The organism is Endozoicomonas acroporae (genome assembly GCF_002864045.1).
In the GTDB taxonomy this organism is placed as follows: domain Bacteria; phylum Pseudomonadota; class Gammaproteobacteria; order Pseudomonadales; family Endozoicomonadaceae; genus Endozoicomonas; species Endozoicomonas acroporae.
The window spans coordinates 1-56035 of the sequence record NZ_PJPV01000135.1 but is presented as its reverse complement, the minus strand read 5'-3'; the positions used below and the strand labels follow the sequence as shown (position 1 = coordinate 56035).

The window sequence follows — 56035 nt, the reverse complement described above, 5'->3', positions numbered from 1 at the left end:
TTACAGTAATATGCCTTTACTGGGTGCTGAATAGTTACGTCTGGGGATTGCACAGACACAGGCTTTGGAAAATCTGCCTCTCAGTGTTGCCAGTGTGGCCCGGGTAATACCGGATATTCAGTCACTCTGTTCCGGCAGTACCACCAGCTTGCATGAGCTGAAAACGCGGGTTAATGCCACCACTGATCAACAACTCCGCAAGCAACAACTGGCGGCATTATCGGCGTTTATTGCCGGGGAAACCTTTTATCAGCTGGTTAAGGATCACCCGACGGCCAGGGCCATGCAGCAACTGTTTGAAGAGCTGTGCCAGGAGCAGCCGGACCGGAAAATCATCGTACGCAGCTCCGGTGCCAGAGAAGATGGCTACGGTGACGCCCAGGCCGGCAAGTACGAATCACTGGTGCACGGAGAGGATGATATTGTTCGCACCTGCCTGAAGGTGCTGGCTTCCGGTTATCGCCCGGAAGTTTGCGCCTCGACCATGCCCGCCCCGATGGCCCTGGTCATGCAACACTGTGTGGACTGTCGGTTTGGCGGTGTGGCAATGAGCTATACCGGCTTTAAAGATAACAGAGTACAAATTGAGTTTGTGCCCGGACAACCCAAAGGGGCGGTTGCCGGTCAATTTGGTATTACCCCGCACCGATACACCATATCCCGTGGCCATAACATCACCCCAGTTTACACGGCAGGCAATGTTACCAGTACGTTTGTACTTGACCCGCAGGGCAACAACACTGCTGCAGAAAGACTGGCACCCATTGCTGACGGGCAGTCGCAAACACTGCCAGAGTCGTCAGTTAGGCAGCTTTATCGCTATATCGAACAGCTGGAAAACCTGCTCGGTTGCCCGGTGGATGTTGAGTTTGCCATTAACCACCAGGGCGAAGTGGTCATCCTTCAGGTTCGCCCAATGACACGCCTTTGCGGGGGCAGGCAATTTTCCGCCGCCAGGCCTGCGGAGTTTATCTGTTCTGGCAGGCTGGTGAGTGAAGGGTTGTGCCAGGGGCCGTTGATCCGGTTACAGCCCGGTGAGTCCAGCCGTCACATCCCCCAGGGGGCCATTATTATGGCACCACACTGTGAACTGTGGATGCTGGCACCGGAGGTTCTGGCTAAGGCAGGCGGCTTTGTTTTCCAGCAGGGAGGCAGTGGCGACCATGTGGCCATTACCCTGCTCCAGGCCGGTAAACCCTGTGTTGTTACCGGTACTGACGAGGCAGCGGGTGAAGGTCTTGAGGGACAGCAAGTGACCCTGGTTTGTGGCCAGTTTGACCAACAGTCCGGTGCTTTTTTACTGGCCGGCAGCCAGGTTGATCAGTTTGCAGAGAGTATGTTGCCGACAGTCAGCGGTGATTTCAGTACCGCTATCGCCTATACCGACCAATGGCAGCCAGCAGAGCACAGTCCAATGAGGGTTGATGAGCAATTCCGGGAGTTGAACCGGTTAAATGGCCTGTTACTCCACTATTTCAGCCGTGATCGTCTATTGAACCAGTGTCTGTCATCGGATAATAATCTGCTGTTAAGCATGTCGCCCCAGCGGGCAGAGGTATTGCTGAAGCTGGAAGAAGAGATTGCCCATCTACTGGCAGATACTGACGCGTTGTTGCTCGGTTATGAACAGTACTTACTCACCGGCGCAAAAGGGGAAGAAACCACTGAAAAAATTACTACTGCCCTGGCCAGCCTGGAGGTATTGAAAGGTCGGGTTAACCAAATACAGAAACGTGTGGCAACACAGCTGGTAGCAGTAACTGCGGGGCTGACTACCGCGCAGGAACTGCTGCCTGACCCGGTCTGTTTCCGTCAGTGGCGAATGGACTGCGTGGCATTACGGGATTCGTTGCTGCAGCTGAGTTTGCCACGGCAAGCGGATGAAGTGGATTCCATTCACGATATCGTCTTTCTGATTCACCAATGGTTTGTGGATATGCTCGGTGATATTGCCGTAGCTTCCGGGCAGGGAGAAACAATTAAAAAATCCAAAAAGGTGACCATGGTTAATTTCCCGTCACCGCACAGCGCAGACATGCTTGGAGATAAATGTGCTACTGCTCTTGAGGAATACGGTGTGCACAATACTGTATTGAATATGGACGGTGTGTGCATTATCAATACGAAAATCAAATATCATAAAGGAGTCATTGAGGTTATTGAAAATGGACCCGGTGGCAAAGGCAGAACCCTAAAGATCAGGATGGTTGATGACTTCAGGTCGGCAAGTGACTTGGAATCCGGCGCTTGGCTGGAGGGGAAACTCAAGCGTTTCTTTGAGCTGGCGTTATTGATGAATGCAGTGGCAAAATCCCACCCCGGGCAAAGCTGCGATATCGCAATTAACGAATCAATTGGAGAGATCGTCTGTGAAATTAGCAGGGTGCCATCAATAAACCAGCTGCAGGATCAATTACTCACAGCAATAAAACTGTTAAATAAAAGTACAAATGAAGATATGTGCTTTTCCCGACCAGTGTCTGGCATGCCATTAATTAACAACTTTACCGAGCTAAAGTCGCATATAGGCAATCTGGATAGAGAGGATGATCAGTGGATTTTAAGGTCCAGACTTTTTGATATCGGGTCCGACCGTTTATTCAAGGAAATATCAGATCTACTATGCTCTCTTTTTGGTGCAGGAAAAAAAAGTAACATCATCAGGTTTGCCAGCCGGATGTCTGAGAAGAAACATGAATCGCCTGAACTTTCAGATGACGATTTCACCTATAACCAGGAATGCATACAGACTTTTCTTATTGTACGTCCGCAAGTGATAATTTCCCAGATCAAAGCAAAGACAGACTGGCTGAGTAATAAACAGCTGATGCTACCACTGGTCAAATTAAATGGACGGTTGCTTGAATATCTGTCCTGTGAATTAAAGCAGGACAGAGAGATTGTCTTGAATGCAGCTGCCCACGCCCCGGAGGCATTACTGCACGCCGATGAGAAGTTCTGGGATGATCCGGAAGTGCTAAGAGCGGCAGCTAACGCCTGCAAAGATGACTTTATCATAGCGGTTCAGCAAATGAGCCGAAAAAAACTCGTCAAAAACGCTATGTTACAACTACTAGCTTATCCAATCACTCCTCCTCTTGGGTATTTTGAGTGGGAGCCCTACGGTGATGACAAGTCAATAATGCATGGATTGGTAAAAAATGGTGAACCTGAACTGATGTCTAAAGCCCTCTCTGAAGCCCTGAGAGATGACACAGATTTTTTTAACAAGGCGAAAGATATTAATAAGACGGTTATTCGTTACGCTTCTGAGCGGATACGTAATGATTATGGGATGGTGTAGCTTCAGTAGTAATCCGAATAACATCCTTGCCCGATCACACTGGAAAATTCTCCGGAACATCCTGTTCCGGGGAGTCCAGCAGTTCAACATCAGCCGGTAACTTTGATAGCTGCTAACACAATAGAGTGCGGTCCCGGGAGCCTGTCCGAAAATGGCCACCATAGTAAGGATTACGAGAAACTGAGGTTGAAATTTCTGACTCTCAGAAGAGTAGCAGGGCTATTTGAAGCAGGAGAATTTTGACCAACTTATCGAAACTGGACGCATGAAGGAGCCTCTTGAAATTGATGTAATCAGCACTTCCCATGACCTTGATCATTGCTGTTCAGAAATGCTCTGGTATGGTGACGGCACCATTGCCACCCTCTAACCATGGGCAGCACAATCTGGCCCATCGCCTGTGTTGAAGCTTCTCACCATAGCTCAGGTTTTGACTCGTCACTTCGCCTTGTCTCACAGGCCACAATGACTTGCCCGCGCTCATTGTTAGCAGGCGGCAATGGTAAGTAGTTAACCAAATGAAATCATATTTTCCATTTGGTTAACTACTTATGAGTGTTCAATAGAGGAGTCGTTATGAATACCCTGGATATGACCAAGCCCCCGGAAAAATCGTCGGTACAGGGTACTGGTCCGGTGGTGACCCGCAAGCCGGTTTATCAGAATTCTTTGCCCCCGTGTAATCACACCTGCCCGGCGGGGAATGATATCCAGGGTGCTTTGGCACTGGCTCAGGAAGGGCGCTTTGAACAAGCCTGGCGCACATTCATGAACAACAACCCGCTGCCGGCAACCCATGGTCGAATCTGTTATCACCCCTGTGAAGATGGCTGCAGTCGTGTGCAAGTGGACGACGGTGTAAGTATTCATGCCATCGAGCGCTTCCTGGGGGATATGGCCATTGAGCAGAACTGGCCTATGCCGACGCCCAAAAGCGAGACCGGGAAAAAGGTTCTGGTCGTTGGTGCCGGTCCTTCCGGTCTGAGTGCCGCTTATCATTTGCGCCTGCTGGGGCATACCGTTGAAATACGTGAAGCTGCACCGATTGCCGGTGGCATGATGCAGTTTGGTATTCCCGCGTACCGTTTGCCACGGGACGTGCTTGCCGCCGAGATTGCCCGTATTGAATCCATGGGGATCTCGATCACCCTGAATCATCGGGTAGAAGACCTGTTGGCAGAAAAACAGGAAGGTGAGTTTGATGCGGTTTACCTGGCCATTGGTGCACACATTGGCAAGCAGGTTGATATTCCTGCCCGTGATGCTGGCAAAGTGCTGGATGCGGTCAGCTTCCTGCGGGAAACCGGCGTGGGCGAACAGCCGGTGCTGGGTCGTCGGGTAGCAGTATACGGCGGTGGTAATACGGCGATGGATGCCGCACGCACGGTAAAAAGAATGGGTGTGGATGAGGCCATGATCATCTATCGCCGGGACCGTGATCACATGCCCGCCCACCGTTTTGAAGCGGATGAAGCCGAGGCAGAAGGCGTCAATATCCACTGGTTGCGAACCATCCAGAATATTGAAGGCAGTGAATTTAACGTTGAGATTATGGAGATCGGTGATGATGGTCGTCCACATCCAACCGGCCGCTTTGAAACGCTGGCGGTGGATTCCCTGATTCTGGCCCTGGGTCAGGATGTGGAAAGAGACATGCTGGACAGAGTACCCGGTCTGGAATTTGATCGCTGGGGCTCACTGACCGTTGATGACCAAATGATGACCGGCTGTGCAGGTATTTTTGCCGGTGGCGATATGGTGCCGTCTGATCGTACTGCCACCATTGCGGTGGGGCACGGCAAGAAAGCGGCCCGCTTTATGGATAGCTGGCTGACCGGTAAAAAAGTGGATGAGATCACCGTAAAACACCTGGTGGACTTTGACGGATTGCATCTCTGGTACCGTACCCGGGCCGATCGTCAGCATGAGCATGCGCTCAGTGTGGCCCAGCGTAATGACTTCAGTGAAGTGGTTCATGGTCTCAGTGAGGCCCAGGTTCGTTTCGAGGCCAGTCGCTGTTTCTCCTGCGGTAACTGTTTTGAGTGTGATGGCTGCTTCGGAGCCTGCCCGGAAGGTGCCATTACCAAGCTGGGTAAAGGTGAGGGCTACCAGGTTAACCATGAACTCTGTACCGGCTGCCTGGCCTGCTACCGTCAGTGTCCATGCCATGCTATCGAGATGCAGGCTGTGCAACAAAACGTCTCACTGCCCGTCATGGCGGCTCAAATGGAGGTACGGTAATGTCTCAGCCGAAAGAACAGCCGGTTCAAGTCACCATTGATGGTAATGAGGCAGCTGCTTACGTTGCGTATCGGACCAACGAAGTCTGTGCCATCTATCCTATTACTCCGTCGTCCAATATGGCGGAGCTGGCAGAACAGTGGTCGGCCGAAGGCATCAAAAATATCTGGGGCGGCAGACCCCATGTAGCCCAGATGCAGAGTGAGGCCGGTGCTGCCGGTGCGGTTCATGGATCACTGCAGACCGGGGCGCTGACCACCACCTTCACCGCCTCCCAGGGGCTGATGCTGATGCTGCCCAATATGTATAAGATCGCTGGGGAACTGACGCCGACGGTGTTCTACATTGCAGCACGCTCACTGGCGACCCAGGGGTTGTCTATCTTTGGCGACCATCAGGATGTGATGGCGGCAAGAAGTACCGGCTTTGCCATGCTGGCCGCCAGTTCGGTTCAGGAGGCCCATGACCTGGCTCTGATTGCCCAGGCGACGACACTGGAATCCCGGGTGCCTTTTATGCACTTCTTTGATGGTTTCCGTACCTCCCACGAGATTAACAAGATCGCCCTGCTGCCTGATGCGGTGATCCGGGCGATGATTGACGATCAATTGGTACACGATCACCGTCGTCGGGCTCTGAATCCGGAACATCCGGTCATTCGCGGCACGGCACAGAACCCGGATGTTTACTTCCAGGCCCGGGAAAGTGCCAATCCTTTCTATGAAAAAACACCGGATATTGTTGCCGCCTGCATGGCGCGTTTTGCCGACCTGACCGGCCGCCATTACCAGCCTTTCAGCTGGTTTGGACCAGAGCATGCCAAACGTCTGATCATTGTTATGGGCTCTGGTGCCGAAACGGTCAAGATGACCCTGGCCGCTATGAATCGGGAACTGCCGGAAGACGACCAGGTGGCGATGATTCAGGTTCGGCTCTATCGACCATTCTCAGCGGAGCGATTCCTCCATCTTCTGCCGGAATCGGTCACCGACATTGCCGTACTGGACCGCACCAAAGAGCCCGGGGCCAGCGGTGAACCGCTCTATCAGGACGTGATTACGGTACTGTCCGAAGGCTATATAAGTGACCGGCTGAAGAAAATGCCGCGAGTCATCGGTGGTCGTTATGGTCTTTCCAGCAAGGAGTTCACCCCTGCCATGGTGAAGGCGGTGTATGACGAGCTGGTGAAGGAAAAGCCGAAGAATCACTTTACCGTTGGTATTTACGACGATGTGATGGGCACCAGCCTGGACTACGACGCGTCGTTTATTATCGAAGATCGTGACAGTGTCCGGGCGATGTTCTTCGGTCTTGGGGCCGATGGTACCGTCGGTGCCAATAAGAACTCCGTGAAGATTATCGGCAGTGATCCGCAGCTGAATGCCCAGGCTTACTTCGTTTACGATTCTAAAAAATCGGGTTCACAAACCATTTCTCACCTGCGATTTGGCCGACAGCCCATTGAAGCCCCTTATCTGATTCAGTCTGCCAGTTTTGTTGCCTGTCATCAGTTCAACTTTCTGGAGAAAACCGATGTGCTTGCCAATATCGAAGAGGGCGGTGTTTTCCTGCTGAACAGTCCCTATCGGCCGGATGATGTCTGGGACCATCTGCCACGGCGTGTGCAGGAACAGTTGATTCAGAAGAAGCTGAAGTTCCATGTGATCGACGGCGCTGCCGTGGCCAAATCTGCCGGTATGGGTAACCGAACCAATACCATTATGCAGACCTGCTTCTTTGCCCTGTCCGGTGTTCTGCCCAGGGATGAGGCCATTGCCCGTATCAAGCAGGCGATTGACAAGACCTACCGACGCAAAGGTACGGATGTTGTTGAGCGAAACTTCCGGGCGGTGGATCAGACTCTGGAACATCTCTACGCCGTAAACATCCCTTCAGATATCGCGCATGCCGATTTACCCGGTGAAACGTCTGTAGAGAAGCCGGTAGTTTCTCAGCAGGCACCTGACTTTGTTAAAGAAGTCACCAGCCGTATGATTAGTGGACAGGGTGACCTGATCCCGGTCAGTCAGATACCCGTGGATGGTACCTGGCCAAGCGGCACAACCCGCTGGGAAAAACGCAATATTGCCCTGCAGATTCCGGTCTGGGATGAAGAGGCCTGTATCCAGTGCGGCAACTGCAGTATGGTCTGCCCCCATGCGGCTATCCGTGCGAAGTTCTACCATCAGGCCAGCCTGGTGAATGCACCGGAGGAGTTTAAGTCAGCAGCCATCAGCGCTCGTGGGTTCCCGGAAACCCGCTACACACTGCAGTGCTACCCGGAGGATTGCACCGGTTGTGGTCTCTGTGTGGCAGCGTGCCCGGTTCGTAATCCCAAAAAGAGTGGTGATCGCGCCATCAATATGATGGACAAGGAGCCGGTACTGGCGCAGGAAAAACAGAATCTGTCGTTTTTTGAGCAGCTGCCTGTAAATGATCGCCGTCAGGTGGATTTCTCCACTGTGCGAGGAGTCCAGTTCCTTGAACCTTTATTTGAGTTCTCCGGTGCCTGTGGTGGTTGCGGTGAAACGCCCTACCTGAAACTGCTGACCCAGCTGTTTGGTGATCGTCTGCTGGTGGCCAATGCCACCGGTTGCTCTTCCATTTATGGTGGTAACCTGCCAACCACACCATGGTCAAAAAATGCTGAAGGGCGTGGACCTGCCTGGGCCAACTCGCTTTTTGAAGACAATGCCGAGTTTGGCTTTGGTTTCCGTCTGTCCAGTGACCATCAGGCGGAGCAGGCGATGCTGGAGCTGGCATCTTTCCGGGAACTGCTGGGGGCTGAGCTTGTGGATGCGATCATCCATGCACCTCAGTTGAATGATACTGATGTACAAAATCAGCGAGAGCGACTGCAGCAGGTGCAGGAAAAACTTGCACAGGTAGAAACACCAGCAGCACAAAGCCTCAAGGTTGTGCTGGACCGTTTGTTGAAACGTGTCGTCTGGATTGTTGGCGGTGACGGCTGGGCTTACGACATTGGCTCTGGTGGCCTTGATCATGTGCTGGCCAGTGGCCGTAACGTCAATGTGCTGGTAATGGACACCGAAGTCTATTCCAATACCGGTGGTCAGGCGTCAAAATCCACGCCGATGGGTGCGGTGGCAAAATTTGCGGTGGCAGGTAAGCGGTCCGCCAAAAAAGATGTTGCGCTGCAGGCCATTGATTATGGCAATGTTTATGTGGCCCGGATTGCCATGGGAGCCAGCCCGCAGCAGACACTGCAGGCCATTCGTGAGGCTGAAGCCTGGCCCGGGCCTTCACTGGTGATCGCCTATTCGCACTGTATTGCCCATGGCATTAACATGACCCACGGTATGGAGCAGCAGCGATTGGCCGTGCGTTCCGGCCATTGGCCTCTGTTCCGGTACAACCCTGGTCGTACAGAGCAGCATGAGAACCCGTTTGAACTGGACTCGCTCAGACCCAGTGTTCCTCTGACGGAGTATATCCGCGGTGAGGTTCGCTATCGGGCCCTGAATATTGCCTGCCCGGATGAAGCGGAGGCGATTCTTGACGAGGCCCAGAAAGTGATCAACCGGAAGTGGGGCGTCTATGAGGAAATGGCAACACACAATGCCATGGACTTTGTCCCTGAGAAGGCGTCGGCTGTTCATTAATAAAGTGACCACAGAGACACAGAGTTAATCCATCGTTCCCCCGGGAACGAGGCTCAGGGTGCAGAAATAGCACTTGGCATTCTGAGTCTCTGTGGTGATTGAGGAGTAAAGATGATGGATTTGACCACCAACTATATGGGGTTAAGCCTTAAAAATCCGTTAATAGCGGCCGCCAGTCCATTGACGTCTACATTGAAAAGTATCCAGCGTCTGGAAAAGGCCGGTATCGCAGCTGTGGTTCTGCCTTCCCTGTTTGAAGAACAGATTCGCCGGGAGCAGGAAGAGGAAGAGCGGATTGCCCTGTCCAGAGATGACCTGTTTCCGGAGGCCACCTCTTTTCTGCCTGCAGGCCTGACCCTGGAACGTGGTTCGCAGGCATATCTGGACACCATCCATAAAGTTAAGGCAGCGGTGGGTATCCCGGTGATTGCCAGCCTGAATGGTTGTTCGGAGGGTGGCTGGATGGATTATGCCCGACAGATTGAGCAGGCTGGAGCGGATGGCATCGAGCTGCATATTTATTACAATCCACCTTCGTTGGAAATCACCGGACGTCAGGTTGAGGACGTCTATCTGGACGTCGTAAGCAGTGTAAAAAACAGTATCACCATTCCGGTTGCCCTGAAAATTGACCCATTCTTCAGTGCCTTCGGCAATATGGCCAGGCAGTTTGATGAGATTGGCGTTGATGCACTGGTGATGTTCAACCGGATGCTGCAGCCGGACTTTAATCTCAATAATATGCAGGTTGAAACCAACTGGCCAATCAGCAAAGCCGGTGAGATCGGTATTCCACTGCGCTGGATCAGTGTGCTGCACGGCAAGGTCAATGCCTCTCTGGCGGCCACATCAGGAGCCTACGACCATGAAGACATTATCAAGTATTTGCTCGGTGGGGCGGATACGGTGATGCTGGCTTCTGCACTGATCCGCAATGGGGCGGACTATGTGTCTGTGCTGTTAAAAGGCCTGGAAGTGTGGCTGAAACAGCGGGATTTTGTCGGGTTGAATGACATGCGCGGGCTGATGAGCCAGCGCTCTGTAGCCAACCCGGAAGCTTTTGAACGGGCCAACTACATCCGTACCGTGGACGGAGCGAGGAAGCACTGACCTGTTGCCTCCTAGACCACGAAGACAAAAGGGTGGCTCTATTGATTTGCCTGGCATTGCTCAGGCAAGCTCAGAAAAAACCTTGAGCCTTTGTGGTTCCTTTCTTTAGTAAGCCTTTTGTTTATCTGTTGTTTAAAAAATTAAAATAGCCAGATAATCCACAGGCTAAATGCTGGATATAACATATACTGATCAGACCTCAATGCTCAATAGGTTGTAGTTTATGATCTGGAAGACTCTGTTTCCCATATTCATAATGAGCTGTGTACTGTTGGATGTTAATTGTTTGGCTGCTGCGCCAATCGATGAAAATAAATCAGATGATTGCTTTTTAAAAAACAAGATCTTTAACGTTGTCGTTGGGGAAGAGTACAGTGCACCCATTCGATTCGGTACATTGGAAGCTAACAGCATTAAGAGAGACTCTGTGCATTTCGGAATGAAGGGCAACGATTTGCACTACGCCTTCACTCTTACCCTTAATCTGACAGATCCTGAACACTCAAAAAGGCTGTACTATGAGGTAAAAAACCTGATTCCCGCAGTCAGGAAAACGCTGCCTGAACCCAGGTTCACCAGAAATAGTGTTGATATCATTGGGGCCTGTGATCGAGAGCATTTTGTGATTGTAATGCCCCAGGCAGGCAATGAATTTTCTTTTCTCAGGAAAGCGCAGGAAATGAGTATGCCTCATGGTTCAGGGCTTATGGTGGAAGGGCATCTTGTTTCACCGCATGTTCCCGACGATTCTTCTGGATCTCCGGATAAAAAATTAAGAGTAAGCTTCAGTTCTTTTGCTGACAGGCTTATGGAAAAAAAGCTGAGTCACCTGGAAGAGCAGCCTGAGGTTCCTGCGGTTATTGTTGAGCTTGAGGAGGGTGAGTTGGCTCAGGAATTATTGGATATGAAAAGTGATGAATATTATCACTCCGCAAAAATGTATGAAGAGACCTATGCAAAAGTCACCAGGAAAGATCAACAAGGGTTAAAGGGTATTGACAGGCAAATTGACGATTTGGAAAAGGCGCATATTGCCCTTTACAAGCAGATCGAAGATATACTGAGAGATTTTCAAAACCAGTTAGAGCAGATCAGGTTAAGATGATCAACCAGGCACTTCATGGCATGAGATAGTGACAATCGCTGGTCTTTCCTTCACCAATCAGGCTTTCGATAATGACTTTCAGTTGTTCCATTGCCGCTGCTTCATCGCTCCCTTCAATGGTCAAAGTGATCATGTCGTTTTTGGTGATACCGGCAGACATGAGCTTCATCAGGCTTTTTGCATCGGCCTTGTGTCCCTTGTTATCAACGGTGACCGTACTGGCAAACCCTTGGCACGCTTTGACAAATACAGCGCCAGGGCGAGTGTGCAGGCCGTTTTCATTAGTGACTTTGATTTGCGCAGTTTGCATGGTTTTCGGCAAAAATATCAGCTTGAGTGAGTTTGACCCAATGCAGCTATCGAAAGGGGATTGACTGCTTAATGCTCCCACAAAATAGTTTCCATGTTAATGATCCCTGTCATTTTTGATGAACATGCTGGTGGTAAAACTGAGTGTTGTGTGGCAAGTCAAAAACCATCTGCCAGGAGGCTGACCGAGAACTGTTAGCGGCTATCATCAATGACTTTGATCAGGGTGATGGTGACTGGGATTCCGGAGCCGCTTATGACTCACTGCTTTTTTCGATCGGAGAAAACGGGCTGGAAAGGATAACAGCCTCTATTATGGTCAACGATATCGCCCAGCTGAAAGGCATTATTCTGGACAGAAACCATGGGCTTGAGCTTCGCGTTCTGGCCCTGGAAACCATGAAGAGTTTTTATTTTGAAGGAGACATAAGCCGCAGTGAACTGACCGACTTCTATTCTTCCCAGCTCAGGGCGTTTAAATCAGAACATCTGGAAGGCGATTTTCAGCCCCTCTGGTTGGCCCTGTTCGATGAATGCGTGACGATTCATCCGCAAGCACTGATGGAAGACATCCGGGAAGCCTGCGAAAACGGTTTTCTTGGCGAAGACTATAATGGCCGGTCCCTCGTCAAAGCCAGCGATTACTGTATCGAATCCACTGAGCAATGGTGACAGACCAACCGGGAGCAACTGCTGACCAAGTTTGGTTATATCACCACGCGGATAGAGATCTGGAAAGCTTGGGCATGAACCAGCATATCGAGTTTGAGGATTGGCTGGGTGGACTGGATTTCATGGATTTCAGCACTTCCCAGATAGCCGAAAAAGCGAAGCAACGTGCAGACCTGAATGAACAGATTGGCAATACATACCGGGAGATATTCCACGAAAGCACCCACACGCCCTTTATCCGGGAGGGCTTGTTGCAGTTAACAAAAACCTATCTATAGTTACTCGAACCTATTCAAAATGAGTAAGTTCTGTTGTGAATGATCGATACTCCATCTCCCGGGCCGCTGACCATTTAGGGGTATCCCCTTCTACTCTGCGTCGCTGGGAGGCTTGTGGAAAACTCGTGCCTGAGCGCACTGCCGGTGGTCAACGACGTTACAGCGCCAGTCAGTTAATGGCGCAACAGACTTCACAGGTACAGCGCAAAACGGTAGCGTACAGCCGGGTTTCCAGTCATGACCAGAAAAAAGACCTGGAGCGGCAGCAGGAAGTGCTTTCGTTATATTGCGCCTCTAAAGGCTGGCAGTACGAGATCATCAGTGATCTTGGCAGTGGCATGAACTACCGCAAAAAAGGCTTGCGACAACTGCTCAACCTGATTGTGTCCGGCCAAGTGGAACGCCTGATCATCACCCACAAAGACCGCTTGTTACGATTCGGCGCGGAACTGGTTTTCGCTTTGTGCGAAGCCCGGAACTGCGAAGTGGTTATCATCAACCAGGGTGATCAGCCTTCCTTTGAGGGGGCCGGCCAACCGGAAGAGCTGGCGAAGGATGTTCTGGAGATTATCACTGTGTTTTCTGCTCGCCTCTACGGCAGCCGCAGTCGCAAAAACCAGCAGCTGATGGAGAAATTGACCAAAGTTGTAGAGGATACCGGGCAGCCATGAGCGAAAAAACAGCCATGAGCGAAAAAGACTCGTTTCTGGCTGACAGCCTGTCACTGACCTTCCAGACCCGTCTGAACATCTCCGCTGCCCAGAATGACGCCCTGTTCGCTATCGCTGGACTGATGTCGTCCATCGAACGTGGGTTATATGTCCAATGGTGTAAGGGACAATCACTGGCTTCCCCGAAAAACAAGACCATTGCCCGCTACCGGATTCCTGCCCGGTACTTTAATGCAGCGAAAGCAAGCCTTGAGGGAAAGATTCGCTCAGTCATATCCAACCTGGCAAACAGTGAAGACAGTTACCAGCGTCGCATCAAGTCAAAGCATCGGCACATAGAGAAACAGGCAAAGGCACTGAACAAAGAAGAAAATCCTCAAAAACGCGCTCAATTGCGCTTTGGTCTGCACCAGTCTAAACGACGTCTGTCAACCTTAAAGGCATGCCTGCTTCGTATACGGCAGAGGTTGGAAAACAATGACCCGGCTATCTGCTTTGGCTCCAAAGTCCTGTTTAAAAAACAGTTCCACCTGGAGAAAAACGGCTATTTTGGCCATAGCGAGTGGCAACAGGACTGGCAGGATGCCCGGCAATCACAGTTTTTTATCATTGGTAGTAAAGACGAGTCCCATGGCTGCCAGCTGTGTGCCCTGACTCAAGCCAAAGACGGCTCCCTGACTGCCCGATTGCGGATACCGGATGCCTTGACCCCCAGGGATGGGGGAAATCCCACCAAGCGCCGGGAGCGCGACTGGGGGGGGCCAGTGAACACGGCCAATACCTTGAGCTAACCAATATTCACTTTGCCTAGGAGGCTGTCCGAGAATAGCGCCCGTAGCGAGGACGACAGAAAATTGAGGATAAAAATTCGGTTTTGTGAGGTGAATAGCGGGGCTATTTGCCGAACAAAAGCGGATTTTTAGCCCAATTTGCTGTCGCCGCAGTAGGGCAGACTATTCTCGGACAGCCTCCTATGGCGGTGACACGATCAATGCAGCACTTCAAAACAACCGGCGACGGCAGACGTTGGGCTTAAAGGCAGGTCGGGATCAGTTTGGTGACCTTTATAAACACTATGGCCAGGCACTGTCCTTTCGGTTTGCCCGCGATAAGAAGGGCTGGCGGTTGCTGGTGACAACTGCAGCGATACGGGGTCGCCCGTGTACCTGCCCGGAAGCCGGTGCCATGGGGCTGGATATCAACGCCGACCACCTGGCCCTGGCGTTGATTGACCGCCATGGTAACCCGCTGAACAAGTGGACCATTCCCTGTCACACCTTTGGCAAAACCTCAGAACAACGTCAGGCAGTGATTGGTGATGCCTGCAAACAAGTGATTGAACTGGCAAAACAGGCCGGAGTACCGCTGGTGATGGAACACCTGTCGTTCCGGAAAAAGAAAGACGAGCTGGAAAAGAGTCATTCAGCTCGCTATGCCCGGATGCTGTCCGGACTGGCATACGACCAGATTCATAAGACACTGGTCAGTCGTGCGTACCGTGAAGGCGTGGAATTGGCCAGGGTCAACCCGGCTTACACGTCGGTAATAGGTCGAACAAAATTCAGTGGCCAGTATGGCCTGTCGGTGCACCATGGCGCAGCCGTGGCGATAGACCGACGTTATTTCCAGTTTTCTGAGCGATTGCCCCGTGGTGCCTCAGCCTGGCTATGGGATGACAGGGCGGGCCATGTCGCCTTGCGGTTACCAGAGGATAACGGCAAGCACGTATGGACCCGTTGGGCGATTCTGCGTGGGAAACTGGCAACGGCTCTTGCAGAGCGACCAAAGCGATCGAAGCATCCACCGGCCTTGTCGGCGACGGCAGGGCTGCGTGAGGGAGAGAGCGGTGTTGTTTTCGACACGGCGCTCCCGTTTTAACTTTGGTCTGTCGGTGAGATTCCGACACGTGAATCGTCAGTAGCACTGCTCGGCTGGCGTCTTGCGAAAAATACTCAGGTTTAGATAACTTTGAGTAGGTTTGAGTAAGTTTTTAGGAGCGGCGACTATGATCCGACACGGATTACTGAAAAGCGTTTCTATATCCAGCATAATCCGGTAACTGCCACCAAGAAAAATACCAAAGCTTCCAAACCCGGTAACCGGGTATTGAGCCATGAAGAGGTCCGGCTACTCTGGCGCAACATTGGCGATACCCATCGCGTCGGCTTTGTCCTGGCCTGTGCGATACGCTTTATGCTGGCCACCGCAGGGCAAAGACCCAAACAGTTACTTCGGGCAACCTGGGAGGACTACGACTTTCAGCGAAACTGCGTTACCCTGATAGACCGAAAGGGACGGCAGGGAACGGAAAAGATACATGTGGTACCGCTAACCGGCAGGGCAATGGCGATCCTGCGAGCCGTAAGAGCAATCTCCGGTTCGTACCCATGGCCGTTTTGCTCGGGTGTGAAAGGCCGTAGCGGAGCCAGTAAGGGCGAACTGATGCCGCTTACCCTGGAGTCGCTGAAGAACGGTTTTATCCGCTATAACAAGGCACTGGCTGAACAGGCCACCAGCAAGGACAAACCAGCACCAGAGCCTTTCACGGCCAGGGACATTCGCCGTACGGTTAAAAACCTGATGATTGATGTCGGGGTTAACCGGGAACAGAGAAACCTGCTTCAGTCCCACGCACAGAGCGGTGTAGACGTAAAACATTACGACCGGCATGAGCATCTGCCGGAGAAGCGGGAAAGCCTCCGCCGATACGATGCCTTGCTGGATAAAATCCTGAAAGGGGAAGAGACCACCCTGGTGGATATGGATACCTACCGCCAGCAAAAAGAACTCAGCTTTTCATAATCAACTGAAGGGAACACTGCCATGAAACCAGACAGCAGCCCCCAATACATCACCGACGATCAGGGCAACCGGGTTTCTGTCGTCTTACCGGTGGACGACTACCAGGAACTACTGGACGATCTTGAAGACCTTGCCGCCGTCGCCGAGCGCCGGGATGAAGAATCCATTTCCCACGATGATGTGCTTAAGCACCTGAAGGCCAGCGGCAAGCTATGAGCCGTTATACGTTGCGCTGGAAGCGTTCCGCCCTGAAGGAGCTGGAGAAGCTGCGCGGGGCCACGGTGGGCAAGCTGGTGGCACTGGCGGAGTCGCTGGTGAATGAGCCGTTTCCCGATGGCTGCCGCAAGCTGTCCGGCACGGAACATACCTGGCAAGTCAGAACAGGCAACTATCGTCTGGTGTACCAGATAGACAACGCACAGTTAATGATCGAAGTGATCAAAGTCGGTCACCATAAGGCAGTTTACCGCTGATTTTTTCTTTGGCCAGTATAGGGTTGTACCCGAAAGGACAGGTTTCCCGGCTGTTTGGACTGGTTGATTAAAACGGGAGCTAAGGTGATGTTTGCGAATGAAATCGTTTGATTACCAATAATTGTTTAAAATTTCACATTATACTGTGTTTTTAGACAGTAAAAAATCAGATATCAACCCTAATGTTACTGATTTTTATAAGAGCGTTTACCAGCAGTATAAGTGTTCTGGTTGCATGATGTGCAGTTATATAATCCGGTGTATAATGCAATCCACTTATGAACTGGTGGTTCGAATTGACATTGATTTGTCGTATAGTCTGCTCTCAGGTGTCGAAAAAAGCTGTCTGTAACCACTAATAACCATTAATGGTTGTACTAAAGTCCATTTTTTAACTTATTGATACACATATAACTCATTGAAAGCAAAGAGGGTATCCTTACCCCTCTGTTAATATGAAATATCCGGGCTAGGGTTTATTACACTCATTTTTACCCAGTATCGGCCCCAGGCGGCGGGATAAGCCATGACGGTTCTTCGCAAACAGTTCGTAGCCAAAATCAGCAATACAGGCAACACCCGGCCAGCGTAAAGGGGCAACCAGACACCCCATGCCTACAGCTTCCCAGGCCGCCAGGGTTGCATCCACCCCCTTGACTACACGGCCATCAGCCAGCTTCGCGTGAATAACCCGATCCAGTTCTGCCAGGTCAAATTCCGGGTATTTTTCCTGAAAACCATCCTGTCTGATATCAACCAGCTTCAGTAAACCTTTGCGGTTCTTTTTGGCCAGATGATCAACTTCACGCATGCACAGCGGGCATTCTCCATCGTAGAAAAGCGTAACAGGCAGGGATATTTCTTTTCTTTTTAGCACCATAACCGTGATCACCGAAGGTAAATAAGTTTTCGAGAATGTAAGCAACCTTAAATAAACGTTTTTTGCCAATTTTACGGCCCGGGCAGTGCTCCAGATCAAACCATTGGCGGATATTACTTATTAGCACAAACAATGCGAATTATTATCATTCATGTTATTGAACACCTTTTATGCTTCGAGTAACCTACGCTGCTGTTAGGTCATTCAACACTATTATCGCTCCTGGTCATGCCTAAAAAAGCTTTCTTCACATTGCTGATATCCGTTGCGGCCCATGTGGCGGTGGTGGTTGCGCTGGACCACCAGGAATCTGAGCCCAGAACCATTTATATGGGTTCTATCCAGGCACCGGTTTCCGTGAGCTTTGCCACACTCAGCCAGCCGGAACCACCGGTCAAAGAGCCGGTTGTTCAGGAAGAACCTGAGTCTGAACCAAAGGTAGTCCAGAAACCGATAGAGAACGCCAGGCCCGTTCTTGAAAAGAAAGCACCCAAGCCAGAGCCGGTAAAGAAAAAACCGGAAAAAATCACCGAAAAGCCCAAACCCGTTGAGAAGACCAGGCCTGATGCGACTGAGCCGGTGATGGAAAAAACCGTGACTGAGAAAAGCCAGTCCCCCGGACTGAGCAACGAGCCCGTGATGGTGACCGAGCCGGAAATCCGTGACTGGGTTCAACCCCGCTACCCGAAACTGGCACAACGGAGAAATCAGCAGGGCGTGGTGATGCTCGATGTAATTGTTGATGAACGGGGTCGACCGATCACCATCGATGTTCTTGAGTCATCCGGCTACCCCGTGCTGGACAGGGCAGCCATTGATGCCGTTAAGCGCTGGTCATTCAAACCAGAGCAACGTAATAGCCAATTTGTGAAATCCCGGGTGCATATCCCCGTCGCATTTGAAATCAGTTGATTCAGCAAACCATTTACTACTTAGCAGGTAACGCCATGTTGACAGAACACCTTGCATCACTGGGGATCATGGCCTGGCCATTACTGATCACCTCTTGCCTTGGACTGGCCATGATTCTTGAGCGGCTGGTGACCTATGCCCTGCTGCCCTCCATGAACCGCAAGGGGATGACCGCACTGTTTAATGAAGTGCGTCAATGCTGTGGCAGCGATAAGCACACACAAAGCAAGGACAATCTTTGCCAGCATCTCTGCCAGGGCAAAGGCATTCGTCAGGGGGTTGCGGTACTTCTAAGCCACAGCACCTGGGAAAAGTCAATGCGTGAAGAAGTGGCTGGCCTGTGGCTGCTGAAGCAGAAGCGTAGCCTGAATGCCTGGCTGAAGCCATTGATGCTGATTGGTGTGCTGGCCCCTATGCTGGGTCTGCTGGGCACCGTACTGGGTATGATCGATATGTTCCGTGATATTGCCGCCGTTGCTGGCCCGGTTACTCCGGATATTCTGGCTGCGGGTCTGTGGCAGGCGATGTTCACCACCGCATTCGGTTTGATCATCGCGATTCCAGCCCTGGCTGCGGCTCACGGTTTTGGTGTCTGGGCTAACCATTATCTCTCGAAACTGGAGTTTGCCCTGAATCACACTAACCTGCTGCTGGAGGGTCTGACGATGGACGACGATGGTTTAGCCACTGCACCTTCAGCACCCGCCGCTAAGGGTTTAACGGTAAAGGGTAGTGCCAGTTCAGATACTGGCCAGCCAGAAGTCATCCGTGCCGGAGCGGTAGCGGCATGATTCGCATCAACGATATTGATGAAACCAGCGCATCACTCTCCATGGCGGATCTGACGCCGCTGCTGGATGTGGTGTTTATCGTCATGGTGTTTCTACTGTTCACCGCCAATGTACAGACGCTGAGCCTGCCGGTGGAACTGCCTCAGGCAACCCAGCAGGAGGCGTCGGTCACCACAGCCCCAAAAACGCTGACCGTCAGTATTCTGGAACAGGGCGAGCCCTGGGCTATTGGTGAACAGAAGTTTGAGCAGTGGGAAGTATTCGCTACCACTTTGCTGAAGCAGGTTAAAGAAGCTCCCGGTACCATTGTACTAATTGCCGGTGATAAAGATGCCCCCCTGGGCAATCTGGTCAAGCTGATGATGTTTTTCAGCCAGCACAAGATTGACGCTGCGCAGGTGCTGATGGAACAGGAAGATGGTAAAGGCGAACCATGAAGAAAACGTTTAAACCACTGTTGGCCACCCTGGTGGCGGTTTCTGCTGCCATGATTGGCAACGCTGCACTGGCGCACGGATCACACGACAATCAACGTATTGTCTCTGCTGGCAACGGGGTGACCGAGATTATCTATGCCCTGGGAGCCGGTGATCAGGTGATTGCTGTTGACCAGACCAGTACCTGGCCCCCGGAAGTCAACCAGTTGCCCAGGCTCGGCTATCATAAACAGCTGTCTGCTGAGGGGATTCTGGCGCTTGGGCCTACCCTGCTGATTGGTACTGAAGACATGGGCCCAACGGCAACCCTGACCCAGCTGAAAAGCGCCGGTGTTGCGGTGGAAGCCCTGCCCCTGGAACATACCGCTGACAGCATTGAACATCAGATCAAATCACTGGCCGGTATTCTTGGTAAAGAGGAACAGGGCGAAGCGCTGTGGGACGACATCGAAGACTCCCTGGATGAGGCGCAAGCCATGGCCGCTGCTTATCAGCAACAGCATGAAAAGAACGTACCGGTCCTGTTTGTCCTGACCATGGGCGGGCGCTCCCCAACCATCGCCGGTACCGGCACTGCGGCTAATGCAATCATTGGTCTGGCAGGGGGATACAACCCGGCGGCAGAGCAGTTTAAAGGGTACAAGGCACTGTCCAATGAAGCCATGCTGCTGCTGGCACCGGAGGTCATCATTTTTCCGGGCTCAACCAGTAACCCGGATATGACACCGGCAAAACTGCTGGAACAGATGCCTATCCTGAAGCAGACGCCTGCTGGCCAAAACGGCCGGGTGGTTGCCATTGATGGCAATATGCTGCTGGGCGGCCTCGGCCCAAGAACGGGGGCTGTTGCACTGTCCCTGGCGAAATCTTTTTACTTAGACCAAGGTAATCCATCCTCCAATGAGTCGTAACCATCAGGGGGCACTGCTGTTAACCGCACTGGCAATCCTGCTGCCAGTCGTGGTGATTGTGTCCATTGGCGTGGGCGCTGTGCCCATTCCCGCAGGTGATATTCTGACCATACTGTTTGACCGGCTGGGTTTGTCCGACAGCACCATCAGCAACCAGTCTGCGCTGATTATTGAGTCCATTCGTTTACCCAGAACACTGCTGGGGCTGATTGTCGGTGGCTCGCTGGCGGTGGCCGGTGCCTCCATGCAGGGCCTGTTCCGAAACCCACTGGCGGACCCCAGTATTGTCGGTGTCTCCAGCGGTGCGGCCCTGGGTGCGGGTATTGCTATTGTCCTGGGTGGTCTGCTGTTTGTCGGCGCTCCATCCCTGGTGCAAAGCTACAGCGTTTCCATTCTGGCTTTTGTTGGCGGGGTACTGTCCACCTGGCTGGTGTATAAAGTTGGTACCACCAGCAACGGCACGTCGGTGGCCACTATGCTGCTGGCTGGCGTGGCGATCAATGCCCTGGCTGGTGCCGGGATGGGGATGTTGAACTACGTCGCGGACGATACCATGCTGCGCAACCTGACCTTCTGGCAGATGGGCAGCCTGGGGGGCGCTACCTGGGACCTGGTGATTATCTGTGCCACGCTATTAATCCCGGTGGTCCTGATTCTTGGCCGTTATGGCCTGGTGCTTAACGCGTTGCTGCTGGGTGAGTCGGAAGCCCGCCACCTGGGCATTGATGTCCAGAAGGTCAAGCTGACCCTGATTTTCCTGACGGCCCTGGCCGTCGGGGTTTCCGTTTCCGTCAGTGGTTTTATCGGTTTTGTGGGACTTGTGGTGCCTCATCTGATTCGCCTGGCGGTTGGCCCGGACCATCGTATTCTGTTGCCAGCCTCGGCCATGCTGGGCGGTATTCTGTTACTGGTAGCGGATATGCTGTCCCGCACCATTGTCGCCCCGGCAGAACTTCCCATCGGTATTGTCACTGCCCTGATGGGTGCCCCTTTCTTCCTGTCACTGTTGTGGCAGCAACGTAAAAGGATTGTCTGATATGGCCTCTGGTAAGGAAGGCGCAGCGGTAAACACGCTGGAAGTTCAGGGCGTATCGGTGCAGATCGGAGACAGGCACCTGCTTCAGGACATTAATCTGACCCTGAAGCCCCGGGAAGTGGTATCGGTGCTTGGCCCCAACGGTGCCGGTAAAAGCACCTTGATGAAAGTGATCAGTGGCGAGAGAAAGCCTTCCAGCGGCGAAGTGCTGCTTAATGGTCGCAGTGACTGGCCATTGAACCATCAGGCATTGATGCTCGGTGTGTTGCCGCAGTCATCCTCGTTGAGCTTTCCCTTTACGGCGGAAGAAGTCGTCCTGCTGGGCCGCATTCCCTGTGCCAGTCACCATGATGAAAACCTGATGATTACCCGGGAAGCGCTTAACAAAGTTGATGGCTTACATTTGCAGGATCGTCATTACACCACCCTCTCCGGTGGTGAACGCCAGCGTGTGCACATGGCGCGGGTATTGGCTCAGATCTGGGATGAAAGCCCTTATGGTCAGCGCTACCTGTTGCTTGATGAGCCTACATCGGCACTGGACCCGGCCCATCAACAGCTGACCCTGAAAATGGCCAGACAGGAAGCAGACCAGGGCATCGGCGTGATGGTTATCATGCACGACCTGAATCTGGCAGCGCGATACTCTGACCGGATTGTGATTCTCAGGAATGGCAGGATAGCTGCAGAAGGCACACCCCATCAGGTTCTGACCCCGGAAACGATTGGACAAGTGTTCGATATTGAGGTCAGTGTGTCTGAGCACCCGGCCTATCACTGCCCGCTGGTTGTGAACCATTAATTTGTCGTTTAAGCGATGGCCTGACGATGCAGCGTCAGGCTTCAAACAACAAGCGTTACCCTCCTGCCAGCACCGGCTCTCCGTTCCATTGTTCGACCTTATTCCCGGAAGAAATACGGCTCTTTGTCGCAAGGCCATGGGCAAACGTCTCAAATACCTGGGATATATATTTTTCCAGGGAGCGCAGTCCCGGGTCTTGATCCGTTTCAATAAAGTCATGAATCATGTCATGACCGCTCTGTGGTAAGGTGAAATCGGCAAAAAGCTTACCCGCCGACTGATAACGCCTTTCCTTATTGGGAATCATGGTTTCAAAGGCAATTCTCTGTTTCGCCCTGGTATCGAAACCGTCAAATACGACTTTATCCAGTCTGGAGGCAATGGCCTCAAGCTCAGGGTCGTGGGTGCTTAATTCATGAATATCACGGTTACCGGCAAGAATGATAGTCTCAGGCAAGCGTACTTCTGTTTTCAAATAGGGACTGTAGTAAGAACGATTGGACGGATCGAGCAGCTTCAACATAAACGACAGTACATCTTTGCTTTTCTCGTTTCCGGAGATGAAGAGCCGATCAAACTCATCAATCAGCAGAACCTGATTATGGTGATTAATATCCTGGCTTGAATCGGTACGGGCAACAATCGCATCCAGAATTCTGCCGGCCCTGGCATTGGCACTTTCAAACGGGGTTCCGACAATATCATCAATGGAGGCACCATCGAGATTGACAATGGCAAGGTTAGTCCCCATCCCTTCCGCCAGCTGTTTGGCGGCATAGGTCTTGCCGGTACCGGGTGCGCCCAGGAAATAAATCGGGTAATGGCTGTCATGGATTGAGGAATCGGTCTGCTGGTAAATCAACTCAGAATGGACAAACCGTTTTAACCGTTCGCCTACGTGGGTTGGGTAGTCCTGCAGGGCTTCCTCAATTTTCTCTTCATCGTACACCAGTGCTTTGGAGTAAAACGGAAGCCTTAATGCTTTATCCAGAATTTTCTGTAACCGGTTGAGTGCTTCGCCGCCAGGGCTTCGCCAGAAACTGTAAAACAGCTCATCCTCGATGTAATGTTGTGTACGTTTGTCCAGTAATGCTTTCTTGGCACCGTAGGCCAGAATCAAATTCTCCTCGGCCAGCTTTGGCGCAAATATTCCGTAATAAACATTCATGGTAAAGGGAATAGATGTCGCCACTATTAATGAGCCGACCATCGTAAAAGACACGATAGCTAACAGGTTAGTAAAATCCGAGCTGGTCCTCACAAATTGGTAAATGGCTCCTTTGTACGAAAGTGCTGTTCCACCAATAGCAAAAGCAGGCACATAAAACGCCAGATAGGGTAGCGACTCATAGAGAGAATACTCCTTCAGTACCCAGTTGTATTGCCGTTTTGTTTCAGCCCAGCCTGCCCTTACCTGAGCTTCAATGGGTTGCCCCCCATATCCGGGGGCATTAAGACGATCAAAGAAACGGTTGTTTGCCATATATTGCCTGACATAGCTGATATGTAATTTATCCGGTGTTACCGCAGTCTCGTCTGCCAGGGCAATGGGACACAAAATAAAGGACACTAAAAAGGAAATACAAAACTGCCTGAACTGCTTCATCAATTTAACCTTATTAACTTTGTTCGATTTACGCTTATAGACAACATTTTCCTGAACAAGGTTCACAGGCATGGATTAATCCAATGATTGCGGTAATTCCGGTGACCATTCACATCACGGAAATGGCCTGTATGGCCGTCACGTAACCACAACAATCCCACAGTGGTAAACCGAAGTTTTTCACCTGAAATCTGTTGATCTGTATCAATTGCACACCACCTTACAAATCAAAATAATAATAATTCTCATTTTGTAAGTTAGAATGATCCGATTATGGTTGCCAGACACACCCTGGGTCCCGAGCTGACCGGGATATCATCCCCTGATCCACTGAAGTTTGCCTTTACCGGCAAGAAGTCAGCCCACACCCACAGCGGCTCCATTCCGGTTCCTGCCGGGCAGACTCAGGCTGTGTACCGGCAACTGATGGATAGCCCTGCTAACCCACAGCTGCTCACGGACAGTAAGCGACTGGCCTATATCCATATTCCTTTTTGCAGAACCCATTGCTCTTACTGTGGTTTCTTTCAAAACACCACCAAAAAAGATGAAATTGCCCGCTATGTCGACTATCTGGAGCGGGAAATCCGCCTGTCGGCACAGGATGCCTGGACTCAGGGAGGCCTGTTCCATGGCGTCTATTTTGGCGGCGGGACACCCACCGACCTGACCCCGGAGCAGATTATTCGCCTTGGCAATGCAGTACGTGAGTCACTGCCACTGGCCAACGATGTTGAGATGACCTTTGAAGGCCGTTTTCATGGCTTTGATAACGACAAAATTGCGGCCTGCCTGGAATCCGGGTTTAACCGCTTCTCCCTGGGGGCACAGAGTTTTAATACCACCATCCGCCGCCGCATGAGCCGGATCGACTCCGGTGAATTCCTGCTGGAAAGGCTGGACTATTTCAGCAGTCTGAACAATGCAGCCGTCGTCGTAGACCTGATGTTCGGTCTGCCGGGCCAAACCCTGGATGACTGGGAGCAGGATCTGCATACCTTCCTGCAATCCAAAGCCCATGGTGTCGATCTTTATCAGCTCATTCTGCTCGGCGCCAGCCGGATGAAGCAGTCGATTGACAAAGGCTCCATGCCAGAACCGGCCAGCTCACCGGAGCGTGCGGAAATGTTTCGCCGGGGAGTTGATATCCTCAGTTCCCACAAAGTCGGTCGCCTGACTGTCAGCCACTGGGGACGGGATACCCGGGAGCGGAATATCTACAACCACGGGGTAAAATCCGGTGCCGAAATCATGCCGTTTGGTGCCGGTGCCGGTGGCAACTTTGCCGGGCACAATGCCATGAGCCTGAGAACACTGCCCGCCTATTACGAGGCCCTGGATGCTGGCCAGAAGCCCCTGATGATGATGAGCAAAGCCACGGGTAATAAACCACTGCTGGGCACTATCGGCTCCGGTTTTGACCGTGGCTGGCTGGCCATCGGCAAGCTTGACCATGTTGCTGGTGCAGGCATGAGCGAGCACTGCATGCCGCTGTTTGAAGCCTGGCAGGACAATGGCCTGGCCACCATTCACCATGGCATTCTCGATTTGACGCTGCCCGGGCAATTCTGGAACGTCACCATGCTCCAGGCCCTGATTAATTTTCTTGAACAACATCCTTTTGCTGGACAAAACACGGAGAAAGCTGCATGACTCTGGCTCAACAGGTACAGGATATTCTGGCCGGAAACCCGGCCATTTTACCGGCAGAAATAGCGAACCAGCTCAATGCCAGCGAACTGGACGTGATTCAGGCCATGCCCGCTGACATGGTGACATTGATTGATGCCAGCCATTACCTGGATGTCCTGCGGGATATCAAAGCCTGGGGCGAACTGACGCTGGTGATTGATGTGGATGGTTCAATTTTTGAAATGGTTGGCCATTTCCCGAAAGGGGGTGAAAAGTTCGGCTATTACAATCTGAGCGACCGCCAGACACCGCTGAAAGGGCACCTGAAGCTGGATAATGTTGCGGTGATCGCCCTGGTCAGCAAGCCCTTCCATGGTGTAGCAACCCGCTCGGTGCAGTTCCTGAGCAAACAGGGCCGAATGTTGTTCAAAGTTTACTTGCGTCGGGATAAAGAGCAGAACTTTTTGCCTGAACAGCTGGAAAAGTTTGAGGCATTGAAGAGGCTCTCTGCCGCCTGATTATCTCCCTGGTAACACGGGTACTGCTGGTTACCAGGTTTTACTGAAAACTTGCGTAAGTGATCTTCCACCTGAGCCCTCCGGTATCAACACCCGGAGGCTGACCGGGAATAGCCTGCGAATTTGCAGCAGAACCAAGGTACCCCAACCCAATGTCTGGTTGACTTACATATTGAAAGGATGGTGTCCGGGAGGAACTTTTAAAAGAAAGAACAGTCTTAAGGCAGAATTCAATAATTCCATAATCTAATGGATATACCTGCCTGCTCTAATTCACATGCTATTTCTTGTTGTCTTCAAGATGCTGTTTCGTCTGGATCTGGCACATCTGGTCAACTCTTCCTCCGTGAAATTGTAGAAGCAGCACATATTCTATGTGCCATGGGTACTGATAAAAACCACCTTCAGCGGCCAACGAAGTCTTTTCACAAGGCATTGAATGATTCCCGGTTTGAAAACAGATCGATAGTCATCGCTTATAGCGATACTGAAGAAGATCAACCACGTCACTTACCGGTAAAAACAGGATCACAGAATAATGATCCTGCTCCCGTATATATTCCTGAAAATGAACGGTTTTCAATCTATTCTCTGTTAGGGTTAGGGGATGAAATTCATTCATCAGACGATTTAGCCCAGGCAAGAGTTGATGAGCCTGATGAACGTTGCTCCTTACCCATTGAGCACGAAAGGAGGCCTCGTAAAGCGCTCACCAATGCACAGCGCCGAAGGGAGCGCTACAAAAACGACCCTTCCTACGCCGAGCACCTGAGGAAGAAATGCAGGGAACGTTACCGTAATGATCTCGCTTACGCAGAGCGCCGAAGGGCGCAAGGCAGAGAACGTTACCAGAATGATCCCGCTTACGCGGAGCGCCTAAGGAAGCGCCAAAGGGATCGCAGAAGAGAGCGCTACCACAATGATCCCGTTTACGCAGAACACAGAAGGGAGCTCAAAAGAAAGCTTCGCAGAAATCCCGTTTATGCAGAACTCGAAAGGAAGAAAAACAGGGAACGCTACCAGAATGATCCCGTTTACGCAGAGCGCCGAAGGAAGCTCCAAAGGGAGGGCAGAAAGAAACGCTACCACAATGATCCCGATTTCGCAGAGCGCAGAAGAGAAGCGTCACGAAGATACCGCTTACGCAAAGCACAAAAAAATGCGTCACCAGAATGATCCCTGTTTTGCCAATAGATAAGTAGTTAACCAAACGAAATCATATTAAAAAGCAATTCTAAATGAACTTTTGCAAAATAATTCAGTCAAAGAGATTCACCCCCTGTTTGCCGCAGCATAACTGCCATAAAAATTGTGGGATATAAATAACTAATATTCTGAGGATATAAGACATATGAATGTCTCTCTTCGTACTCCACCACCGGTGATCAAACAGCCACAACGAGTGGAACATCGGTCGGCCGGTTATGGCTGTGATTTTCAAGCTGTTAAAGAAACTGCTAAAATTTCGAGTGGCTATGGTGCTATCGGTGCCATCGGCGGTTACTTTGCGGGTGCATTAATATCCAAGTGCCAAATCGCTTATGCCTTCCTCGGCATACCTCTTGGTTTTGCCAGTCTTGCCTGTCCTGTAGCCACCTTTATTGGCATCTCTAGTCACTGCGAATGCGTCAAGAAACTTCCGGAACGACAGATCGCCATCTGTACTGAACCAGTCTCCTACACTGGTGACAAGCAACAGAGCTCGGAGCAACCATCGGTATCATCTCCACCATTCTGGGATCCCAACAGCATGGCTCCTCCACCGTACCCGGGAGATGGGTTCATCTGCATAGATCCCTCATCGTATTCGTTCGTTTGTAGCAAATGCACGGCTCCCGTTCGGTCTCAGCCAGGATTGGAGAGTTCTTCTTTTAATGACCCATCACGCCAAGTTTTCGAGCCGCCTTTCGAGCCGCCTCTGGTATCGTGGGAGGTGGATCAGCAGGGGGCAATTTCTTAGGGTCTGCTTTGACTTGACGAAAAGGCTCTCTTGCCATAACTGAGATGCTTCAATAATTAATGCATCACTTTAATCAATGTGCTGGCAACGGTCTTGGTCTGGCTTCTGGTCATACCAGGATATATTGGCAGTGAAAGACAGTGTTCGGATAACTGCTCACATACGGGTAGTTCATGTTCACCGTCTTTCCCTGCCAATGCCCTTTGCTTATTTAGAGGCAACGGGTAATAAATAGCACTGGCAATACCCTCACCGGCAAGGCGCTTCCTGACCATATCCCGGCCAGAGGGCAAAACAACCGTAAACTGATGATAAATATGTTCCTGCTGCCCATGAGGAAAGAGTACCTCACTATCGTTCAGAAATTCTCGATACCATTGTGCCACCTGTTGTCGCTGAGCATTAAAAACCTCTATATGCTCCAGCTTGACTCTTAACAGGGCCGCCTGAATTTCATCCAGACGACTGTTGTAGCCCGGGCACTCGTGGTGGTACTGGTATGCACTGCCGTGATTTCGTAGCATCCGTACCGTTTCGGCGACTTTTAATTCGCTGGTAATGACCAGACCACCATCACCAAATCCGCCCAGGTTTTTACTGGGAAAAAAACTGAAAGTACCGAGTAAACCGAAATTACCAGTTTTTCGGGATTGATAACCAGCGCCAAAGGATTGTGCACAGTCTTCCAGCAGGATTAAACCATGACGATCACAGACGGCCTGAATCTCCCGAAGCGCTGCTGGTAAACCAAAAAGATGGACAACCAGCACTGCCTTGCAACGGGAAGTGATACTTCGCTCCAGCTCAAGGGGGTCAATATTGAATGTCTCTGAGTCTATATCAACCAGAACAGGCGTTGCCCCCACCTGGATAATGGCCTCGGCTGTAGAAAAAAAGGTAAAACCCGTGGTTAATACCTCATCTCCCGGCCCTATACCGGCGGCATGGAGAGCAAGAACAAGTGCATCGGTACCATTTGCACAACTGATGGCGTACCTGGCTCCCAGGTAATGAGCGACCTCCTGTTCAAAAAGCTCCACTTCTTTCCCCATGATAAAACGACCACTGCGCAATACTTCCAGTGCTTTTTTTTCTAACTGCGCCTGAATTGGCCGATGCCATGCCTGCACATCCACCATTGGGATAGTATTCATTTTTTTTTGATTCATGGTGCCCCTTTTACACTCGATAAAATGGTACCGATTATTCGCTAATGGTTATTTTATCCTTTGCCAGCCGCTCAACGTTCGCTGTCATAGGCTGACACCCGTCTTATGAATAATCTCCGAAATTCGGTTCGCGGCATGCAACGCATCTCGACCATCTTCACCACTGACCTTTGGGGGGCTTGCGGCAATAACACTCAGAAGAAAGTCTTCAATCTCCAGCCTGAGCGCATCACTGCCCTCATAACTCTGCTCCTGACATTCAATGGCTGGAACACCCGGATGCAACTCCCCTTCACCTTTAAAGAAATGGCTGACTTTCAACGCTTGAAAATCAACGCAGATACAGGAGCATTTCTGGAAAATCCGCATTTTCCTTTTGCTTTTCTGACTGATTCGACTGGCGGTCACATTGGCAACACAGCCATTGGCAAACGACAAACGGGCCTGGGCAATATCAATGGTATCTGACAAAACCGCACTGCCATTGGCCGCAATATCCAGTATCGGGGAATCCACTATATTCAGAATAATATCCAGGTCATGAATCATCAGATCCATAATCACATTGATGTCCATGGATCGTGGTTTAAAGCTGGCCAGTCGGTGAGACTCAATAAACCGGGGCTGGCTAACCTTGTCGGCAACGCACCCCAGTGCCGCGTTGTAGCGCTCCAGAAAGCCAACCTGGAGGATCAGTTGTTGCTCCCTGGCCAGCTTAATCATCTCTTCAGCCTGAGATACGTTACTGGCGATGGGCTTTTCCACCAGCACATGCACACCCGCTTTCAGAAAGTCACTGGCTATGGCGTGATGCAGGGCGGTAGGAACAACAACACTGACGGCATCAACCTGCCCGATCAGATCCCGGTAATTACTGAAATAATGGGTGTTACAGCTGCTGGCAACCTGCTGGCCACAGGTCTCGTTGATATCGGCAACGCCCACAAGGTGGCTGGATGCCAGCCGGGCATACTTCTGAGCATGAAATTTACCGAGATAACCCGCTCCAATCACTGCCGTTCGTAGCATTTGCTGGCATCACTCTCTGGCTTATGGGAACGCCGCCACTCTGAACAGTATTGACCCGGTTATGGAATTGGTATTAAAACGATAATCCCTGATCAAGTTTGTCGATGAATAGAAGCAGTAAAGAAAAGATAGACAGAAATTGCAGTTCTGCTAGAAGAAATGGGGCAGAAAGTGAAAGGCAGCGAGACACGCTGCCTTAGGAATGCATTGCCAGCAATCAGCTGCGCTTGCCGTAGACGCTCACTTCGGCATATTTATGACCACCGACAGCGGTTCTGTAGTCCAGCTCAATCTTATTGACGACGCGGTCACCCTCGAGCAGACGGTATGGCAGTGAACGCTTGCCCTGATGCAGGCGCTTGTTGATGTAGATATTCTGAGATTCGCCATTACCAAAAACCACCCGGATCTTCTTCATGAAAATGGGCGCTCTGCCCACTCTGAATGCGATGGTATCGTACTTACCCTTAAAACCGCTTACATGAATGACATCCTGTTCGCTCTGGAAAGACACACGACGCTCACCGAGTTTTTTCCAGTCATCCGCCATAACGCCAAAGCTCAGCACGCTCATCAGTGCCAGGGTCAAAAGTTTTTTCATAGCAATCCTAATCAAATCTTACTGGTAAAATAATTAAGACGGATATTAAGGAAACTGGAGCCAAAGCCATAGTCAGTAGACACCCAGAAATACGGCGGTTTATTGCTATGAATAGAGATTGCAACACCTAAACACCCGACCATTTGCAGCCATATTCACTGACTGCCCATGCATGGCCGGGTATGACTCAATCAAATACCGAAAAAAATAAACTTCAGAACAAATAATGTGGCCAGAATCCACATACTGATACTGACTTCATTGGCCCTGCCTGCCAGCAGCTTTACCAGTGGGTAAGCGATAAACCCGAGAGCAATGCCGTTAGCGATAGAAAAGCTCAGCGGCATCATAATGGCGGTAATCAGCACCGGACCCGCTTCCGTCAGATCATTCCAGTCAATGTTCGCAAGGCTCCCGGCCATCAGCACGGCAACATAAATCAGGGCACCGGCTGTCGCATAGGCAGGAACCATGGCCGCCAGTGGCGAAAGGAACATGCATAGCAGGAACAAAACACCCACAGTGACGGCTACCAGGCCTGTTCGTCCACCTGCTGCGACACCTGAAGCACTTTCTACATAGGATGTCACCGTCGGTGTTCCCATCAGGGCACCAGCCCAGGAAGCGGTGCCATCGGTAACCATCGCCCGGTTCATGTTGTGCATCTTACCATTCTCGTCAGCCAGACCAGCTTTATCGCCAACGGCAATCAACGTTCCGGTGGTATCAAACAAATTCACAAACATGAAAGCAACGATAACGCCCAGCATCTCGGGTTTCAGTGCACCCATGATATCCAGTTTGCCAACCACAGGTTCAAGGCTCGGTGGCGCGGAGTATATTCCCTGAAAGGCGATATCCCCGGCCAGAAGGCCTATTCCCGAAACAACGACAATGGCGGTCAGCACCGCTCCCTTGAAGCCACGGTAAGCCAGCCCCAGAATCAACAGCAGGCTCAAACAGGCCATCACCGGGCTGAATTGGGTAATATCACCCAGCGTGATAATAGTGCCCGGGCTGGCCACCACAATACCGGCATTTTTCAGACCAATCAGCGCGAGGAAAAGGCCAATACCGGCGGTAATACCCACTCGCAGACCTTTCGGAATGCTGTTAATAATCCACTCACGGATTTTGAACAGGCTCAGCAGCATAAAACCGATACCCCCCCAGAAAACGGCACCCATCGCCTGTTCCCATGAGTAGCCCATGCCCAGCACAACGGCATAGGCAAAGAACGCATTCAGGCCCATACCAGGTGCCAGGCCTACGGGCCAGTTGGCATACAGGCCAATAGCGATGGAGCTCAAACCGGCGACAATACAGGTAGCCGCAAACAAAGCACCTTTATCCATACCGGCATCGGCAAGCATACCCGGTATCACAAACACTACGTAACACATGGTGACAAAGGTAGTGAAACCGGCCACCAGCTCGGTTTTTACCGTTGTGTTATGCTCCTTAAGCTTGAATAACCGCTCGAGAAACGTGGGTTTCTCATCGGCCAAAGGCAGTGGTGTTGTATCCGCTCTATTCATAGAGGCTCTAATCCTGTTGTTGAAAATTTTAAGATCCCGGTCATACGGAAGCAGAGCCTCCCGGATTCAGGTACCTGTATTCTGTCGTGAAAATCTTTATCCAGTCTGGCAAGACTAACAACCTGGACTGGAACAATGCAAATTTCTGACTATATAGTCAATAAAATTCACAGTTGGTGGCTTGCTATTTTACTGATCAGATAGTCAAATTAAAGCAAATTAACAGGCTGGAAATGCCATACAGCCCGCCCAACGAGAGCTTCAGAGTCTGTTGCACAAGGCCTGTCATGGCATAGAAAGACAAAATAAAAAGAAAAGGACATGCCATCGTGATTCGCTTTCTTCTTAACGATCGACTCGTCGAAGTTGAGGACACCGCTTCAGATACCACGGTTCTTGATTATCTCCGAGCCAATGCTGACACCACCTCTGCAGAGCCTGCCGCTAATGAAAAACGTACCGGCACCAAAGAGGGCTGCTGCTCAGGTGACTGTGGCGCATGCACCGTTGTGGTTGGTGAGCCAGAGGGCGATCGGCTGAAATATAATACCATGAACGCCTGTATTGCGCTGCTGCCTTCGCTGCATGGTAAGCAACTACTGACCGTAGAAGACCTGGCAGGCTCGGCCCACCCGCAAGATAACCAAAACAAGAGCGAGTTACACCCGGTACAACAGGCACTGGTTGACCACCATGGGTCGCAATGTGGCTTCTGTACCCCGGGCATTGTGATGTCCTTATTTGCGCTTCACCATGAACCTCCGGAAAATAAACCGGATATTCTTGAGGCCCTGGGCGGCAACCTGTGCCGGTGCACTGGCTACCGCCCCCTGGTTGATGCCGCTGAGAGCCTGGCCAATGGGCAACCGGATGACCAATTCTTCAGACACCGGGCAGAAACTTTATCCAGACTGCAAACCATAGAACAACAGGGCAGTGTCAGCGGTAACGGTGCATTTATTCCTGCCAGTGAAGATGAGTTCGCCCGGTACCTGGTGGAAAACCCTGACGCCAGAATTCTGGCCGGTGGGACCGATCTTGGGCTCGACGTGACTCAACAGCTGAAGAAAATAAACAAACTGGTATTGGTAAAGAGTATTCCTTCTCTGCAGACCATTCACGAGGAAGACAATGAGCTGGTGATTGGTTCGGCTGCTACTTATCGGAGTCTGAAACCCATATTGTCGAAGTACTTTCCTGAGTTTGCACAGATGCTGGACCGGCTGGGCTCCCAGCAGATACGCAATCAGGGAACCCTGGGCGGTAACATCGGCAATGCCTCGCCCATAGGCGACACTCCCCCTGTGTTACTGGCGCTGGATGCCTCTCTGGATCTTCGTCACGGAGACACCCTCCGAAATATCCCTCTGAACCGGTTTTTCCTGGATTACAAAAAGACTGAGCTTAAATCCGGTGAATACATTGCCCGAATCCGTATTCCCACAACCCCGCATCAGTTGAAAGTCTATAAGCTCAGCAAACGCTACGGTGATGACATCTCCACCGTCCTTGCCGCGATCAATCTGGAAACCAGCGACGATGGACACATAACCAGGGCAAGAGTGGCATTGGGTGGCATGGCGGCCATCCCCAGGCGTGCAGACTTGTGTGAGCAGATTTTAACGGGATCACCACTGAACCAGAAAACGCTCAGTCAGGCCAAGGCCGCTATCCGTCAGGAGTTCAGCCCCATGTCCGATGTCCGGGCCAGTAGCGAGTATCGTCTTGTAGCCGCCTGCAATTTGCTCGAGCGTTATTTTATGGAACTGTCTGGCCAGAATGTAAGGATTATCTGTCATGCGTAAACTACCGGATCTGGCCAGTGAACAGCAGCAAAGTCCTATAAGCGGAAACCGCTCCGCTAAACACGACAGTGCTCATCTGCATGTGACGGGTAAAGCCCTCTATATTGATGATCGTCCGGAAATGGCCAACCAACTGCATGCCGGGTTTGGTCTTTCCACAGAAGCCCATGCAGATATCGTCAGCATCAATTTTGCGGAAGTCTGGAATACGCCCGGTGTGGTCGCGGTCATCACCGCAGACGATATTCCGGGCCACAAAGATATTGGCCCTGTCTTTCCGGGCGATATGCTACTGGCCGATGGCCGGGTGGATTATATCGGCCAACCGGTGTTTGCCGTGGCAGCCACCTCCCATAAAGCGGCGAAAATAGCAGCCCGCAAAGCCGTGATTGAATATCGTCCGCTGGATGCCATTCTGGGTATTGATCAGGCCATGGCGCAAAACTCCTTTGTACGGCCTGACCACACCATGAAAAAAGGCGACGCCGGACAGGCCATCCATAATGCCGATCACCGGCTATCAGGACAGATGTCGAACGGTGGACAGGAGCACTTCTATCTTGAGGGACAGATTGCCAGCGTGATTCCCCAGGAAGACGGTCAGCTCCATGTGTATACCTCAAGCCAGCACCCTTCGGAAGTGCAAAAGCTGGTCGCTGAAGTCATTGGCATACCACTGAATAAAGTGGTGGCCGATGTGCGCCGTATGGGCGGCGGTTTCGGTGGCAAGGAGACCCAGGCCGCCGCCCCGGCCTGTATTGCGGCACTTCTGGCGGTGAAAACCGGCAGACCGGTGAAGTTTCGCATTGATCGACAGCAGGATATGCTCTCTACCGGTAAACGACACCCTTTTCGCCATCGCTATACCGTGGGTTTTGATCAGCAGGGCCTGCTGGCAGGTGTTGATATCGAGCTGGCTGGTGATGCCGGGCACTCTCCGGACCTGACCGACGCCATTGTCGACCGGGCCATGTTCCACTCTGATAACGCCTATTATCTCAATAACGCCACCGTGATCGGCCATCGCTGCCGAACCAATACCGCATCCAATACCGCTTTCCGAGGTTTTGGCGGACCTCAGGGGATGCTGGTGATTGAACGGATTATGGACGACATTGCACGTTCAACCGGTCTGGATCCCCTGGAGGTTCGCAAGAGAAACCTCTATGGCATCACTGACCGGAATACCACGCATTACCACCAGCGCGTGGAACATAACGTACTGCATGAGGTGATCGGCCAGCTGGAAGAAAGCTCAGACTACTGGCAACGACGGGAAGCCATCCGCGCATTTAACCGGCAAAGCCCGGTACTGAAAAAAGGGTTGGCGTTGACACCGGTAAAATTTGGCATCTCTTTTACCGCGAAACATCTGAACCAGGCCGGTGCTCTTGTCCATATCTATACCGATGGCAGTATTCAGATCAACCATGGCGGTACCGAAATGGGTCAAGGTCTTTACATCAAAGTCGCCCAGATCGTGGCCAACGAGTTCGGTGTTGCTCTGGAACGGGTGCAGGTGACGTCCACCCGCACCGACAAAGTACCCAACACATCACCCACTGCGGCATCCAGTGGTACCGACCTGAATGGCAAGGCCGCTCAGGATGCCTGCCAGAAAATCCGCGATCGTCTGGTGGACTTTGCGGTGGAGCACTATGGCGTCTCAGAGCAGGAAGTGGCATTCCATGATAACAAAGTACATCTTGGTGAACGTCAAATGCCGTTTGCCGACTTTATCCAGGCGGCCTATCTGCACCGGGTTTCCCTATCCAGCAGTGGTTTCTACAGCACGCCGGAAATTCACTACGACCGGGAAACCGCCAGTGGCAGACCGTTCTACTACTTTGCCTGTGGTGCTTCCGTATCAGAAGTCACCGTGGATACGCTGACCGGTGAGTACAAGGTGGATCGGGTGGATATTCTTCACGATGTAGGCCACTCACTGAACCCGGCGATTGATCGGGGTCAGATTGAAGGCGGTTTTATTCAGGGCATGGGCTGGATGACCACCGAAGAGCTGGTATGGGACGACAGTGGACGTTTGCTCAGTAATAACCCGGCTACCTATAAAATCCCCACCATTGAAGATATGCCACCGGTATTCAATGTTGAGCTGTTCCAGCAGCCAAACCCGAAACACACCATCTATCACTCCAAGGCGGTAGGGGAGCCCCCCTTTATGCTGGGTATGTCGGTATGGTGTGCCATTCGGGATGCCGTATCCAGCCTTTCGGATTATCAGGTTAATCCACAAATTGATGTGCCTGCCACCCCGGAAAGGGTATTGACGGCCGTCACATCCATAAAAAAGAACGCGCTATAAACCGTGTGATGGGAGAGGATATGTGGATTGATGCCCTGGCCAGGCTTCAGCAAACCGGCGAGTCAGGTGTACTGGTGACCATTCTGGGATCAGCAGGTTCTGCCCCCAGAAAATCTGGCAGTAAAATGGTGGTCACGGCTGACCAGTGCTTTGATACCATCGGTGGCGGGCAACTGGAATTTCTACTGATCCAGAAAGCCCGGGAACTGCTGCTTAACCACCACTCAGAGCCGGTTCTGGAGCACTTTCCCCTTGGCCCGAAGCTGGGGCAGTGCTGTGGTGGCAGTGTCAGTGCGCTACTGGAACCGATCACCACCTGTGGTTTTCGTATCGCCCTGTTTGGTGCCGGTCACGTGGGTCATGCGCTGGTGAATGTTCTGGCTCCTCTGGATTGCCAGATTACCTGGATCGATAGCCGGGAAGCACTGTTTCCTGAACAGCTACCGGGAAATGTCCGGGTCTGCATCAGCGATCAGCCGGAGCTGGAGGTAGAAAACCTGCCTGAGAATACGTTTGTTCTGGTGGTCACCCACAACCACCAGCTGGATTTCGCCATTGCCGAAGCAACACTGAAAAACGACCAAAGTCGTTGGTTGGGTGTTATTGGCTCAGAAACCAAGGCACAGCGTTTCCGTCAGCGACTGGAACACAAAGGCAGTTTCTCGCCAGCCCAAATTGAGCATCTACGCTGTCCGGTTGGACTGGAAAGTGTTGGGGGCCGAAAGCCTGCTGAAATAGCCATTGCGATTGCTGCTGAAATTGTGTCCATACAAAATGGCAATCGGGGTGAGAACCATAAAAAGCGCGAAGGTATCCCTTGGCAAGGCTTGAAAAAACTCTTACATTCTCATCAGCATGAAGTTGCCCAATGATAATAACGAACGTGTGTAGATACTATGCTGTCATCTATTCCGGCTTTTCTCAGGGGTTGCCTATCCGCGAGTGTACTCGCGATAAACACCCTGGTTATGAGCATACCTTTACTGGCATTCAGTATTAGTCGTTTTCTGATCCCGATCAAACCCTGGCAAAAACTGTGTACCCGCCTGTGCATCGCTATTGCTGAGTGCTGGATCAGCATCAACAGTGGCTGGATAAAACTGACCCGGAGGATGCAGTGGCAAATTGCAGGACTGGACACTCTGCAGAAAGATGAATGGTATCTGGGTCAGGATTGAAAAACAGACAATTTCTGACGCTTATCTTGGTCGGGATTACAGCAATGATGAGGTATTTCGGGAACAGTGTCAGAACTGGGTGAATGAACTGTGGACTGAAAAGGACCAGCTGATCCTGTCAGTCAGGGAAAGCCACGCCAGAGCAGTGGCGGTTGAGCATGAGTAAGGAATGGTCCTGAATTAACTTCCCGGTTTATAACTTGCACAAGTTATAAAAGCCTTGAACCACAAAGACACGAAAGCACAAAGGAAGCCTTTTTTGTTTGCTGAGCGTAGCTCAGGCAAGCCCGGAAAAAACCTTCGTGTCTTTGTGCCTTTGTGGTGCCCTTCTGTTAAGGCCTTTCACACTCCCCCGGGCTGCGCGAGTCCATGAAAAATTAGTAATAGTTCATCATTCTGGTGATATAATCCCGCGCCAAATGCCCATTGATCGGTCTTCTGCATTCGAGTGCCATCAGTTCATTACCGCACGGTAACCCCGTAAGCCCCTCTTACGGGACAATACTTTTCTGAATACTCATCGGAAGCAAGCATCATTACCGTTGGTCGAGTTCTGCGAACCTGATGTGCCAGTTGATCAACAGGGCAAACTGATCATGCTCCATTTAATGAGGAACAACTATGCTTCCGGTTGAACGTCGCGAACATATTCTTGCTTTTGTTGAAGAAAAAGGCTGTGCCAACATCGAAGAAATGGCCGAACGTTTCGATGTCTCCCAAATGACCATCCGTCGTGATATTCGCACCCTGGAGCAAGAAGACAAGCTGCGCGTGACCTATGGCGGTGCTGTGTCCAAAAGCTTCCTGATGGAAGATATCCCTTACGAAAAGAAAAACGCGGTGAATATCGAAGAGAAAAAATCCATCGCCCATGAAGCCCTGAAGCAGATTCGTGAAGGGCAGATCGTTCTGCTGGACTCTGGTACCAGTACAATGGCGCTGGCCAAACTGATGATGCGCATGAAGGTTACCGTGATCACCACTGACCTGAAAATTGCCCTGCAGCTGTCAGACTCGTCAACGGTTAAGGTGTTCACCACCGGGGGTAATGTCAGCGCCATCACCAAGGCGCACACGGATGTTGCTGCCCTGTCATTCCTGGACAGCATTAATGCGGATATCGCCTTCCTGGCCACCAACAGCTGGAGCCTGAACAATGGCGTGACCACGGCATCCAACGATCACTACTATATCCGTCGCAAAATGATGGAACGGGCCAATAAAACCGTTCTGCTGGCGGATTCCAGTAAATTTGGTGCCTCCAGCATGAAAACCATTGCTCGTCTGGAAGAGCTGGATTGCATTATCACCGACAGCAAGTTTGATGAAGAGAATCTGGCCGCGATCCGCGAAGCCGGTGGCAATATCATTCTGCCGTCCTGAGCAAATATCACCTTCCGGGAGCCCTGTGGCTCCCTTTTGTGTTGACTCCAGGAGCCTGTCGGACTTAAGCATCCATAGCAAGGATTGCGAGAAATTTTCAGAGCAGTTTATCGCAACCGTACGACTGCATGGATGCGGGAGCTGGAGCAATGCATGGGCAATTGCCGCTCAGGACAGCCTTAAGTTCGACAGGCTCTGAGTGCATAAGTAGTTGGCCAAATGGAATCGTATATTTCTGGCTAAGTGGGCAGTTACTATGCAAGGCGCACCGTAGGGAGCATAGCCGTAGCTATGTGACCGGAGTTGCAACGCCGCAGAGTGACTGCCCACTTAGTCAGAAATATATGATTTCATTTGGTTAACTACTTAACAGCGCCAACACCCATTCTGCCATGAATTCCTTAATGTCTACCCTGAGAGCACTGCCTTATTCGGCCTGCTTTAGCGGGGTCTTTGCAAGACTCTCTAAGGCGGCGCCTTCTTTGGTATTCCCTTTGGTAATCCCTTTGTTGTTCAACGTAAGCGGGATCTTTGCAAAGCTCCTTTCTGCGCTCCCTTACGCGCTCCCTTTCGCGCTCCCTTTCGCGCTCCCTTTCGCGCTGGGCGTAAGCAGGGTCTTTGCGAAGCGCCCTTACGCACTCCCTTACGCGCTCCCTTTCGCGCTGTGCGAAAGCGGGATCATTCTGGTAGCGCTCCCTTTGACGAGCCTTCTTGCGTTCTGCGTAAACCGGATCATTATGGTAACGCTCCCTTTCGCGCTCCCTTTCACGTTGTATTAAAGCAGGGTTATTGCGAAGTACCCTTTTGTTCTTCCTTGAGCGCTCCCTTTCACGCTGTGCGAACGCGGGATCATTCTGGTAGCGCTCCCTTCGACGAATCTTTTTGCGTTCTGCGTAAGCGGGATTATTCCTGTAGTATTCCCTATGGTACATCCTCCGGTGATCACCGTTTACGGGATCTTTGCGAAGTTCCTTTTTGCGCTCCCTTTCGCGCTGTGCGTGTACGGGACTACTCTGGTAGCACTTCCCTTGACGCAGCCTGAGGCGTTTTACGTAATCGGGATCAACCGGGTTGTGCTTCCCTTGACGCGGCCTGAGGCGTTTTACGTAATCGGGATCAACCGGGTAGCGCTTCCCTTGACGCGGCCTGAGGCGTTTTACGTAATCGGGATCAACCGGGTTGTGCTTCCCTTGACGCGGCCTGAGGCGTTTTATGTAAGCGGGGTCATTCTGGTCGCGATTACTTTGACGTTCAATTAGTAATGAGTAACTTTCGTCAGGATTCTTACCACTTGACCCGGCTATATTGTCTGATGACTCCATTTCATACTCTGCGGAGGTCTGAGTTTGGTTTTCGTTATGATGAAAAGAGTGCGCCGATGAGCCTGGCTGGGATGATTGACCTAAACCTAAAATTGACTGGATCGAAAAACGTTCATTATCCGGAATATATCTAGGGGCAGGTGTACCATTCCAGGCGTCTGTCCTGGCTGGTAAGTGAACTGGATGATCTTTTGTAGCATGGCTGACTACGATTACTACCGACCTTTTTTTAAAATGGGGATTAAGAAATGGATTATGAAAAGGCACCGTTGGCCGCTGAAAGTGATTTTCAGACATCTCATCAGTACACATGGGATATGGAAAAGAGTCTACTTCTGCAACACCACGGAAGAAGACCTGCCCTGATGCAGCAGATTCAGAGAAAGTGATATCCTGAACAGAAGAAAATCGATCAGAATCTGCCTGTAATTGAACATAAGAAATAGGACTATGCATTAAATTATTGAATTCGGATAATTGACCTATAGCTTAAGATCAATTCCTCTTGTAAAAGTTCCCTTCCATTTGGCGGCAGCAACAAAGAACCGATGCCATTGTCCTACCTGACGGAATGGTGGTGTAGAGTGAGGCAGCCTTGAGCAGTACGGTTTCGGACAGTACTTGTGCCTGGTTGTAAAGCAAGCACCCGGAACTGTGTAAGCGGATAGACGTCAACTACGAGCTTTTCCCTGTCATCAGTTTCACCAGGGCCTATTTACTACTCAGAAATGAAGTCTTGTGGCACTCAACATTACTGCTAAGCTGATATGAGTCTCCAGCCTTGCAGACGGTCCCGGTGTGGCCGATAGCCGAAATGCCTCCCCTGATCTGTATCCCCATGGGTGACCCAGCCGGTATCGGCGCAGAAATCATTATCAAGTCACTATGTGCCCCGGAGCTTGCCAGCACCTGTCGGCCAGTGGTGATGGGGGATGTTCGATGGCTGGAACAGGCCGCCAGCCTGTGCAGGAAGAAGGTCAGCTTCCGGTTGCTTCAACAAACGACTCCTGACTTGCATCAGCCCGGACAAATCAACCTGCTTGACTGCCCGATCACAAATATCGACAACATTATGTTCGGGAAAATCTCAGCGGCATCCGGCGCGGCAGCATACCAGTTTATTGAGCAGGCGGTTCACTATGTTCAACAGCATAATAAAAGTGCCATCGTTACCCCACCCATCAATAAGCTGTCGCTCAAAGCGGCCAAGATTCCTCATATTGGCCATACGGAAATACTGGCATCACTGACTCACACCCATGACCCTATTACGCTCTTCCAGGTTGCCGGGCTCAGGGTTTTCTTTCTTACCCGCCATCTGTCGCTCAGGCAGGCCTGTGATGCCATTGTTGAAGACAGGGTTTTCAAGGGCATTGTCAAGTCTTACCAGATTCTCAAGTCCCTGGACATCCCTTCGCCATCGCTGGCTGTGGCCGGCTTGAACCCCCACTGTGGCGAGAACGGGCTGTTTGGAGATGAAGAAGTCTGTGCCATTGAGCCTGCGGTGATGCGGGCCAGGAAGGAAGGGTGGAATATCACTGGCCCCATTCCCGCTGATTCCGTTTTCCATCAGGCACTTAACGGCGATTATGATGGGGTGCTGTCCATGTATCATGACCAGGGCCATATCGCCACCAAGATGGTGGACTTTCAACGTACGGTTTCCATTACCTGTGGCCTGCCCTTTTTGAGAACCTCGGTGGATCACGGAACCGCCTATGATATCGCCGGTACCGGTCAGGCCAGCGAAGTCAGCCTGACGGAAGCGATCAAAGTCGCCATACAATATACCGATGGAAACCACCGGAATCAGTAATCCGCCTTGTGCTTCAGGATCTCACGACGCTGCTTTTTATCCGGACGGTGATCAGGTCTGGGTATGGCACCTCGCAAGGCTTTTCGATTCGCGGCGGCCTCTTCCCGGGCCTGAAGGCTCTCAGGCGTTTCTTCATAAAGCTGCTGGGCCAGCTCGGCCTTCTGCCGCTTATCGTTGAGCTGCTTAACGATAACAATGCGCTCATCCCAGCCAGCACGAAGTTTTATCACATCACCCACCCGGGGCTCTTTGCCTGGCTTGCACCGCTGACCATTCAAGTGCACTTTGCCACCATCTATGGCTTCTTTGGCAATACTGCGGGTCTTATAAAAGCGTGCTGCCCATAACCATTTATCAAGTCTGATCTTTTCACTATTACTCATTCGGTCCCCCCTTGGAGCCTGTCGGACTTAAGACTGTCCTACTGCGGTTGCGATAAATTGGTCTAAAAATTCCTGCTTCTTCGTCAAATAGCCCCGCTATTCTCCTCAGAAGCAGAAATTTTTATCCTCAATTTCTCGCAATCCTCGCTACGGGGTCGCCTAGACGGACGCTTAAGTCCGACAGGCTCCCAGGAAATAAACAGTTCCCGGAAATCCTCAACTGCATTGTAGGTACTGGAAACTCCCGAGTAGCCAGTCCTCTTACTTTCGGGGGCGGAGGAATTGTTCAGCTAGAGAACTTTGCCATTTGCTCTAACGGGATACCTTTCACCCTGAAGGAATTTTTTCACACAACTACTGGATTCCATTCCTGTTGGCAATATACGAAATCAGCCGCCCCCCCCCCGACAAACCCCCCGGAAGCAGCACCGATGATACCCCCGGCAGCAGCCCCGACAACACATGCATCCCTGATACACCCGGCAGCAGCCCCGACAACCCCGGAGGCAGCACCGACCACACATGCATCCCCGATACCCCCGGAAGCAGCCCCGACAACCCCGACAGCAGCGACAGCAAGCCCGCCAATCACGACAGCAGCGCCAACAGCAGCGCCGACAGCAGCGCCGGCAGCAGTCCCGATATTCCTGGCAACCCCGGCAGCAGCTGCGACAGCCCCGGCAACAGCCCCGGCAGTAATCGAGGCGGTCGGGAGAGTAATCAAGACAACCCCGGCAACAGCCCCGTCATCAGCCCCGACTGCAGCCCATAAAGCAGCCACTAAGAAAGCACCCCAGAGAGCAAACGCGGGGGCGAACTCCAAAATAGTTCGGCGAGTAAGTATAATCGTTTTTTCCGAAATAATGACCACACGCTCCTGCAATGGGATATTTTTTATCTCTTTTAACTTGTTATCAGTTAATTGATTTGTACAGATAGGGCATTTTTTTTGGTTGGAACTTTCCACCCATTTCCGCATGCATGATTTACCAAAAGCATGTCCGCATATTAGCTCGATGCTTTTGTATTTTGTTGAGTCACAACATATTGAGTCATAACATATTGCACATTTAACACCGTTAGCACTATTCATATCAAAGCCGAACCATAAAAGGATTTTTTTCAATAGAACATCGGATAATAATATTTGGTTAACTACTTACTTAGACTTCAAGGGAAAAAGTCACAAGGGAAAAAAGTCATTAGATGAGACGTTTTCATTTGATCAGCTAATGACGCTGTGTGCCCGACCGGACTATACGGAAGCAAGAGTGATCGCAGCCCTGTTTATGGTGCGCGAACAATTTCAAGCCGGGTGACTGGGTTGATAAAACCGGCCAACTCAGGCCAACTGGGCCTGATCCACCTTTGCCAGAGTGCGAGATATGAACGATTCTGAGTCTTTAATTCCTGAGTTAGTACACATTGCCAGAGAGGCAGGAAAAGGTATTCTCGCCGTCTATCAGCAGGATGATCTTGGGGTACAAACCAAGGCGGATACTACGCCTGTCACCAAAGCTGATCTGGCGGCCAATGCAGTCATCGTTAATGGCCTGGAAGGTTTACCGGTTACATACCCTCTGCTTTCTGAAGAGTCTGACCATCCCTCCTGGCAGGAAAGAAGAAACTGGCATCGTTACTGGCTGATTGACCCTCTGGATGGAACCAAAGAGTTTATTAACCGCAATGGTGAATTCTCAGTCAATATTGCCCTGATTGAGAATAACTACCCGCTCCTTGGCATCGTGCATATTCCGGCGACGGATACCACTTACTGGGGAGGTAAAAGTCTGGGCGCGTGGAAGCAGGTTAACGATGGTGTTGCCAATGAAATCCGCCCCAGAAAGTTCGCTCCGGAGAAGGAAGTCATCGTTCTTGGCAGCCGCAGTTATGGCACAGAACAGGCCAGTCACTACCTTAACGCACTGAAAGCTGTGTATCCGGGCCTTATATCCAGGAAAGTTGGCAGTGCATTAAAAAGCTGCCTGATTGCTGAGGGTCAGGCTGACATCTATCCCAGACTTGGCCCTACATCGGAATGGGATACCGGGGCTGTTCAGGCGGTTGTTGAAGGGTCAGGCGGATTGTTTCTTAATCCGGATGGCCAGCGGTTCAGTTATAACCTGAAAGAAAGCCTGATTAATCCAGACTTTCTCGTACTGGCTGATAAAACGATTCAATGGAATAATTTCTGGCCGCCGCGTTCCTGAGGGACTGTATGAGCGGCAGATAGCTATCAAAAGACATAATGAATAGCATCCACCTCAACCCTGGGGGCTCTGTCGGGTGGATTATCCACCTCACCTTTAATAATGGTGGGAGAGTTCAGCTTAACCTCTTGATCGGGCAGGGCTGAATCATCAATAAGTACCTTAATCTCACCGGTTTCACCACGAAACAGATATATTTTCCCTTTGATTTTCTTAACAATTTCACCGGAAATCCGAACCAGTTCTTCATCGTCCGATGTGTTCAGAATTTCTTCAACACTTTGCTTGTGATACATGGGATTTTCGGACGTATCGCTCTGGTCAAGATTAAAACGTGTTTCCTGAGAGCAGGCCGAGGCAATAAAACCTGACAGGATTATTCCTGCTAACTTTCCTTTCGTCATAAGTCTTATCTCTATTCAATCCATATATGATTATTCGGCAGTGCCGGATTATGATGCAATATCCATTTAACCCTGTTAAAAACGCTATTTATTTTCTTAGCTATTTATTTTCGTAGCTATTTATTTTCGTAGCTATTTTTCTGTAGCTATTTTTTCTGTAGCTAATCATAAATAAGATCCATGCTAATTAAGACCCAATCCATAATAGCAAATGCTTTCCGGGTTTGTTCAAAGCCAACAATTATCTATCGAAATAGTTAACCAAACGAAGACGGGACCGTTCACGAAGAGCACAAAGAAAAGATTTCCTTTCTCCGTGCTCTTTTTGACCTTCGTGGTTATCCAATTCCAAAACCCATTAAAAATATTGGGGTACCATTACAGTAAATTCGATCCTTTTTTGTGCAGGTCTTTCTGAACGCAACGGGATAAGTAGCTAACCATATGAAATCATATATTTCTGACTCCTTGTTCAGGCACTCTGCTTCGTTACAACTCCGGTCACATAGCTACGGCTATGCTCCCTCCGTTGTGCCTCGCATAGCACCTGCCCAAGTAGCCAGAAATATATGATTCCATATGGCCAGCTACTTAATTATGCTAACTTGGGGACCTTGTTGCTGAAAAAACCATCAAGCACCTTTTGAGTTTCCTCCAGGGGACCTAAATTCCCCAGGTCTTTTGCAATGATGGGTTTCAGTAGCTGCCTGGTATCTGCATCGAAGTAGTCTTTGTCATTCCATTCGAAACTATCCGCAACCGAACGAGGGCCACCCCTTAAATCCTCACGTGGCTGATTAATATAGTTGATAATATCTTGCAGAAAGTGCAAGGTTTTGATGGTCTTCGGAATCAACAGTGACTCTGCCCAATGACTGACCTTCATTTGCTGAACGGGACCCTCCGTCCATTGGTCATAACCTTTCATTAGCTCGCTTGCCTCACTTGAAAGTTCATGGCTGATCAACTGCTGGAAAATATCTTTATAGTTTTCCTCCCATTTATCAGGGGCCGTAGCCAGCTGAAAGGCTAAAATTAACAAATCCTCATATCCCAATTCATGAGAATGGGCGCTACTTAACTGGGCATCCAGAGAGTCGTGGTGTTTGGGTTTGGAACGATATTCAGACATTTTGTGTAAGACCTTCGTATACGACACCATCAAATGACTGACCCTTTCCATGGTTCCGGTATTATTAGTCGATAATGCGTCAAGCCAGATATCCTTGACCAAACGGAAAAAGACCGGATACTCCAGGAATGAACATTCATCGATTTTGGGAAAATCTGGCGGAGGGTTATTAACAAACTCCTGAACTTGTTGGGCAAACTTACCAAAACGGCGTTGATAGTCCTCTGGAGAATAATTCTTATAGTACTTTGGATCGAAACTATGATATGGAAGATTTGCAAGACCAGGAAATATCCGCGGATGGGCACCCGGGTATGATTCACGGTAGTGAGTGCAGACTCCTGTGGCAGACCCGAAGTCACATAAGAACTGTTGATCATAACCAATAGCCAGAACTGGCCAGCCATAACGGATGTAGGTTGCCGACTCCTTGAGAAACTCTGGCCAATTGCTGACAATCTCGGCCACTTTTTGCTGCTCCGGCCACGCAGAGGTAAGGTGTTCGTCAATTTTTTTGTCCAGACTTTTTTTCAGTGACTCGGCAAACCTGGCGACCTGTTTGACCATTTGAGATTGATTACGGAAGCCGAGAGTCTTGTCCATAGCCTCTTTGATGGTGTCAAATGCAGAGGTTATATCAACGCGTTTGCTGGCAAGCTCCTGAATAATTTCAACCGGAGTTGGTTTAATTTTCCGTTCACGCAGTGCCGTCTCACCAATATTAATCTCCTCCTTGGGATACCCCAGAGTATTCAGTTGAAGGCGCTCATATGCGGTGGTGGTGTGCCGGGAATCGAACGTCTCGGCGGCTACAGATGTGGTGCAGAAAGCACCGTCGAACGATAATTGATCAGGACCATCGACGGAAGTGTGCTGAATAGGTGGTTGTGACTGGATGGAATTCGCCATGTAAACTCCTGAACGTAAAATGAAAACAAAATTCTTGTGATTGACCAGATCAAAAGCCGATATGTTGACTGACCGATCAATTTTATGGACAACCGGGTTAGAGTTTGGTTCCCGAACTCTTCCGGTTGGCCAGCAGTTCAGTTATAACCGGAAAGAAAGCCTGATTAATCCAGACTTTCTCTTACTGGCTGACAGGACGATTCAATGGAGTACTTTCTGGCTACCTGGGCTGGTTAGCTACTTACTATGCGAGGCACAACGGAGGGAGCATAGCAAAGACTTTCCGGGTTTGTTCAAATCCAACCATCATCTGTCGATATATTTTTAACCTTTTCATAGTGTTAGTTAATTAAAATTGATTTGGAAATCATAACGCAGTCACTTCGCAATAATATGAGGCCCATTATGCCCCACCTTACCATCCGGAATGCATTCAAGAGCCTAACCTCTCTCGTCCTGGGCATAGTGTTCATGAATCAATGCCTGGCGACAGAACAAGACTGCACCAACCTGCATGAACTCCAACACTACTCTGATCAGCTATTGCCTCTGTGTGAAGCCGATGATTCGGCCACACCGATCCAGCTGGCCTCCGATCAGGCACTGGAGGTCTGTGATGAACCGGATGGCAGTGGCATGTGCAGAACCTATTTCAACGCTACCGGCAATGTGGCAGAAGCGCTGGAAGACAATTTTTCCTATGCGCGGTTGATTCCGTTCAACCATCACGATTTTTATATGGCATTTATGTCAGACCCTCAGTATCCATGGTCATGCAAATCATCAAAGGAAAATTGTGATGACCAGGACAAAGCCTGGCAGGAAAATATGAATTATGTGCAAAGCCTCAATGCATTAATGGATGACCTGGGTAAAGAACAACTGGCCGGCGTCGTCATCAATGGCGACCTGACCGCTTTTGGTTATGACTGGCAGTTCGATGCCTACTACCAGCTATACCACAACGAATTAAAAATGAACGTCTATCCGGGCCTGGGTAATCATGATATTTCCAACAATGTTGATGGCTGCTTTTTGAATAACTGTGCTTCCAGAATGATGCTGTATTTGCGAGATCATGTGCGTACGTTGAATGTCCGCAGTTTTGACTATCACAGCACGGGGACTTATTTCGAGTTTCCATCACTGAAAAAAAAATTCAGTAAAAGCTTTGCTTATTCCTGGGATATTGGTGACATCCATTTCGTTCAACTCAATAATTACCCAACCTACACGGCACAATGGGATGGCTGGAACTTTGCCAGGACCCGAAGGGATTATTTTGCTATCCAATCCGCCAGAGAGTGGCTGGCCAATGACCTGGAACAGGCCAGCAGTGAAGGCAAACATATTATCCTGAACTACCACATATCCGGTTTTACCAATGAGATAAGAGATATCCTGCGTCGATATAAAATTTCTGCCATTTTTGCCGGTCACCTGCACTCTTTTGTAGGCCAGGTTGATTTTCACACCCTGTGGGATTTCTACGGACCAGGTGAGCACCTCCCTGTGTTTCTGGGAGGCGCAACGGTGTTCCAGAAATACATGCTGGTTCGATTTGAGGAAGATCAATTTGAGGTCAGTATTGTGAAAAGTGATCAGGGTGCAAGTTACGAGTTGGAGAGTGAGGGTGTATATCCCCTTTATTAAGGTAGTGACCAACTATTCGTAATGTGTCCACATCCTGATGATTTTAACGGTTTTCTCTTTTTTCAGTACCTGGTAAACCAGCCGGTGTTGAATATTAATTCTCCGCGATAATGCGCCGCTCAGGTCGCCCAACAGCTTTTCGTAAGGTGGTGGTGTTTGATATGGATTAATCGCCAGTATTTGCAGCAGGGCCTCTGCTTTGGTTTTCAGGTCTGCGGCTGCGATTTTCTTTGCATCTTTTTGGGCCTGACGGGTGTATATCAATTTCCAACTCACCAGCCGGGCTCCTCACTGCAATCTGAAATATCACTGGCCAATCCGTCCCGAATGGATTCCCGCATTCCCGGTATATTGAGCAGGTGAAGCGTTTCCTGAATAGCACTCCAGTCTTCTTCAGATACCAGTATGGCGTTATTACGTTTGCCGGTAATAAGCACTGGCTTATGGTTTTGGGCGGTTTCATCAATCAGCCGGTACAGGTTTGCACGGGCTTCGCTGGCGCTGTATCTGCTCATGGGCTTTTCTCCTGTTTTCTGTATAACTACGTACGTAATATAGTACGTCTTATTTGATTATGCCAAGGTTGGGAGCCAATTTTTGCTCAGATCAACTCCGAGAAAAACAATCTGACCTTTCTGGTTTGGTCCTGATTTGTTAACCTCATGCAGCTGACATTAAGAGTGGTGGTCGTGAGCGCCCAGCGGCCTTCAGGCCAAACCAGGTACAGGGAACTTTCTGACATTTTTGAGTTCAAAGATCTGGCGTAAGTTAATGTCGTTCGGTCTGCTCTTTTATAAATGCCATCATCACTGATTAACACACCAAAAGCAGCAACCATTTAATATAGGAAAGTTCTAAGCAAGTTAAGTTCAATTCACTACATTGCTTATTTACACATCAGCGATGTACGCAGCCATTCAGAGAAAAGTAGGGACTTATGGATATATCCGCAGCAAAGCAGGATTTTTTCACTCCACAAGCCTCTCAGAAAAAAAAGCCTGGGGGTCGACAGGGGAAAAAAAAATCCACAATGGGTTATGCACTAGAGTGCAATAATTCAACCAATCCAAGAAAACGTCACAACACGTCTCAGGACTCAGATCAACTCTCCCCCCGTGCAAAGGTATTGAAAACACGTAAAATTACCCCGCCCATAACAATGCAGGCAAACATTCTCCATGACCAGATTTTTACAGATCTGACCGAAGACCCCAAACAAGGCAAGGGAAAGAAAATTTTTGGGGATTTCTGGGGTGCTTTTAAAAGTATTCTGGATGCATTCTGTAACCAATACCATGGTGATGATATCCCCATAATGGAGGAAAATATACTGGCAGCATGGATGTCATGCAAAGATATAACCAAAGAAAATGACAAGAAGTTAGTCAAAATTGTCTGGGGTGATCGTTATTGCAAAATCACAACGGTTAATTATTTTTGGGATCAGGCAAAGAATATGGTTTTACGAGGCATCAAGGAAGGTGAAAATTACTTCTCTTATGAAACTGAATACAAAACCGGTAAAAAACCAATAACTGCATGGGAATGTCTGGACATATTTTTAACACAATTCATAAGCCGGAAAGGATGGAAAGGATCAGCAGCATTGCTCAGAGAGAAACTGACTTCATCCTTGAAAGACCCAAAGCCAACCGAATCAGACAAGAAAAAAATCAGTATTAGACACTGTGACCAATTTCTCAAACCTGAAGACATTGACAGCAAGGGTCTGCAGCTTTTTGGTAAATCTCAATGGCGAGCAATCACTAAACTGATTGCAACATCCTACAACGGTTATAGACCATCCCAACAGGAAAACTGTACACCCGAAGTTCATGATATTTTCCACCAGGCGTTAAAAGACTTTATTCAGATAATGCCAGAAATGCCCGGTATGGATGAAGTAGATGATCTTCATCCTGAAACTGGAGTACCTATAAGAAGGACGGTCGCAACGACTGAATTTAACATAAGTTCATCAGCTAATAAGCTTAACTCTGAACATACGTTTGCTACATTGATCTATCCATTTGTTCATGCTGAAAAATACGATCTCATGACACAGGATATTGAGAAATATGAGTTCCTGCTAGCGGCGGTAATGAATTTAAAGCACTACTACTTTATCGTGGTAGACCCCAGAAACACCAGTAAAGAAGAATTTAGAAGTGAAGAATTATGGAAAAATGAGCATAAGTACCATAGTATTTTTCCTTTTCTACTTGCATTTAAACCAGGTGTTAGCTCTATACCCAGCAGTGAAAATCCTGAAATTGGAGAAGATATAAATTACGATGCTTTAAAAAATTGTTTTTCTTCAGAAAATGAATTATCCATAGTAAAAAATATAAATCTTGAACTTGAATCGAGACTTACTGAGTCTGAAAAAAATATATCAAACCTTACAGACGAAAAAACATATCTGGTAGAAAAAATAGAGTTACTATCTTCAGATAATACAGAGATAACAGATGAAAACAAAAAATTAACTGATCAACTAAAAAATCACAAGGAAGAAATTTTTGAATATAAAAAGCAAATACAAGCAACAGAAGAAAAACTGGAAGAAGCCAATCTGTTACTGTTAAAAAAAGAGGAAGAAATTAAAGAAAAACTCACATTAATTAAAGAAAATGAACGCCTGACAGAAGAGCTAAAACTGTCAAAAGAGTCAGCAATATCGTTAGAGGGTGAAGTAAAATCACTGTCAGATACCATAGGATTTCTAAAAGACAAACTAGGCAAACTTGAAGAAGAATATAAAAACATTGAAGAACAATGCAAGAAAAATATAAGTGAAATATGTCCACCAAAAAAAGAAACAAAAAAGAATAAATCAGGAGATAAAGAACCGAACCAGCCATTAAGATCAATGAAAAACATGGTGGAATCTATATGCTTGATAACAAGAGAAACAAAGAAAGAAGCTGCAAATCTGCAACAAAAATTAATGGAAGAAAAAACTACAAGTCAGAAGTCAATTAAAGAGGCAGAATCATTCAGAAACACTCTTTCTGATAAGGAAAAAAAGATTAACAAACTGGAAAAGGAGATTCAATCAGCAAGAGAAGCAAGCAAAATTTCCAGAGACACATTACTTAAAAGCAGTGCAAAGATGGAAGAGTTGAAAACTCAATATCAAAATGAAATAAAAACAAAAACAAAAAAAATAGAAGAGCTAAAACAAAATCACACCAAAAAAACAAGATCACTGGAAGAAGAAATTGACAGTCTTAAAAGGCAGGAAAAAACCAATCAGGATGAACTAAAAAGCCTGAAACAGGATCTTAATAAAGCAAGTTTAAAATTAAAAAGTAATTATAGTATACAAAAAAGCTTAAGCAATAGAATCACAGAACTCTCAAAAAAGGTTAAGGAAAAGGAAAAAGATATTAAAGAAAAAGACAAAGATATTAAAGAGAAAGATAAAGGGCTGACATCCCTAAAAGACCAGATCACAGAATACAGAACAAACTCAGAACAATTAGCAGGTAAAGTTAATGTTCTGGAAAACAATGCTGAAACTTTAGCAAAAGAGAGAGAACTTCTTTGCCAATTACTCAGAGAATCCAGCAACCAGGATGAAAAAATCAAGTTTGAATCAGAAATCACTCACCTTAAAAAAGAGCTATTAAATTCTAAGGAAAGCATCAAAGTGTATGAGAGTGATTTGAAAAAAATGAAAGACAAGCAAAGCTCTCTGTTATCCGAATTAGAAAATATTAAATACGAACTAGCCAGAAAAGAAACAAAGGAACGTGAACAACTAATAAAAAAAAAGAATCTAGAAGATAAATTGAAATTGACTGAGGTAAGTGCTTTACAGTCACAATCGGAAATAAGTAGCCTGAAAAAAGAATATGAAAGACGTATTAAAGCGTATGAGAGTGATTTGAAGACATTAAAAGACAAACAAAGTTCTCTTTTGTCTGAATTAGAAAATATCAGATCTGAACTTGCCAACAAAGAAGCCAATGAACGTGAGCAACTAATAGAAAAAAAGAAACTGGAAGATAGCTTGGAAGCAAGCAAAGCAAGGATGTCACAGTTGCAAACGGAAGTCAGCAGACTGAAAGAGCATGAAGAAATTATTAAAACTTATGAGAATGAGTTGAAAACAATGCAAGATAGGCAAAGTTCTCTTACATCTGAATTAGAAAATATCAGATCTGAGCTTGCCAACAAAGAAGCCAATGAATGTGAGCAACTAATAGAAAAAAACAAACTTGAGGACAGGCTGAAAGACCATGAAGAACTCGTTAAAGGATATGAGAATAATTTAAAAACGATGAATGACAAGGAAAGCTCTCTGTTATCTGAATTAGAAGATATTAAATCTGAGCTTGCCAATAAAGAATCAAATGAACGTGAACAGCTAATAGAGAAAAACAATCTGATAGATAGCCTGAAAGAGAGTAAAGCAAGTATTTTACAACTACAAACAGAAGTCACTTCCCTGAAAACACATGAAGATTGTTTAAGTACAGAAAATAAAAAACTTAATACCTGGTTGACTGAGATCAGATCAGATCTCGAACAGTCAATATTGGAAAAAGAAGCTATTGGGCAAGACCTGAGTCTTACCCAAGATGCTCTGACCAGGCAAACAGAACTCATTAAAATAATACGTCAAGAGTCTAGCCATACACAGAATGAATTGGAAAGAGCTCAGGGCAATCTTGAAGAAATATCTGCCCAGACTGAAGCCAGCCATGAAGAATTTTGCCGACTCCTGGATCATGTGACTTCATTAGATCAAGTGAAAACCCGGTTAGAACATGATTTAACCCAATCACAAAAAAACATGACCAATTACCAACAATCAACAACTCAGGATAAAAACAGCCAATTGAAAGACCAGGACATTATTTTTATCCAGCACCAGGCACTACTGCTGGATGAAGACCAACAGTTAGAACAAGTACAGAGAGAACTCATTTGCACAAAAGCTCTGGCAGACGCGAAATGTCGGGAAGTCGATGAATTAAAGAAAGAAATGAATAACCTGAAAACAAATGTTCCTGCAATCAATCATACTGTTAATCAGCAGGTCAATATACTCCAGATGACGCCTGATCAACTGCTGGACTACCAAACGGGAATGGAAACACTCCTCAGGCAGAAAGATATTACCATTGATCTATTACATGAGATGTTGGCTGCAAATGGACAGACAGCAAAAATCCACCCCGGGCCTTCTCAACTGGCACCGTTAAACCCTGAGGCCGTTGTTCCTGTCGGGACTAGCACCAACCCAGCTCAGGTGAATAGCCCTACTGGCATTAGTAATGAAACCGGTATTGCATTTTCTGTCCTATGCCAACAATTATTGCAAGATGATAACCCGACATTTGAGCCTGACATCGTTCAGCCACCATTGACCTCAGCAGGTACAGAGTCAGCACGAGCAGTGGCAACAGTCACACCTCAACAACTATCAATGTGTGATCCGGGGACGTTCAATTCCGGTTCACAGTGGCCCGTACCCGTAGGAAAACTCTCAACTATATCGTTGAGCACTCCTGTGCAGGAGAGCACCGGGTCAGCCCCAAATACCAACGAATCACAATACAGAAGGTCAGCTTTAAATACCTCCGGATTACCATTCCCCGGGTTAGAAACCACATCCCTTCGCACTCCAGATGCTGACACACCATGGAGCTTTGGATCTATTCCCTCCCTGCTTGGCATTATCACTGATTTAGACGATATGTCCCCTGTAGAGCCTATATTTAAGGCACCAGCCCCTGACCAACCCCCATTGCCAAAGTCCAGAGATAGTTTTCCTTTTAATAATAATGCCCGGGAGCCTGTCAGACTTAAGCATCTGTAGCGAGGATTGTGAGAAATTGAGCCTATAAATTTCTGATTCTGAGGAGAATAGCGGGGCTATTTGACGAAGAAGCAGGGATTTTAGACCAATTTATCACAACCGCACGACTCCATGGATGCAGGAGTTAGAGCAATGCAGGAGCCGCTGCTGCGTAGGACAGTCTTAAGTCCGACAGGACACCTGACTCCTTGAGGGTCATGCCGGTATCAGGAATAATACTTCTCTCAATCACCTGAGGTTACCACCACGAACAGGATTGAATGAGCATATGGACGCAGTTGCGAAAAAATACCGTCCCGGGAAAATCCGGGAAAATAATAAAAAAAGCATTCTGGCCGCTGCCGAACAGGAGTTTGTGACCCATGGCTTCAAAGGCACGACCATGCAGCGCATCGCGGAACGGGCAAACCTGCCCAAGGCCAACGTTCACTACTACTTCAGCAATAAGCTTTCGCTCTATGCTGCCGTTCTGTCGCATATCCTCAAGCTATGGGATCAGAGCTTTAACAGCCTCAGTCCTGAGGATGACCCGGAAGAGGCGCTGGCCGCCTACATCCATACCAAAATCATGTTCTCCCGGAAGAATCCCCTGGCCTCCAGACTCTTTGCCCAGGAAATCATCAATGGCGGTCCGCACCTGACAGAGTATTTTGGCGAGGACTATCAGATGTGGTTTCGGGGACGGGCACAGGTGTTCAAGGCATGGTCTGACCAGGGAAAAATGGATGCGGTCGATCCTGTGCACCTTATCTTTCTACTCTGGTCATCCACACAGCATTATGCAGACTTCTCTTACCAGATAGCTCGGGCCATTGGAAAAGATACGCTTGAGCAGTCTGACTATGACCAGGCAACAGAGACATTAACCCGGATAGTCCTGAAAGGGCTGGGCATTACTCCAAACCAGCGTTAAACCTACTGGCAACATCGACCTTTTCTCGCCTCATTCCAGCGATGAAAGGTTGATACCATTGCCAGAGCTGCCCTTTCACCACGGATATGGGCAGGCAATTCAGGGTATTCCTGCCAGCGTCGGTAATGCTCTATCATCGCTTCGGGTGCACGTTCACGATAAATGTTCGGATGCTTACGCCCGTATTCCCACTTCTGAAAAGCTGAACGAATTGAGTTCAAACCCATCTGCGTATGATGGCAATCCATATCCTCTTTACCCGTAAGTGCGTGAACTGACTGGTTTAACAGTAGAAAAAAGACAGCGGCAATAGAAAAACGGTAACTATTCAGCACCCCTAACATAAATCTGGAATTTT

49 protein-coding genes and 1 pseudogene are annotated in these 56035 nt (G+C 49.4%); 34 read left to right on the top strand and 16 right to left on the bottom strand.

The features are described 5' to 3' along the window. The first annotated feature begins 64 nt into the window (after positions 1 to 64). From CX664_RS18795 to CX664_RS18775, 5 genes are all read left to right on the top strand, one after another. Entirely contained in the window at positions 65 to 3304 is a 3240-nt protein-coding gene (locus CX664_RS18795) for a PEP/pyruvate-binding domain-containing protein (RefSeq protein ID WP_101748214.1), read from the top strand. A gap of 576 nt (positions 3305 to 3880) precedes the next feature. Next, a complete protein-coding gene (locus CX664_RS18790) occupies positions 3881 to 5545 on the top strand; it encodes an NAD(P)-binding protein (RefSeq protein WP_101748213.1) in 1665 nt (554 codons plus the stop codon). Further along, complete coding sequence (gene nifJ, locus CX664_RS18785; RefSeq protein WP_101748212.1) at positions 5545 to 9168, top strand: pyruvate:ferredoxin (flavodoxin) oxidoreductase; 3624 nt, start codon at positions 5545 to 5547, stop codon at positions 9166 to 9168. Before CX664_RS18790 ends, nifJ begins: the two co-directional genes overlap by 1 nt. Positions 9169 to 9279: 111 nt before the next feature. After that, positions 9280 to 10278 carry a dihydroorotate dehydrogenase-like protein gene (locus CX664_RS18780; RefSeq protein ID WP_101748211.1) on the top strand — a complete coding sequence of 333 codons (999 nt, stop codon included), beginning with the start codon at positions 9280 to 9282 and terminating at the stop codon, positions 10276 to 10278. Positions 10279 to 10549: 271 nt separating this feature from the next. Beyond that, on the top strand, positions 10550 to 11383 hold the full coding sequence (locus CX664_RS18775) for a hypothetical protein (RefSeq protein WP_146000146.1): 834 nt from the start codon (positions 10550 to 10552) through the stop codon (positions 11381 to 11383). Positions 11384 to 11396: 13 nt separating this feature from the next. On the opposite strand, the gene CX664_RS18770 is transcribed toward CX664_RS18775, so the two are convergent. Beyond that, complete coding sequence (locus CX664_RS18770; protein ID WP_101748216.1) at positions 11397 to 11693, bottom strand: HPr family phosphocarrier protein; 297 nt, start codon at positions 11691 to 11693, stop codon at positions 11397 to 11399. 143 nt (positions 11694 to 11836) lie between these two features. Between CX664_RS18770 and CX664_RS18765 the strand changes: the two genes are divergently transcribed. The 8 genes from CX664_RS18765 to CX664_RS18730 all read left to right on the top strand — a co-directional run bounded on the left by CX664_RS18765 (position 11837) and on the right by CX664_RS18730 (position 16588). Continuing rightward, positions 11837 to 12364, top strand: coding sequence for a DUF1186 domain-containing protein (locus tag CX664_RS18765; RefSeq protein ID WP_101748209.1), 528 nt, complete (start codon positions 11837 to 11839; stop codon positions 12362 to 12364). Between the two features lie 74 nt (positions 12365 to 12438). Next, positions 12439 to 12642 (top strand): RNA-binding protein, encoded by a 204-nt coding sequence (locus CX664_RS18760; protein ID WP_146000145.1) that lies wholly within the window; start codon positions 12439 to 12441, stop codon positions 12640 to 12642. Positions 12643 to 12677: 35 nt separating this feature from the next. Next, positions 12678 to 13313 carry an IS607 family transposase gene (locus tag CX664_RS18755; protein WP_101748207.1) on the top strand — a complete coding sequence of 212 codons (636 nt, stop codon included), beginning with the start codon at positions 12678 to 12680 and terminating at the stop codon, positions 13311 to 13313. Beyond that, positions 13310 to 14104 (top strand): hypothetical protein, encoded by a 795-nt coding sequence (locus tag CX664_RS18750; protein ID WP_101748206.1) that lies wholly within the window; start codon positions 13310 to 13312, stop codon positions 14102 to 14104. Before CX664_RS18755 ends, CX664_RS18750 begins: the two co-directional genes overlap by 4 nt. Before the next feature lie 235 nt (positions 14105 to 14339). After that, entirely contained in the window at positions 14340 to 15191 is an 852-nt protein-coding gene (locus CX664_RS18745; protein WP_101748205.1) for an IS200/IS605 family accessory protein TnpB-related protein, read from the top strand. A 228-nt stretch (positions 15192 to 15419) separates the two neighbouring features. Beyond that, positions 15420 to 16115, top strand: coding sequence for a site-specific integrase (locus tag CX664_RS18740; protein ID WP_101748204.1), 696 nt, complete (start codon positions 15420 to 15422; stop codon positions 16113 to 16115). Between the two features lie 21 nt (positions 16116 to 16136). After that, on the top strand, positions 16137 to 16331 hold the full coding sequence (locus CX664_RS18735; protein ID WP_101748203.1) for a DUF4349 domain-containing protein: 195 nt from the start codon (positions 16137 to 16139) through the stop codon (positions 16329 to 16331). Continuing rightward, positions 16328 to 16588, top strand: coding sequence for a type II toxin-antitoxin system RelE family toxin (locus tag CX664_RS18730; protein ID WP_101748202.1), 261 nt, complete (start codon positions 16328 to 16330; stop codon positions 16586 to 16588). The genes CX664_RS18735 and CX664_RS18730 overlap by 4 nt, the downstream gene beginning before the upstream one ends. A 469-nt stretch (positions 16589 to 17057) precedes the next feature. On the opposite strand, the gene CX664_RS18725 is transcribed toward CX664_RS18730, so the two are convergent. Then, positions 17058 to 17468 carry a thiol-disulfide oxidoreductase DCC family protein gene (locus CX664_RS18725; RefSeq protein ID WP_146000143.1) on the bottom strand — a complete coding sequence of 137 codons (411 nt, stop codon included), beginning with the start codon at positions 17466 to 17468 and terminating at the stop codon, positions 17058 to 17060. A gap of 228 nt (positions 17469 to 17696) precedes the next feature. On the opposite strand from CX664_RS18725, the gene CX664_RS18720 reads away from it, so the two are divergent. The 6 genes from CX664_RS18720 to CX664_RS18695 are packed head-to-tail and all read left to right on the top strand — an operon-like array spanning position 17697 to position 22357. Next, the gene (locus tag CX664_RS18720; RefSeq protein ID WP_101748200.1) at positions 17697 to 18380 is read left to right on the top strand and encodes an energy transducer TonB; all 684 of its coding nucleotides are present in this window, start codon (positions 17697 to 17699) and stop codon (positions 18378 to 18380) included. Positions 18381 to 18415: 35 nt separating this feature from the next. Then, a complete protein-coding gene (locus CX664_RS18715; protein ID WP_146000142.1) occupies positions 18416 to 19171 on the top strand; it encodes a MotA/TolQ/ExbB proton channel family protein in 756 nt (251 codons plus the stop codon). Then, entirely contained in the window at positions 19168 to 19608 is a 441-nt protein-coding gene (locus tag CX664_RS18710; RefSeq protein WP_101748198.1) for an ExbD/TolR family protein, read from the top strand. Before CX664_RS18715 ends, CX664_RS18710 begins: the two co-directional genes overlap by 4 nt. Then, positions 19605 to 20519 (top strand): heme/hemin ABC transporter substrate-binding protein, encoded by a 915-nt coding sequence (locus CX664_RS18705; RefSeq protein WP_101748197.1) that lies wholly within the window; start codon positions 19605 to 19607, stop codon positions 20517 to 20519. Before CX664_RS18710 ends, CX664_RS18705 begins: the two co-directional genes overlap by 4 nt. Continuing rightward, entirely contained in the window at positions 20509 to 21555 is a 1047-nt protein-coding gene (locus CX664_RS18700) for a FecCD family ABC transporter permease (RefSeq protein WP_101748196.1), read from the top strand. Before CX664_RS18705 ends, CX664_RS18700 begins: the two co-directional genes overlap by 11 nt. 1 nt (position 21556) lies before the next feature. Then, entirely contained in the window at positions 21557 to 22357 is an 801-nt protein-coding gene (locus CX664_RS18695; RefSeq protein ID WP_101748195.1) for a heme ABC transporter ATP-binding protein, read from the top strand. A 55-nt stretch (positions 22358 to 22412) separates the two neighbouring features. Here the strand turns inward: CX664_RS18695 and CX664_RS18690 are convergent, their stop codons facing one another. After that, a complete protein-coding gene (locus tag CX664_RS18690) occupies positions 22413 to 24035 on the bottom strand; it encodes an AAA family ATPase (RefSeq protein WP_101748194.1) in 1623 nt (540 codons plus the stop codon). 201 nt (positions 24036 to 24236) lie between these two features. On the opposite strand from CX664_RS18690, the gene hutW reads away from it, so the two are divergent. The 3 genes from hutW (at position 24237) to CX664_RS25850 (ending at position 27289) form a co-directional block, all read left to right on the top strand. Continuing rightward, entirely contained in the window at positions 24237 to 25616 is a 1380-nt protein-coding gene (hutW, locus tag CX664_RS18685; protein WP_101748193.1) for a heme anaerobic degradation radical SAM methyltransferase ChuW/HutW, read from the top strand. Further along, positions 25613 to 26113 (top strand): heme utilization cystosolic carrier protein HutX, encoded by a 501-nt coding sequence (gene hutX / locus CX664_RS18680; RefSeq protein WP_101748192.1) that lies wholly within the window; start codon positions 25613 to 25615, stop codon positions 26111 to 26113. Before hutW ends, hutX begins: the two co-directional genes overlap by 4 nt. A 381-nt stretch (positions 26114 to 26494) precedes the next feature. After that, positions 26495 to 27289: a hypothetical protein gene (locus CX664_RS25850; protein ID WP_146000141.1), complete on the top strand. Its 795-nt coding sequence runs from the start codon at positions 26495 to 26497 to the stop codon at positions 27287 to 27289. A gap of 840 nt (positions 27290 to 28129) precedes the next feature. Here the strand turns inward: CX664_RS25850 and CX664_RS18665 are convergent. From CX664_RS18665 to CX664_RS18650, 4 genes are all read right to left on the bottom strand, one after another. After that, positions 28130 to 29242, bottom strand: a complete 1113-nt coding sequence (locus CX664_RS18665; RefSeq protein WP_244910692.1) for a DegT/DnrJ/EryC1/StrS family aminotransferase — start codon at positions 29240 to 29242, stop codon at positions 28130 to 28132. Positions 29243 to 29326: 84 nt separating this feature from the next. Then, positions 29327 to 30271, bottom strand: a complete 945-nt coding sequence (locus CX664_RS18660) for a Gfo/Idh/MocA family protein (protein WP_101748189.1) — start codon at positions 30269 to 30271, stop codon at positions 29327 to 29329. Between the two features lie 217 nt (positions 30272 to 30488). Then, a complete protein-coding gene (locus CX664_RS18655; RefSeq protein WP_101748188.1) occupies positions 30489 to 30872 on the bottom strand; it encodes a DUF2541 family protein in 384 nt (127 codons plus the stop codon). A 191-nt stretch (positions 30873 to 31063) separates the two neighbouring features. Next, a complete protein-coding gene (locus CX664_RS18650) occupies positions 31064 to 32410 on the bottom strand; it encodes an NCS2 family permease (protein ID WP_101748187.1) in 1347 nt (448 codons plus the stop codon). 329 nt (positions 32411 to 32739) lie between these two features. Here CX664_RS18650 and xdhA point away from each other — a divergent pair, with 329 nt between their 5' ends. From xdhA to CX664_RS18625, 6 genes are all read left to right on the top strand, one after another. Then, a complete protein-coding gene (xdhA, locus tag CX664_RS18645) occupies positions 32740 to 34215 on the top strand; it encodes a xanthine dehydrogenase small subunit (protein WP_101748186.1) in 1476 nt (491 codons plus the stop codon). Continuing rightward, positions 34208 to 36541: a xanthine dehydrogenase molybdopterin binding subunit gene (gene xdhB / locus CX664_RS18640; RefSeq protein ID WP_101748185.1), complete on the top strand. Its 2334-nt coding sequence runs from the start codon at positions 34208 to 34210 to the stop codon at positions 36539 to 36541. Before xdhA ends, xdhB begins: the two co-directional genes overlap by 8 nt. 20 nt (positions 36542 to 36561) lie before the next feature. Next, on the top strand, positions 36562 to 37413 hold the full coding sequence (gene xdhC, locus CX664_RS18635) for a xanthine dehydrogenase accessory protein XdhC (protein ID WP_101748184.1): 852 nt from the start codon (positions 36562 to 36564) through the stop codon (positions 37411 to 37413). 96 nt (positions 37414 to 37509) lie between these two features. After that, a complete protein-coding gene (locus CX664_RS26560) occupies positions 37510 to 37719 on the top strand; it encodes an acyltransferase (protein WP_163371684.1) in 210 nt (69 codons plus the stop codon). Then, positions 37694 to 37885: a hypothetical protein gene (locus CX664_RS18630; RefSeq protein ID WP_174783932.1), complete on the top strand. Its 192-nt coding sequence runs from the start codon at positions 37694 to 37696 to the stop codon at positions 37883 to 37885. The genes CX664_RS26560 and CX664_RS18630 overlap by 26 nt, the downstream gene beginning before the upstream one ends. A gap of 455 nt (positions 37886 to 38340) precedes the next feature. Further along, complete coding sequence (locus CX664_RS18625; RefSeq protein WP_101748183.1) at positions 38341 to 39102, top strand: DeoR/GlpR family DNA-binding transcription regulator; 762 nt, start codon at positions 38341 to 38343, stop codon at positions 39100 to 39102. Between the two features lie 401 nt (positions 39103 to 39503). On the opposite strand, the gene CX664_RS18620 is transcribed toward CX664_RS18625, so the two are convergent. Further along, entirely contained in the window at positions 39504 to 40424 is a 921-nt protein-coding gene (locus CX664_RS18620; RefSeq protein ID WP_101748182.1) for a hypothetical protein, read from the bottom strand. A 248-nt stretch (positions 40425 to 40672) separates the two neighbouring features. Here CX664_RS18620 and CX664_RS26555 point away from each other — a divergent pair, with 248 nt between their 5' ends. Then, positions 40673 to 40813: a hypothetical protein gene (locus CX664_RS26555; protein WP_163371680.1), complete on the top strand. Its 141-nt coding sequence runs from the start codon at positions 40673 to 40675 to the stop codon at positions 40811 to 40813. Between the two features lie 407 nt (positions 40814 to 41220). Continuing rightward, the gene (pdxA, locus tag CX664_RS18615) at positions 41221 to 42240 is read left to right on the top strand and encodes a 4-hydroxythreonine-4-phosphate dehydrogenase PdxA (protein ID WP_219622234.1); all 1020 of its coding nucleotides are present in this window, start codon (positions 41221 to 41223) and stop codon (positions 42238 to 42240) included. Here pdxA and hslR read toward each other — a convergent pair. The 3 genes and pseudogenes from hslR to CX664_RS28275 all read right to left on the bottom strand — a co-directional run. Then, a complete protein-coding gene (gene hslR / locus CX664_RS18610) occupies positions 42234 to 42623 on the bottom strand; it encodes a ribosome-associated heat shock protein Hsp15 (protein ID WP_101748180.1) in 390 nt (129 codons plus the stop codon). The two genes, pdxA and hslR, sit on opposite strands and share 7 nt — an antisense overlap. A gap of 346 nt (positions 42624 to 42969) precedes the next feature. Further along, positions 42970 to 43404 (bottom strand): hypothetical protein, encoded by a 435-nt coding sequence (locus tag CX664_RS27565; protein ID WP_241693439.1) that lies wholly within the window; start codon positions 43402 to 43404, stop codon positions 42970 to 42972. 162 nt (positions 43405 to 43566) lie between these two features. Continuing rightward, a pseudogene (locus CX664_RS28275) lies at positions 43567 to 43716 on the bottom strand (RING finger domain-containing protein); the annotation flags it as partial. Between the two features lie 292 nt (positions 43717 to 44008). On the opposite strand from CX664_RS28275, the gene cysQ reads away from it, so the two are divergent. Further along, complete coding sequence (gene cysQ / locus CX664_RS18595; protein WP_101748178.1) at positions 44009 to 44833, top strand: 3'(2'),5'-bisphosphate nucleotidase CysQ; 825 nt, start codon at positions 44009 to 44011, stop codon at positions 44831 to 44833. A gap of 26 nt (positions 44834 to 44859) precedes the next feature. On the opposite strand, the gene CX664_RS18590 is transcribed toward cysQ, so the two are convergent. Together CX664_RS18590 and CX664_RS18585 are read right to left on the bottom strand one after the other, a co-directional pair. Then, the gene (locus CX664_RS18590; RefSeq protein ID WP_101748177.1) at positions 44860 to 45237 is read right to left on the bottom strand and encodes a NirD/YgiW/YdeI family stress tolerance protein; all 378 of its coding nucleotides are present in this window, start codon (positions 45235 to 45237) and stop codon (positions 44860 to 44862) included. A gap of 595 nt (positions 45238 to 45832) precedes the next feature. Beyond that, the gene (locus CX664_RS18585; RefSeq protein ID WP_101748176.1) at positions 45833 to 47278 is read right to left on the bottom strand and encodes a hypothetical protein; all 1446 of its coding nucleotides are present in this window, start codon (positions 47276 to 47278) and stop codon (positions 45833 to 45835) included. Positions 47279 to 47749: 471 nt separating this feature from the next. Between CX664_RS18585 and CX664_RS18580 the strand changes: the two genes are divergently transcribed. Further along, the gene (locus tag CX664_RS18580; RefSeq protein ID WP_180966548.1) at positions 47750 to 48931 is read left to right on the top strand and encodes a metallophosphoesterase; all 1182 of its coding nucleotides are present in this window, start codon (positions 47750 to 47752) and stop codon (positions 48929 to 48931) included. 12 nt (positions 48932 to 48943) lie between these two features. On the opposite strand, the gene CX664_RS18575 is transcribed toward CX664_RS18580, so the two are convergent. After that, entirely contained in the window at positions 48944 to 49207 is a 264-nt protein-coding gene (locus CX664_RS18575) for a Txe/YoeB family addiction module toxin (RefSeq protein ID WP_101748174.1), read from the bottom strand. Next, positions 49204 to 49446 carry a type II toxin-antitoxin system Phd/YefM family antitoxin gene (locus tag CX664_RS18570; RefSeq protein ID WP_101748173.1) on the bottom strand — a complete coding sequence of 81 codons (243 nt, stop codon included), beginning with the start codon at positions 49444 to 49446 and terminating at the stop codon, positions 49204 to 49206. The genes CX664_RS18575 and CX664_RS18570 overlap by 4 nt, the downstream gene beginning before the upstream one ends. Positions 49447 to 49868: 422 nt before the next feature. Here CX664_RS18570 and CX664_RS18560 point away from each other — a divergent pair, with 422 nt between their 5' ends. Together CX664_RS18560 and CX664_RS18555 are read left to right on the top strand one after the other, a co-directional pair. Continuing rightward, entirely contained in the window at positions 49869 to 54764 is a 4896-nt protein-coding gene (locus CX664_RS18560) for a coiled-coil domain-containing protein (RefSeq protein WP_101748171.1), read from the top strand. A 268-nt stretch (positions 54765 to 55032) separates the two neighbouring features. Next, a complete protein-coding gene (locus CX664_RS18555) occupies positions 55033 to 55677 on the top strand; it encodes a TetR/AcrR family transcriptional regulator (protein WP_101748170.1) in 645 nt (214 codons plus the stop codon). Between the two features lie 2 nt (positions 55678 to 55679). Here CX664_RS18555 and CX664_RS18550 read toward each other — a convergent pair. After that, a partial coding sequence (locus CX664_RS18550; RefSeq protein ID WP_219622233.1) for a hypothetical protein occupies positions 55680 to 56035 on the bottom strand: 356 nt, incomplete at its 5' end.

Excerpts from the sequence above, each read along its gene's own strand:
- CX664_RS18790 (WP_101748213.1), top strand. The coding sequence starts at position 3,881 with ATGAATACCCTGGATATGACCAAGCCCCCGGAAAAATCGTCGGTACAG.
- nifJ (WP_101748212.1), top strand. The coding sequence starts at position 5,545 with ATGTCTCAGCCGAAAGAACAGCCGGTTCAAGTCACCATTGATGGTAAT.
- CX664_RS18780 (WP_101748211.1), top strand. The coding sequence starts at position 9,280 with ATGATGGATTTGACCACCAACTATATGGGGTTAAGCCTTAAAAATCCG.
- CX664_RS18770 (WP_101748216.1), bottom strand. The coding sequence starts at position 11,693 with ATGCAAACTGCGCAAATCAAAGTCACTAATGAAAACGGCCTGCACACT.
- CX664_RS18760 (WP_146000145.1), top strand. The coding sequence starts at position 12,439 with ATGAACCAGCATATCGAGTTTGAGGATTGGCTGGGTGGACTGGATTTC.
- CX664_RS18750 (WP_101748206.1), top strand. The coding sequence starts at position 13,310 with ATGAGCGAAAAAACAGCCATGAGCGAAAAAGACTCGTTTCTGGCTGAC.
- CX664_RS18735 (WP_101748203.1), top strand. The coding sequence starts at position 16,137 with ATGAAACCAGACAGCAGCCCCCAATACATCACCGACGATCAGGGCAAC.
- CX664_RS18730 (WP_101748202.1), top strand. The coding sequence starts at position 16,328 with ATGAGCCGTTATACGTTGCGCTGGAAGCGTTCCGCCCTGAAGGAGCTG.
- CX664_RS18725 (WP_146000143.1), bottom strand. The coding sequence starts at position 17,468 with ATGGTGCTAAAAAGAAAAGAAATATCCCTGCCTGTTACGCTTTTCTAC.
- CX664_RS18720 (WP_101748200.1), top strand. The coding sequence starts at position 17,697 with ATGCCTAAAAAAGCTTTCTTCACATTGCTGATATCCGTTGCGGCCCAT.
- CX664_RS18715 (WP_146000142.1), top strand. The coding sequence starts at position 18,416 with ATGTTGACAGAACACCTTGCATCACTGGGGATCATGGCCTGGCCATTA.
- CX664_RS18710 (WP_101748198.1), top strand. The coding sequence starts at position 19,168 with ATGATTCGCATCAACGATATTGATGAAACCAGCGCATCACTCTCCATG.
- CX664_RS18705 (WP_101748197.1), top strand. The coding sequence starts at position 19,605 with ATGAAGAAAACGTTTAAACCACTGTTGGCCACCCTGGTGGCGGTTTCT.
- CX664_RS18700 (WP_101748196.1), top strand. The coding sequence starts at position 20,509 with ATGAGTCGTAACCATCAGGGGGCACTGCTGTTAACCGCACTGGCAATC.
- CX664_RS18695 (WP_101748195.1), top strand. The coding sequence starts at position 21,557 with ATGGCCTCTGGTAAGGAAGGCGCAGCGGTAAACACGCTGGAAGTTCAG.
- CX664_RS18690 (WP_101748194.1), bottom strand. The coding sequence starts at position 24,035 with ATGCCTGTGAACCTTGTTCAGGAAAATGTTGTCTATAAGCGTAAATCG.
- hutW (WP_101748193.1), top strand. The coding sequence starts at position 24,237 with ATGGTTGCCAGACACACCCTGGGTCCCGAGCTGACCGGGATATCATCC.
- hutX (WP_101748192.1), top strand. The coding sequence starts at position 25,613 with ATGACTCTGGCTCAACAGGTACAGGATATTCTGGCCGGAAACCCGGCC.
- CX664_RS25850 (WP_146000141.1), top strand. The coding sequence starts at position 26,495 with ATGGGTACTGATAAAAACCACCTTCAGCGGCCAACGAAGTCTTTTCAC.
- CX664_RS18665 (WP_244910692.1), bottom strand. The coding sequence starts at position 29,242 with ATGAATCAAAAAAAAATGAATACTATCCCAATGGTGGATGTGCAGGCA.
- CX664_RS18660 (WP_101748189.1), bottom strand. The coding sequence starts at position 30,271 with ATGCTACGAACGGCAGTGATTGGAGCGGGTTATCTCGGTAAATTTCAT.
- CX664_RS18655 (WP_101748188.1), bottom strand. The coding sequence starts at position 30,872 with ATGAAAAAACTTTTGACCCTGGCACTGATGAGCGTGCTGAGCTTTGGC.
- CX664_RS18650 (WP_101748187.1), bottom strand. The coding sequence starts at position 32,410 with ATGAATAGAGCGGATACAACACCACTGCCTTTGGCCGATGAGAAACCC.
- xdhB (WP_101748185.1), top strand. The coding sequence starts at position 34,208 with ATGCGTAAACTACCGGATCTGGCCAGTGAACAGCAGCAAAGTCCTATA.
- xdhC (WP_101748184.1), top strand. The coding sequence starts at position 36,562 with ATGTGGATTGATGCCCTGGCCAGGCTTCAGCAAACCGGCGAGTCAGGT.
- CX664_RS26560 (WP_163371684.1), top strand. The coding sequence starts at position 37,510 with ATGAGCATACCTTTACTGGCATTCAGTATTAGTCGTTTTCTGATCCCG.
- CX664_RS18630 (WP_174783932.1), top strand. The coding sequence starts at position 37,694 with ATGAATGGTATCTGGGTCAGGATTGAAAAACAGACAATTTCTGACGCT.
- CX664_RS18625 (WP_101748183.1), top strand. The coding sequence starts at position 38,341 with ATGCTTCCGGTTGAACGTCGCGAACATATTCTTGCTTTTGTTGAAGAA.
- CX664_RS18620 (WP_101748182.1), bottom strand. The coding sequence starts at position 40,424 with ATGGAGTCATCAGACAATATAGCCGGGTCAAGTGGTAAGAATCCTGAC.
- CX664_RS26555 (WP_163371680.1), top strand. The coding sequence starts at position 40,673 with ATGGATTATGAAAAGGCACCGTTGGCCGCTGAAAGTGATTTTCAGACA.
- hslR (WP_101748180.1), bottom strand. The coding sequence starts at position 42,623 with ATGAGTAATAGTGAAAAGATCAGACTTGATAAATGGTTATGGGCAGCA.
- cysQ (WP_101748178.1), top strand. The coding sequence starts at position 44,009 with ATGAACGATTCTGAGTCTTTAATTCCTGAGTTAGTACACATTGCCAGA.
- CX664_RS18590 (WP_101748177.1), bottom strand. The coding sequence starts at position 45,237 with ATGACGAAAGGAAAGTTAGCAGGAATAATCCTGTCAGGTTTTATTGCC.
- CX664_RS18585 (WP_101748176.1), bottom strand. The coding sequence starts at position 47,278 with ATGGCGAATTCCATCCAGTCACAACCACCTATTCAGCACACTTCCGTC.
- CX664_RS18580 (WP_180966548.1), top strand. The coding sequence starts at position 47,750 with ATGAATCAATGCCTGGCGACAGAACAAGACTGCACCAACCTGCATGAA.
- CX664_RS18570 (WP_101748173.1), bottom strand. The coding sequence starts at position 49,446 with ATGAGCAGATACAGCGCCAGCGAAGCCCGTGCAAACCTGTACCGGCTG.
- CX664_RS18560 (WP_101748171.1), top strand. The coding sequence starts at position 49,869 with ATGGATATATCCGCAGCAAAGCAGGATTTTTTCACTCCACAAGCCTCT.
- CX664_RS18555 (WP_101748170.1), top strand. The coding sequence starts at position 55,033 with ATGGACGCAGTTGCGAAAAAATACCGTCCCGGGAAAATCCGGGAAAAT.